The following is a 56,724-nucleotide window of genomic DNA, read 5'->3' on the forward strand; positions in this document are numbered from 1 at the left end:
CACACCTACAACCACCACCGCTGCCACACCGCACTCGGCGGCCAGCCACCCATCACCCGCGTGAACAACCCTGCGGGTCAATACACCTAGCGCGCAGCTCAGGGTGCGATCGGCAGCCGCCGCTTGTGCTCGGTCGTGCGGTAACGGTTGCTCCTGAACTCTGCGGGAGTGGAGGTCAGGACATGTGGATCGCAGTCGGCAGCGGTGGGGTGCCGGTGACCGACATGACCAGGGAGTAGAGCGCGGTGTCGGCGGCGATGAACATGCGGTTCCGCTTGGCGCCGCCGAAGCGGATGTTGGCGACCACGTCGGGGACCAGAAGGCGGCCGAGGAGCGTGCCGTCCGGGTCGTAGCAGTGCACACCGCCGTCCATGGCGGCGGCCCAGAGCCGGCCCCCGTCGTCGAAGCGGATGTTGTCGAAGGTGCCGATCCGGCATTCGGTGAAGACCTCGCCCCCGGTGAGGGTGCCGTCGTCCTGGACGTCGAAGACGCGGATGTGGTTGGCCCTGCTGTCCGAGACGTACAGCCGGCGCTCGTCCGGCGAGAAGACGAGGCCGTTGGGGCCCTGGAAGCCGTCGGCGACCTGTCGTACCTCGCCGGTGCCCGGGTCCACGCGGTAGACGTTGCAGGCGCCGATCTCACTCTCGGCGCGGTGGCCCTCGTAGTCGGTGGTGATCCCGAAGTCGGGGTCGGAGAACCAGATCGAGCCGTCGGACCGCACGGCGGCGTCGTTGGGGCTGTTGAGCTTCTTGCCCTGGAAACGGTCGGCGATCACGGTGACCGAGCCGTCGTGCTCGGTGCGGGTGACGCGACGGTTGCCCTGCTCGCAGGTGATGAGGCGGCCCTCGGTGTCCAGGGTGTTGCCGTTGGGATGGCCGGCGGGTGAGCGGAAGACGCCGACCGTCCCGGTGGTCTCGTCCCAGCGCAGCAGGCGGTCGTTGGGGATGTCGCTCCACACCAGGTACCGCCCGGACGGGACGTAGACGGGGCCCTCGGCCCAGCGGCAGCCCTCGAAGAGGGTCTCCAGCTTCGAGTCGCCCGCGTGGCACCTGCCCGTACGGAACCGGTCATCGAGGATCTCGTACACCTGCCGTCGCTCGCCGGGCATGCCGTCACCTTCACCATCGAAACGAATGTTGATCTGCCTGATCCAGACTATGCAGAATGGGGTTCGGAAGATCAACCACATTACCGAAGGAGATCTGGTGGACGATGTGGATCGGCAGCTGCTTTCCCTTCTCCAGCAGGACGCGTCGCGGTCCTACGCGGCGCTCGGGGAGGCCGTCGGGCTGTCCGCCGGGGCGACCCATGAACGCGTGCGCAAGCTGCGTGAGCGGGGCGTCATCCGCAGGACGACCGTCGAGGTCGATCCCGCGGCGGTCGGACGGGGCGTGCTCGCCTTCGTCATGGTGGACTCGACCCAGTGGGTGGGCGACTCCGGCGACCGGTTCTCCGCCATCCCGGAGATCCAGGAAGCGCACGTCATCGCCGGAAGCGCCTCGGTCCTGGTGAAGGTCAGGACCGCCACCACGCAGCAACTCCAGGACGTGCTGCGCCGCATATACGCGATCGAAGGAGTCAGCGGCACTCAGGCCACCGTGGTGCTCGAGACCTTCTTCGAGCGCCCTGTCACCCCGTGACCCGCCACTCCACCTTGAACACCCACACGTACCGGCCCGCCTTGCGCGCCGCCTCCGGTACGTTGACGAACTCCCGCCGCAACCCAGCTTGGTTGCAGCGTGCCCGGGCGGTTGCGGATGCCATGCGGACGCGGGCCTGTTCGCCGGGGTCGAGGCGGCGGATGCGGGCCGGCTGGACCGTGCGGGCGCCCGGGACGTCGAGCGCCAGCGCGACGCCGTCGGCGGCCAGTACGGGGACCGTGCCCGCGTTGACGACGGTGGCCTCCACGCTCTGCGCGCCGGACGGTTCGAGCAGGGAGGGGGTGGAGTGCGGGGCCCGAAGGGCCAACGCCCTTCCGACGGCGACCGGTTGGAGGGTGAGCGCGAAGACGTGCAGGGATGGTGTGTTCGCCTCGGCCGGGTTGGTGACGGGGAGCGTGACGGCGACCGCTTCCCGGCGCGGATCGAGCCACACTTCCGCGACGCCGATGCCGATGCCGACGCTGTGCTCGTCCTTGCCGCCGTCCGGGCGGTAGCGGTACGGCGCCGACAGCGGGCCGCCCGCCGCATACCAGTCGGAGCCGCCGAGGCCGGCGGTGGTGGTCGCGCCGTCGGCGTAGTGGACGGTGGCCGTTCCGGAGGCGTTGCCGTAGCTGGCGGCGGTGAGGAATAACGCCGACAGGTAGTGGCCCTTGGGGAGGTCGAGGCGCTGGCCGAGGGCGACGACGTTGTTGCGGGCGCCGGCGGTCGAGGCGGGGAAGAGGAACGGGACGCCGTCGACCTCGACGCGGCCGGCGGGCAGTTCCTCGCCGGGGAAGGTGTAGCCGGAGCCGTCGAAGTCGCCGCCGTGTGCGGTGGCGGTGTCGAGGCCGTCGTTGTCGTAGAGGGCGTCCAGCGGGACGGGCACCGGGTCGGGGACGGCGGCCCACGGTCCCTGGCGTTCGGCGGCCCGTGCGGGTGTGTCTGTGGTGAGCTACGGGGCTGTCAACAGGCCTGCAGGGGCTGGACTTGAGCCAGAGAACGGACGACCGATCGAAGGGTCGCCCTCGGCCTCTCGACGTGCCGCCCACGACCGTGCACAGTTCTCCCTACGCGCCTGATGCATACCGACGAGTAGCCGACGAGTAGCCAAGGAGTGCCCGTGAGCAGCTGGGCCGACCGGACCGCCGCAGAGATCGCCGCCGCCGTACGCGCGAAGGAGGTCACGCCACGGGAGGTGGTGGCGGAGCACCTCGCGCGGATCGAGCGGCTCGCCGGACGTGTCGGGGCGTTCCGTTCGGTCCGGGCCCAGGCGGCGCTCGCGGAGGCGGACGCGGTCGGCGCCCGTGCCGATCTGGCCGAACTGCCGCTCGCCGGTGTGCCGGTGGCGGTGAAGGACAATCTGGCGGTGCGCGGCGAGTCCCACCGCAACGGCTCGGCCGCGACGCCGGACACCCCGGCCGCCGAGGACCATGTGACGGTGGCCCGGCTGCGGGCGGCGGGTGCCGTGGTCGTCGGTCTGACCAACGTGCCCGAGCTGTGCGTCTTCGGCACCACGGAGGGTGTGTACGGCACCGCCCGCAACCCGTGGGACACCTCGCGCACGGCGGGCGGCTCGTCCGGCGGCAGCGCGGCGGCGGTCGCGGCGGGTCTGGTGCCGCTCGCGCTCGGCAACGACGGCATGGGCTCGCTGCGCATCCCGGCGGCCAACTGCGGGCTGGTCACGCTGAAGCCGGGGCACGGGGTGGTGCCGGCGGGGATCGGCAACGGCGACTGGTTCGGGATGTCGGAGAACGGTCCGCTGGCGACGACGGTCGAGGATCTGCGTCTGATGCTGTCGGTCCTCGCGGACACCGAGTTCGCCCGGCGCGCGGAGCGGACACCGCTCAGGATCGCCGCGGCCGTGCGCAGCCCGCTCACCGGCGTGAGCGTCAGCAAGCCGTATGCGACCGCGGTCCGGCAGGCCGCCGGGGTCCTGGCCAAGGCCGGGCACCGGGTCCGGCGGGCCGAGCCGCCCTACCCGCTCTCGCTGGGCGTCACCTCGCTCCAGCACTGGACGGCGGGTACGGCGGTGGACGCGGCAGGGCTGGACCCGGCGCGGCTGGCCCGGCGGACCCGGGTGCACGCGGCCGTCGGCCGCCGCTTCCTCCCCTCGGTCCGCTCCGGCGACCAGCGCGAGCGCCTCCGCGCCCGGCTGACCCCCTTCTTCGCCGAGCACGACGTCCTGCTCACCCCGGCCCTCGCCCGCCGCTCCCCGCAGGCCGCCCCCTGGCACGAGCGCGGCTGGCTGCGCAACATCCTGGCCAACACCGCCTATTCGCCCTTCACCCCGCCGTGGAACCTCACCGGCTGGCCCGCCATGTCGATCCCCTTCGGCACCCTCCCCTCCGGTGCCCCCTGCGCCGTACAACTGGTCGGCCGCCCGGGCGCGGAGGAGAACCTGCTGGACCTGGCGGAACACCTGGAGACCCTGCACCCGTGGCAGCGGACGGCGCCGCTCGCGGATCAGCGGTAGCGGACCTCACGTCCGTCGCGCAGGTCCCGGAGGGTGACACCGCCGGGACCAGGCGGGTCCGCGCAGTACGGGCCGTGCAGGTCGAGGCCGTCGAGGTCGGTGGTGATGGCCGTTCCGGGGGCGAAGTACGCGGGGTCGAGCGCGAAGGCGACGCGCGTCCCCGCACCGGCGGGCGGGGCGAAACTCCGGGGTTCCTCCGCCGGGCGGATCCCTGCGAGTTCCTGCCGGACGCCGTGGCCGTCCCGCCACACCTCGACGACGGTCCGCGTGCTGAGCACAGCCGCGGCGGCGCTGATCCAGCGCTCGGGGCCGAGCAGCGCTCCGTAGTACCCGAGTCGCGGTCGGCCCGTGCCGTCGTCCAGGGCGTAGGGCAGGTCGTCCGTGACGGTGAAGGCGAGATCTCCGTGGATCTCCGCCACGACCCGCAGGGTGTGGTCCGGGGCGAGTCGGGCCGCCGGGTGGAGGGCGTGCACCAGGACCCGGCACAGCACCCGGGTGGCCAGGTCGGGGTGATCGGGGGGCAGTTCGAAGTACATCGCCGGGCTCCGCCGTACGTGCTCGTCGAACTCGACGACCTTGATGTCGGCGGCGCTGTACTCCTCGGCCGTCACGATCGTCCACCCTCCGGCTGGTCGAGCGCCTTGTACATGATGTGCAGGCCCACCCTGCCGTGGCGGGGATGGTCGTACGCCTTCGGAACCGTGCCGAGGATGGTGAAGCCGAGGGACTTCCACAGGGCGACCGCCGGGTTCGTCTCCACCACGGCGTTGAAGACCATCGCGTGGTAGCCGTGGGTTCTCGCCTCGGCGAGGAGGTGTTCGGCTAGGGCTCGGCCGATGCCCTGGCCGGTGTGCGCGGGGTCGACCATGAAGCCCGCGTTCGCCACGCCCGCGGCGGGGCCGCCGTAGTTCGGGGTGAGGTAGGCCGAGCCGACCACGGCCCCGGTCGCGTCCTCGGCCACGTAGACGCGCTTGGCCGGGCCCATCCACAGGGCGCGGGCCGCCTCCTCGGAGGTGCCGGGGTCCCAGGCGTAGGTCTCGGCGGCGGCGACGATCCGGTGCCAGAAAGGCCAGATCCGCGGCCAGTCCTCGGCCACGGCTTCTCTGATCAGCATGGGCGTGAGTCTGCCACGCCCATGCGTACGGCCATCGCGATGATCCGGCCCGGTGGGTCAGTCCACGCTGGGCAGGATGTGCGGCTCGGCGAGGTCGTCCTCGTATCCCGCGAGGCGGATCGGGGCGGACCGCGCCCACACGTCGAGGCTGCCGAGTTCTCCGGGCCGGCGGCCCCCGCGCTCCGTGCGTTCCTTGGGGCGCTGTTCGCGATTCGTCTTCTCCGGTGTCACCGCGCACTCCTTATGTGTCGGGTCACCCTCGGGGCATACCGGACAGCCTGCTCTCCGGCACTCGTCGCCCGCTCGGGTCTGGATGGAAGGCCAGTTCGGACGCGGTGGCGCCGGTACGGACGAGGGGTCTGGGTGGGACCCGGTACTGCAGTCCGTCCCTTCCAGAGTAACCAAATGAGCGGGCCCCCGCTCGATAGGGAGTGCAAACAAGGTGTAACTATCGGAAGTCACGTGCCTCCCAATGTCCCTCAATATGGGGCTATTTGCCACAAGACACATCACCCGACCGTCGGAGCAATTCACCCCCTCGGCCTACATGCGGCGCAGTTCAGGTGCCGTTGGCCGGGTCGCAAGCTCGCCATGATCTGGTGAAGAGCGGCAACGGCTGTCTCGCGGAAGGACTGACGCATGGAGCTGCGCAGCGTCGAGGAGCTGATGGATCTGCTGTACACCGGCCGGCACCAGCACGCGCTGCGAACCGCCGCGCTGCTGCGCCGCAGCCGCCCCGCGGACAAGGAGCTCCAGGTGGCGGGGCTGGTCCACGGCATCGGGCCGGCGCTGGGCCCGGCCGACGAGGCGGGGCGGGCCCGCAGCGCCGCCGAGGCGGTGCGCCCGCTGCTAGGCGAGCGGGTGTTCCGGCTGGTGCGCGGGGAGTGCGATCCCGCCGGCCGCGCCGACGACGATCTGCTGCGGCTGCGGCACGCCGCCGAGGAGGGCCGCACCACGCTCTTCGACGCCGGCGTCCTGGAGGACTGGCGCACCGTACTGGAGCTGATCGCGGCCCGGAACTCGCGGCTCGGCGCATGAGCGCTCCGCCGTGGGGGCCGCGACGGGCCGTCGTTTGCCCGCGGCGCCGCCGTGGCCGGTCGCGCCCACGCGGCGCAGCCGCCTATCGATCACGCGGCGCAGCCGCATAGCGATACGACCCCGCACCCTTTTGGGGGCGCGCGCCCCTGGTTTCTGACGGGCCGTCATGAGACTGTACGGCGATGACCTCGCTGTACGGGCTCGAAGGCAGGGCCGCCGTCGTCACCGGCGGGACGCGTGGGATCGGGCGTGCCGTGGCCGGGGCGCTCGCCGCGGCCGGGGCGCTGGTGTGCGTGACCGGGCGGGACGCCGGCGAGGTCCGGCGCAGGGCCGCCGAGCTGGGCGGGATCGGGCTGGCCGGGAGCGTGGCCGACCCGGGGCATCCCGAGGAGCTGACGGACCTGGTGCTGCGCGAGTTCGGGCGGCTGGACGTCCTCGTCAACAACGCGGCGACCAACCGGCCCTACGGTCCGCTGATGGAGGCCGGCGCGGACGCGTGGCGGGAGGCGTTCGCGGTCAACGTCGAGGCACCGCTGCGGCTGGTGCAGTGCGCGTGGCGGGGGTGGATGCGCGAGCACGGCGGGGCCGTCGTCAACGTGTGCACGGAAGGCGCCGCCCATGTGGGGCCCCAGGTCGGCGCGTACGGCACCACGAAGGCGGCCCTTCTGCATCTGACGCAGCAGCTCGCGGGCGAACTCGCACCGCGTGTGCGGGTCAACTCCGTCTCCCCCGGGCTCGTCCGCACCGAGATGGCCCGGTTCGTGTGGGAGCCGGGCGAGGCGGAGGTGGCGGCGGGACTGCCGCTCGGGCGGATCGGGGAGCCGCAGGACGTGGCGCGGGCCGTGGTGTGGCTCGCCTCGGACGCCGCTGAGTGGATCACCGGCGCCGATCTGCTGGTGGACGGCGGGACACGGGTACGGGCCGCACGAACGTCAACCGGATTCGCGGTGCATGAGCACATGCGGGCGCACGGACCCGCGCCCCTTCAGGGGCGCGGGGAACTGCGCGACCAGCCACCCACAAGCCGCAGTTGACCAGCGGCTGGCGGCTCCCCGGGGCGCCATGAAGACGGCCGGCGCCCGGCGCAAGCCGCTACCACTTGCCCGGCGTGTAGTCCTTCAGGAAGACGCCGTACACGTCCTCGCCCGCCTCGCCGAGCACGATCGGGTCGTAGACGCGGGCCGCGCCGTCCACCAGGTCGAGCGGGGCGTGGAAGCCTGCCTCGGCCAGGCGCAGTTTGTCGTAGTGGGGACGCTCGTCGGTGATCCAGCCGGTGTCGACGGAGGTCATGAGGATGCCGTCCGTCCGGAACATCTCCTCGGCGCTGGTCCGCGTGACCATGTTCATGGCCGCCTTCGCGGCGTTCGTGTTCGGGTGCCCGGCGCCCTTGTAACCGCGGCCGAAGACGCCTTCCATCGCGGAGACGTTGACGACGTACGCGCGTCCGCTGGCGGCCTTCTTCGCGGCGTCCGCCATCGCCGAGCGCAGGGCGCTGATCAGGATGAACGGCGACGTGTAGTTGCACAGCTGGGTCTCCAGCAGCTCGACCGGCGAGATCTGGTCGATGGTCTGCACCCAGGTGTTGGTCTCGACGACGTCGGGTACGAGACCGCCCGCGTCGATGGCGGTGCCGTCGAGGTGCCGGGCGACGCTGGCGTTGCCCGCGACGAGCGCGAGGTCGGCGACCTTCTGCGCGTCCAGGCCGCTGGTGCCGAGGGGCAGCGCGGCGATGCCGTCGACGGCGCCGGAGTTGAAGGCGCCGATGACGTGGTGGGCGGGGAGTTCGCCGGCGGGCAGCGGGGCGCTCTCGCCCTCGACCAGGGCCGCGTACGCGGAGGGCAGGCGGCGCACGGTCTGCGTCGCGTTGTTGATCAGGATGTCGAGCGGACCCGCCTCGGCGACCTGCTCGGCGAGCGCCACGGCCTGCGCCGGGTCGCGCAGGTCGATGCCGACGACCTCCAGCCGGTGCATCCAGTCCGCCGAGTCGTCCATCGCCTTGAAGCGTCGGATGGCGTCCTTGGGGAAGCGCGTGGTGATGGTCGTGTGCGCGCCGTCGCGCAGCAGGCGCAGCGCGATGTACATGCCGATCTTGGCGCGGCCGCCGGTGAGCAGGGCACGCTTGCCGGTCAGGTCGGCGCGGGCGTCACGCTTGTCGCGGTTCAGGCGGGCGCAGTCCGGACAGAGCTGGTGGTAGAAGTAGTCGACCTCGACGTAGCGGGTCTTGCAGGTGTAGCAGGAGCGGGGGCGCTGGAGTATGCCCGCGATCTTGCCCGCCTCGGTGATCGACGACGGCAGGATGCCCTCGGTCTCGTCGTCGATGCGCTGGGCGGAGCCGGTCGCGGTGGCCTCGGTGACCGCCTTGTCGTGGGCGGTCTTGGCGGCGCGGCGCTCCTGGCGGCGGCGCTGCTTGACCGTGCGGTAGATGCCGGCCGTGGCCCGGCGCACCGTGATGGCGTCGGGGTGGTCGACCTCCAGTTTGTCGAGCTCCTCGAGCACGCTGAGGCAGACGGCCAGGCGTTCGGGGTCGATGCCGGGGCCGTACACGACCTCGTCCGTGGTCGTCGGGCCGTCCTCTGTCACCGTCATCGCGCTGCCGCTTCCCTGATCACCCGCGCAGCGCTCCGACTCGCGCCCGCTTTCGAACGGGGAATTTTACGGAGCGGACCGGCTCCCCGCCAAACCCGATCGGACCAGCGGCCGCGGCCGTACGGCCGCGCAGCCCGGCGGGTGCACCGAAGCCACTCGGACGATCAGCCGCCCGGCCCCGACCGGGCCACGGCCGCCGGCGGCGCACCCGCCCCACAGGCCCCACCCGCACCCGGCGACGAAAGCCGCACGGGTGGTGCGGGTGGGAACCCACATCCGGCCGAAGGCCGGGGGCCCAGTGATCGCAGACGCCAAAAGCCGGGTGCTCAGTGATCGCAGACGGAGAGCAACGTCTCCAGCTCGACCGTCACCGCGCGCGCGAACACGTCGAGATCGGGAACAGCCTGCGCGTCGGCGACCAGCCCGTAGTGCACGCGGCCGCGGTACGTGGAGATCGCGACCGCCAGGGACTGGCCGGGGGCGAGCGGGGCGAACGGGTAGACCTCGGTGAGCTGGTGCCCGCCGAGCCTCAGCCCGAGTCCGGGCAGCGGCACGCTGGTGACGAGGATGTCGTACCAGAGCCGGGCGGCCTGGCCGACCAGCGGTCCGCCGAGTCGGTGGCCGAGGGCGGGCACATGGTCGGCGAGCAGGGCGACGGCGCCGGCGCCCCGGTCGGGTCCCGCGTCCTTGTTGCGGATCATCGCGGTGCGGACGGTGTCCAGGCGGCGCAGCGGGTCGGGGTCGTCCACCGGAAGCCGTATCAGGTAGCCGGAGAGCCGGTTGCCCTGTGGGTGGGCGGCGCGCGGGCGGCGCCGGGAGACGGGGACGAGGGCGCGGGGCGCCACGCCGTCGCTGCCATCGCCGCGTTCGTCCAGCCAGCGGCGCAGGGCGCCGGCGACGACGGCGATGAGGACGTCGTTGACGGTGCCCCCGGCGCTCTTGCGGACACGGTGCACGTCGTCGATGTCCACGACGACGCCGGCCGTGCGGCGGGTGCCGCTGGGCACGGAGGTCAGGGCGGACGTGGGGCGCATACCGAGGGTGGACCGGGCCAGGGAGGCGCCGATGTCCAGGGCCCGGCCCACGTCGGACAGGGCGCCCCTGACCAGCCCGGGGACCATCCCGGGCAGCCGGCGCACGTCGGACAGCAGGCTGCGCGGCGGTTCGATGGCGCGCGGACCGCGCTCGGGCAGGTCCACCGGGTCCAGGACGCCCGCGGCGAGCTTGAGCGCGCGCAGCCCGTCGGCGAGGGCGTGGTGGAACTTGAACAGCACGGCGAAGGAGATGCCGTCCTCCCCGGGCAGCACATGCGCCTCCCACGGCGGCCGCTCACGCTCCAGCGGTCGTTCCATGAGCCGCCCGGCGACCGCGTGGAAGTCGCCGGTCGGGGCGTGCAGCCGTACGTGGTTGAGGGGGTCGAAGTCCGGGTCGGTCTCGCGGGCGGCGCCGCCGAAGGCGAGCGGCTTCCAGACGTCGCGGATGCGCATGCGCAGACCGGGCACGGCGGCGGCACGCGCGGCGAGCAGGTCGGCGGCGTGGGCGCCCGCCGTGGGCGAGTGCGCGCCGAAGACACCGAGCGCGCCAAGATGCATCGGATGCCGTGCGGACTCCATGTTCCAGAACGCCAGGTCGAGGGGAGCGAGCAGGTCGGAAGTCAAGGGCTTGCCTCGCGTCGACGACGGGGGAGATATGCAGTCAATATCCGACTGCCGATTACGGTCAAGTACGATCAAGCTACGCTCAGTTAACATCAGATTAAGTCCCGCCCCTCGGAAAGGGGCGGGACTCATGAGACTCCTGAGGTCACTTCAGTACCGGTGGTGCCGCCTGGGGTGACGTACCCCACTCGGACGGGCGCGGGCCGACCGTGAACGCGAGCGCGCGCATCGAGCGCAGTGCGGCCGTCGTCAGATAGGTCCGCGTGTGCGGTGTCCCGTCGGTGCGGACGGACTGGACGTAGCGCGCGCTCGCCGAGGTGCCGGGCGCGGTGACCGTGAGCCGGCCGCCGGGCCAGAAGCGGCGGTCCAGGGTGAGGTCGACACGGTCGAAGACCGGGGTGGACAGACCCCAGGTGTCGGAGCCGGGCTGGATCGGGAAGAGCCCGATCGACGACAGCACGTTCCAGGCGGACATGGTGCCGAGGTCGTCGTTGCCGGTCATGCCGGTCGGGCCGTCGGTGAAGAGGGTGAGCGCCGCGTGGACCACGTCCGTGGTCTTCCAGGGCTGGCCGGTGGCCAGGTAGGTGTACGGCGCGATGAGGTCGGGCTCGTTCATCGGGTTGTACTTGTCGGCGTTGTAGTAGTTGTACGCGTTCCCGTGCACCCAGACCTCGCGGGCGGTCTTCGCGGGGTCGGCCAGCAACCGGTCGTAGGCGAAGAAGGTGTCCAGGCGGGTGTTGGCCGCGCTCGTGCCGCCGATCAGGCCGATCATGCCGGGCAGGTCCTGCGGGACCAGCCACTGGTACTGCCAGGCGGTGCCCTCGTGGAAGCCGATGCCGCGGGCCGGATCGTCCGAGCCGGTGAAGGCGCCGGCGGCGTCGCGGGCGCGGAAGAACCCGGTGGAGGGGTCGAAGATGTTCCGGTAGTTCTGCGCCCGGGCGGCATAGCGGGCGGCGTCCTCGGTGTGGCCGAGGCCGCGGGCCATCTGGGCGAGCACGGCGTCGGCGAGGGCGTACTCCAGGGTGACGGAGGCGCCGTGCCGGTAGTCGGAGTCGCCCATCTTGGCGTACGGACGGTCCTTGTCGTAGGGCGCGAAGCCGTGCGCGATGTACTCGGCGTTGGACTCGCGGCCGATGCCCGGGTAGGCGGCGGGCGGCACCCCGTCGGCGTTCTTCCTGAGCGCCCGGTAGGCGCGCTCCTCGAAGCCCCTGAGCAGGCCCGTCTGGTAGGCGGTGGTCAGGAAGGGGGTGACCGGGTCGCCGCTCATGATGTTCGTCTCGACCGGTCCGTAGCCCCACTTGGGCAGCCAGCCGCCGTCCTCGTCGACCTTCACCACCGACAGGGCCATGTCGCGTGCCTCGCGGGGCGCGAGCAGGGCGAGGAGCTGGGCCTGGGTGCGGTAGGTGTCCCACAGCGACCAGTTCTGGTAGTACGTGAACCGTTCCGCGCGGTGGATGCGGCGGTCCCAGCCGGTGTAGCGGCCGTCGGCGTCGCTGCCGATGTTCGGCGCGAGGAACGAGCGGTACAGCGACGAGTAGAAGGTGCGGCGCAGGGTCGGGTCGCCGCCGTGGACGTTCACGGTCGCCAGCCGCCGCTCCCACTCCTCGCGGGCGAGGTTCCGTACGGTGTCGAAGGACCGGCCGCCCTCGGCGCGCAGGTTGACGGCGGCGCCGCGCGCGTCGACGTACGACAGGGCGGTGGTGGCCTCGACGGTACGGTCCCTGGTCGCGTCGAAGCGGACGAAGGCGCCGCCGCGGCCGGTGCGGGCGCCGGGGGTGACCGTCGGGCCGTCCCAGGTGCCGTACGCGGTGAAGGGCCGGCTGAAGCGGGTAACCGTGTACACGGTGTACGGGCCGGTGTCCCGGCAGAAGCCGTGGCCGGTGATCTCGGTGCGCACGGTGTGGTCGTCGAGGACCTCGACCCTGCTGCTGCCCGCCTGGTGCAGCGACTGGGCCGCGTTCAGCAGGACGTTGGCCTTGTCGGTGGCCGGGAAGGTGTAGCGCTGCACTCCGGTGCGCTCGGTCGCGGTCAGCTCGGCGCGGATCCCGGAGTCGAGGCCGACGCGGTAGTAGCCGGGGCTCGCCGCCTCGTCGGCGTGCGAGAACCCCGCGGCGTACTGGGCGTAGTCCGTCTGTGTGACCTCGCCCGTGGTCGGCAGCACGGGCAGGTCGCCGCCGATCCGGCAGCCGACGCCCGAGAGATGGACCAGCGAGAAGCCGCGGATGCGGTTCTGTGTGTAGTCGTAGCCGGTGCTGTGCCCGGTGTCCGGGGAGAGCTGCACCATGCCGAAGGGCACGGCCGGGCCGGGAAAGGTGTTGCCCTCGTTCTGGGTCCCGATGAACGGGTTGACCAGGTCGGTGAGGTGGCCGTCGGTCCGCTCGGCGGACCGTGCGGCGGGGGTGGCGATCAGCGTGGACGCTGCCAGCACCCCGGCCAGGCACAGCCGTGTGCGCCGGGTCCCTCTCATGTCGGATGACCTCCGAAGGTTCGACATCGTTGCCTGCATCGTGAAGGCCGAACGATGCGAACCCGGGCATTCCGGGAGGGTGATACGAAACGCGTCGCGTTCGAAAGCGTTCTGACGGTGCGTCCGTCAGGAGACCCGCTGCCCCTTCCCCAGGGCGATCACCCCGCCCTGGGAGACGGTGTACAGCTCGGCGTCCCGCTCCGGGTTGACGCCGATCGTCGCGCCGGGCGGCACCTCGACGTTCTTGTCCAGGACGGCACCGCGGACGACCGCGCCCCGGCCGATGTGCACGTTGTCGTGCAGCACCGAGCCCTGCACGACCGCGTCCGGGTCGACCCGTACGCCGGGCGACAGCACGGACCGGGTGACCTGACCGCGGATCAGGCAGCCCGCGCTGATGATGGACTCGCTCGCGATGCCGCCCGCGCTGAAGCGGGCCGGGGAGAGCTGGTTGGAGTGGGTGTAGACGGGCCACTGACGGTTGTACAGGTTGAAGGCGGGGCGCTCGGTGATCAGGTCCATGTGCGCCTCGTAGTACGCGTCCAGGGTGCCGACGTCCCGCCAGTAGCCCTGGTCGCGGCTGGTCTCGCCGGGCACGTGGTTGTCGCTGAAGTCGTACAGCTGCGCCTCGCCGCGGCCGGTCAGCTGGGGCAGGATCGAGCCGCCCATGTCGTGCACGGACTGCCCGTCCTCGGCGTCGCGGTGCAGCGCCTCGATGAGGGCCTTGGTGGTGAAGATGTAGTTGCCCATGGAGGCGAACACGCACTCGGGATCGTCGGCCAGACCGGGCGGGTCCGCGGGCTTCTCCAGGAAGCGCTCGACATTGCGGCCGCGGAGCAGGCTCACCAGCTGAATTAGCGAAACGTAGCGAAGCTGTGGCAGAGTGCTACCTGCACGCCCGGCGCCCAGGCGACGTCGGGCACCCTCCTCGGTTGGGTCTTGCGGCCTGACCGATCAGCGTCCGGAGGGACGTGCCACGCGGGCTGATGGCTGCGGCCGTTCAGTACCAGGGCACGAAGGCGATTGGCTCTCAAGCCTGGGCAACGCTCAGATCCGCTAAGCCAATCAGAGACGCTGGACATCCGCCAGGTAATGGTGAAGTGCCGGTCCAGCGAGGGCAACTGCGCTGGGTCGGCACGCGGATGCGCCCGCCGTTGACGAGGTTGGACAGGACGAAGTCGACGAGCCGGTAGGTGCCGCCGAAGGTGACCGCTGGTTTGGCGCGGTCCGTGGTCAGGGGCATCAGGCGCTTGCCTTCTCCGCCCGCCAGTACGATTCCGAGCACCGAAGGTCCGCCACGACGCATGGGCCCGCTCCCCTCACCCTGGTAGATCCATGGTTGCCCTCAGCCGGCGCGGACTAAGCCTGCTTGAGGACCTCCTCGTACAGCCCGGCCGTGCGCCGGGCCACCGCGTCCCAGCCGAACTCGCCCACCGCGCGCTCCCGTCCGGCCTCTCCCATCCGCCGGGCCGTCTCCCGGTCGCCGAGGACGGCGTCCAGCGCCCGCGCGAGGCGTTCCTCGAAGTCGTCGTCCACGTCGACGAGGAGGCCTGTCCTGCCGTCCTCCACCACCTCGGGGATGCCGCCGACCCGGGAGGCCACCACGGGCGTGCCGCAGGCCATCGCCTCCAGGTTGACGATACCGAGGGGCTCGTACACCGACGGGCAGACGAACACGGCGGCATGCGTGAGGAGTTGGATCACATCCGTGCGCGGCAGCATCTGCGGGATCCAGAACACACCCTCGCGGACCCGGCTCAACTCCTCGTACAACTCCCGGAACTCGCGGTCGATCTCCGGGGTGTCGGGGGCTCCCGCGCACAGCACGACCTGGGCGCCGGGGTCGATGTCCCGTACCGCGCGCAGCAGATGGGGCACGCCCTTCTGGCGGGTGATCCGGCCGACGAACAGGACGTACGGGCGGGCGGGGTCGAGTCCGGTCCGGGTGAGGGCGTCGGTGCCGCGGTGCGGCCGGTAGAGGGTCGTGTCGATGCCGTTGTGCACGACGTGGACCTTCGCCGGGTCCAGCACCGGATAGCAGGCGAGGATGTCCTCCCGCATGGCCCCCGAGACGGCGATCACGGCGTCCGCGGCCTCGACGGCGGTGCGCTCGGCCCAGCTCGACAGGGCGTATCCGCCGCCCAGTTGCTCGGCCTTCCAGGGGCGCAGGGGCTCCAGCGAGTGGGCGGTCACCACGTGCGGGATGCCGTACAGGAGCTTGGCGAAGTGGCCGGCGAGATGGGCGTACCAGGTGTGGGAGTGGACGAGTTCGCGGCCTTCGAGGGCGGCGGCGATGGACAGGTCCACGGAGAAGGTGCGCAGCGCGTCGTTGGAGCCGTCGAGGACGGACCAGGGGCGGTGACGTACGACGCCGACGCCGCGTCCCTCGCCCCAGCAGTGCACCTCCAGGTCCACCAGGGAGGTCAGCTCCCGGGCGAGGAACTCCACATGGACGCCCGCGCCGCCGTACACGTCCGGGGGGTACTCCCGGGTCAGCAGTCCCACACGCACCCGACAACCCCCTTGTCCCGGCGGCAGGTTCCCTTCATGGTCACCCAGAAGCGGCGTCCGGGGAAGAGCGCGGCGGCCGGGTGAAGCAGCAGTCGCCGCAGACTCCGCCGCCCGGGACGCGGTAGTACAGGCAGCAGCTGCGGCGGCGGAAGGCCGTGCCGGTGCGGGTGCCGGTGGTACGCAGGAGGGGGTGGGTGAAGAGTGCGTCCGTGAGGGTGCGGGCCCGGTCCGCGACCTCGGTACGGCCGTTCGCGCGTGCCCAGCGGTCCAGTTCGCGGACCGCGCCGGCGAGCGCGGAGCCGGCGTTGCCCCACAACAGGCCGGCCGCGACGCCGTAACGGGCCTTCAGGGTCTCCCCTAGGGGTTCGAGGTGACCGTGCAGCACGGTGTCCGCGAGCGTCGCCGCGTCACCGGGCAGCGGGCGCACCTCGGTCAGCCACAGGTCGTCGGGGGCGGTGGCGGCGGCGTCCCAGCGCAACAGGCCGGGGTCGAGGTCGGGCAGCCGGCCGTACAGGGCGGCACAGGCCAGGGCCGGGGACCACAGCCGGGAGGCGAGGCCCAGGTGGGCGATGGAGGCGGCAACACGCGGTTCGGCTGTGTGGAGACGGTGCCCGACGGTGTCGACACGGACAGTGAGCGCAGTGCGGTAATCATCCGATGATGCCGTTGCGTACGCCTCCGCGAGCGTCGGCAACGACGGGGAAGCCGGCTCCGACGCCGCTGCGACGGTGCGCAGGACGAAGAACCCGCCGAGCGGGCGGAGGGCGGCGAGATCGGGGTCGAGGTCCACGAGGAGCACTAGTACCAGGCCCGTTCGCGGCACGGACCCCGGGGTGTCCACCCGTGGTCACCCGCCTTGGGGATGATCGCACGGTCGGCGTACTCCATCGGCAGTAGGACCCAATGCGTGCTCAGGTACGACGACGGGAAGAGCCCCGAGCGGGCAGAGTGTTGACCATGGAAGCCGACCGTTCGCCGCGCCGGGCCCCGGGGTCCTGCCACATGCAGTGGAGCTGCAGATGAGCGCCCTCGCGTTGTCCGTGCTCCTGTCGTTCGTCTCCGCCGTCGCCTACGCCGGCGGAGCGATCGTGCAGGAGCAGGTCGCGGTGTCCTCTCCCGACGGGTCGTACATGCCGTTGCGCCGGGCCGGCTGGTGGGCCGCGATGGCGCTGAACGGGCTCGGCGGCGTGCTGCACGTCGTGGCGCTGGCCTGCGGCCCGCTCAGCCTGGTGCAGCCGCTGGGCGCGCTGACCATCGTCTTCGCCCTGCCCATGGCGGCGTTGTGCATCGGCCGCAGGGCCGGGGCGACCGCCTGGCGGGGCGCGATCATGGCCACGGTGGGTCTTGCGGGCCTGCTGTCCCTGGTCGGCTCGGCCGACGCGCACTCGCTCGACGCGGCCCAGCGTCTGGCCGGCGCGCTGGTCGCCGGCGGGGCGGTCGCGGCGCTGATGTGCGCGGGCCTGGCCGTGCACCGGCATCCGGCCGTGCGCAGCGTGCTGCTCGCCACCGCCTCCGGCATCGCCTTCGGCATGTCGTCGGTGTTCACCAAGACGGCCACGGTCGACTGGGACAGCGGGATGAGCCTCGGCGAGCTGTCGTCCCTCGCACTGATCGGCGTGTTCGCGACCGCCGGCGTCCTGCTGTCCCAGGCCTCCTACCGGGGCGGCGGCCTCGCCGCGCCGCTGGCCACGCTCACGGTGGTCAACCCGGTGCTGGCCGCCGCGGTCGGCATCATGATGTTCGGAGAGACGTTCCGCTACGGCACCACGGGCACGGTGCTCGCCCTGGGCTGCGGCGTGGTGGCCGCGGGTGGCCTGATCCTGCTGACGACGGAGCGGCTGGAGAGCGCCCCGGCTGCGGAGCCGGTCCCGGAGACCGCGTCCGACGCCGACGAGCTGCTCGCAAGCGTGCCGCGGCAGCGTACGGCCGCGGAGACGGAGCTGGAGGAGGCGCTTCCCGAGGCAGAGGCCGGAGAGATCGCGGCCGGGCCGGTGCCGCAGGACCTGAGCGCGCCGGTCGGCGCCAGCCTCCCGGACGTGATCCTGGCGGCCCAGGCCGACGACGGCGAGAGCGGCGGCGCCCCGTCGGCCGCCCCCGCTGTGCTGACGTACCCCCTGCTGTCCGCAAGCTACTTCATGCCGCTTCCCGTCCGGGACCGTACGCGGGTCAGATCCTGACGCCGCCGGCCCGGAGATAGGCGACCGGGTCGATGTCCGTACCGAAGCCGGGCCCCGTCCGCACCTCGAAGTGCAGATGCGGGCCCGTGACGTTTCCGGTGGCCCCCGAGCGGCCGATGCGCTGCCCCGCGGACACGCTCTGCCCGGCGCGCACGGAGATGGCGGACAGGTGGCCGTACTGGGTGTAGCGCCCGTCGGCGTGCCGGATGACCACCTGGTAGCCGTAGGACCCGCCCCAGCCCGCGGCGACCACGTGTCCGGCCGCCGCGGCCCGCACGGAGGTGCCGGTCGGCACGAGGAAGTCGATCCCGGTGTGGTAGCCCTTCGACCAGTGCGACCCGGCGACGTGGTAGCCGGTGCCGATGGCGGCGTTGACCGGGACGACGAGCGCACGGCCGGCGTGGGACGTCGAGTGATGGGAGGTCTTCTGCTCCGAAGGGGCTTTCTTCTTCGGGGCCTTGGGCTTGGTGTCGGTGTGCGTGTCGGTGTGCGTGTCGGATGCCGGGGAGGCGGTGGCGCGCAGGCTGAGCCGCTGGCCCGGCAGGATCAGGTCCGGATCGGAGCCGATGGTGGCGCGGTTGCCCGCGTACAGCCGGCGCCAGCCGCCCTGGACGTGGTGTTCGCCGGCGATGCCGGAGAGCGTGTCACCGTGCACCACCGTGTACATCTCCGCCTTGCCCGCGCGGGACTGCGGGGTGGTCTGCGGCTGTACGTCCCGCACCGAGGAGGTCTTCGCGGGGCGGGTCGCGGCGCTGTCCGTGTGTACGTCGGGTGTGCCACCACCCCGGGCCAGCCCGGCCCGCACCGAGCACACCGGCCACGCACCGGGCCCCTGTCCGTCGAGGACCTTCTCGGCGATGGCGATCTGCTGGTCGCGGCTCGCGAGATCGGCGCGCGGCGCGTACCGGGTGCCGCCGTACGCCTCCCAGGTGGACTGGGTGAACTGCAGTCCGCCGTAGTAGCCGTTGCCGGTGTTGATGCCCCAGTTTCCGCTGGACTCGCAGGCGGCGACCTTGTTCCAGGTGGACGCGTCGGCCGCGTCGGCGGTGCCCGCGGCGACCAGCGGGATCGCGAGGCCGGCGCCGCCCGCCGTGACGGTGAGTGAGGCGCGGTTGATCCTGTTCGGCTGGTACCGGCGATGCCGTCCGCGTACGGCCATGTCCGAAATCCCCTCGGCATGCGTCAGGAGCGGCAAAAGTAAGCGCCCCGAACAGGCCATGACAAGACGGCAAATCGGCCGCATGTGGTCACCAAGTGGCCGGGAAACGGCCCTCCTTGGCGGGATCGGCCGTGAGCGGTGGCCACAGTGAGGAGACGGGCGCCTTCCGTGCGTAAACAGTGCGTGGCGGGTCGGATGTGCGCTCGCCGTAGCGGCACGTCAGGATGGGCGAGGGCCCGTACGGACGGAGCCGTAGTCACGAGGCAGCTAGGGAGCAGGCGGTATGAGCACTTCAGCGCAGATCGGCGTCACGGGTCTCGCGGTCATGGGCCGCAACCTCGCCCGGAACTTCGCGCGCAACGGCTACACGGTCGCCGTGCACAACCGTACGGTGTCGCGGACGAAGGCACTGGTGGAAGGGTTCGGCACCGAGGGGGACTTCATCGCGGCCGAGACCGCCGAGGAGTTCGTGGCCGCGCTGGAGCGGCCGCGCAGGCTGGTCATCATGGTCAAGGCCGGCGGTCCGACGGATGCGGTGATCGAGGAGTTCGCCCCGCTCCTGGAGCCCGGCGACATGATCATCGACGGGGGCAACGCGCACTTCGCGGACACCCGCCGCCGGGAGAAGGCGCTGCGCGAGCAGGGCATCCACTTCGTCGGCATGGGCGTCTCCGGCGGCGAGGAGGGCGCGCTCCACGGGCCGAGCATCATGCCGGGCGGCCCGAAGGAGTCCTACGACTCGCTCGGCCCGATGCTGGAGAAGATCTCGGCGAAGGCGGCGGACGGGGCGCCCTGCGTGACGCACGTCGGTCCGGACGGTGCCGGGCACTTCGTGAAGATGGTGCACAACGGCATCGAGTACGCCGACATGCAGCTGATCGGCGAGGCCTACCAGCTGCTGCGGGACATCGCCGGGTACTCCCCCGCGCAGATCGCGGACATCTTCCGCACCTGGAACCAGGGCCGCCTGGACTCGTACCTGATCGAGATCACCGCCGAGGTGCTGTCCCACGTGGACGCGGCGACCGGCAAGCCGTTCGTGGACGTGGTCGTCGACCAGGCCGAGCAGAAGGGCACCGGCCGCTGGACGGTACAGATCGCGCTGGACCTGGGCGTGCCGGTGTCCGGCATCGCCGAGGCCGTGTTCGCCCGGTCACTGTCCGGTCACGCCGCGCTGCGGGCCGCTTCGCGGGATCTGGCGGGCCCGAAGCCCGAGACGCTGAGCGAGGCGGAGGCCGCCGCCTTCGCCGACCGGGTGGAGCAGGCCCTCTACGCGTCGAAGATCGTGTCGTACACGCAGGGCTTCCACGAGATCGCCGCGGGCAGCGAGGAGTACGGCTGGGACATCGACCTCGGGGCCGTCTCCTCGATCTGGCGCGGGGGCTGCATCATCCGCGCGGCCTTCCTGGACCGCATCCGCGCCGCGTACGACGCCCGCGCCGACCTGCCGAGCCTGCTGTCGGACGAGACGTTCGCGCAGGAGATCGCCGCCGCGCAGGACGACTGGCGCGAGGTGCTGATCGCAGCGACCCGGCAGGGGGTGCCGACGCCGGGCTTCGCGGCGGCGCTGGCGTACTACGACGCGCTGCGGGCCGAGCGGTTGCCTGCGGCGCTCACGCAGGGGCAGCGGGACTTCTTCGGGGCGCACACGTATCGGCGGGTGGACCAGGAGGGGGCGTTCCACACGCTGTGGGGTGGGGACCGGACGGAGGTTTCGGCCTAGGTCCTGTGCGCCTGCGGGGCGGGGGGAGCTGTCGTGGCGCGGGTGCGGGTGTGCCGTGGCCGGTCGCACAGTTCCCCGCGCCCTACGGCTTCCCGGGGGTTTCAGGTGAGGGGTGGGCCCGGTTCCGGGTTCGGTACGGGCTCGGGGCCCGGGGGGATCGGGGAGGGTGAGGGCTCAGGGGGGACCGGGGTCGGAGTGGGGGGCGGTGATGGGGGCTCCGGTGCTGGGGCCGGACCCGGTTCCGGGGGTGGGACCGGGGTGGGGTACGGGTCCGGTGGGGTGGGGCCCGGGACCGGTGGCGTTCCCGGGGATGCGGGGTCGGGGTACGGGTGCGTCATGGGAGGCCTCCGGGCGGTCGCAGGACGTCGCCTCTGGACTACTCCCCCGCGTACCCGGGCGGCGCTCGCCCACTCACCTGTGGGCACGTCCCGGGGCTCGCAGCCGGTCCCGGGACATGTGTCAGAACCGTCCCGGGTGAGCGCGCAGCCAGTCCTTCGCGGCCGCGAGCAGTTCCGGGTCGGCCGGCGGGGCCACCTCGGGGTGGCGTTCGGCCCACTTGACGACGTACGGGCACAGCGGGGCGACCGGGACGCCCTCGCGCTCGGCCAGGGCGTACAGCTCGCGGGCCAGGGAGCCCGCGATGCCCTTGCCCTCGTGGGCCGGCTCCACGATGGTGTGGACCGGGACCAGGGCGCGCGCGGGCGACTCGAGGACGAAGTACTCGATGTGGCCGGCGACTTCGCCCTCGCCGACAGCCTCCAGGCGGCCCGCCGCCCGGTCGTCGCGGATCTCGATGTCACTCATGGGCACGCACGCTCCTGGTCGTCGTCCGCCGGTCAGGCCCGTACGGCCTGCGGGCTGCGCTCCTGGTCCGAACCGGGCACCGGCTCGGACGGGTCGGCGCCGAGGGCCATGATCCGGTTCTCGGCGTCGACGTGCACGACCCGCGGCCTGAGCGCCCGCGCCTCGGCGTCGGTGACCTGAGCGTAGCTGATGATGATCACCAGGTCTCCGGGATGGACGAGGTGGGCGGCCGCCCCGTTGATCCCCACGACCCCGGACCCGCGCTCGCCCTCGATGACGTACGTCTCCAGCCGGGCGCCGTTGGTGATGTCGACGATGTGGACCAGCTCGCCGGGCAGCAGGTCGGCGGCGTCCAGCAGGTCGGCGTCGATGGTCACCGATCCCACGTAGTGCAGGTCGGCCTGGGTGACGGTGGCGCGGTGGATCTTGGACTTGAACAGAGTACGCAGCACTTTGGACTCCTGGAAGACGGCTCCCTGCCAGCTTTTTGCAGGTCAAGGGCGGTTTTCACTCTACACGGGCACGCGTAGAAGTCGATGATTGTGAGGAACATCGCTTCTCATCGGTGACAGGGCTCCCTGCCTGGGCTTCCGCGCCAACCTGGCTGTTGGGGGCCACCGACCAGGCGCCTGTTCGGACAGCCTTTTCAGGATGTTCGGGAACTGACGCTGACCAGATGCTGACTTATCTGACGCCGCATCAGGTACATGCGGGTCACGGGATGACTCACTGCCCGTGAGCACGCACTGCAGCCCGAAAGATTCGCGGGGGGTGCTTCTATCTGTTCGGTCAAGGTCTGTGGGCTTGGTCAGGCTGTTTGTTCGTGCCCGGGCTGGTAGAGGGTGCGGTGCCTGAGCATGGCGTGCAGGACGTCGACGCGGCGGCGGGTGAGGCAGATGAGGGCTGCGTTGTGGCGCTTCTTTTCCGCCCGCTTCCTGTCGTAGTAGGCCCGCGATTCGGGACTGCTCAGCGAGGCGAACGAGGCCAGGAACAGCGCGCGTTTGAGCATCGTGTTGCCGCCGCGGGGCGGTCCTTCCCCCGGGATGGAGGTCCCCGAACGACACGTGGTGGAGGTCAGTCCCGCGTAGGAGGCCTGGCGTCGCCGACCTCGGCCAGGATGCGGGCACCGGTCCTGACCACGACCCCGGGCATGGAGGTCAGGACCTTCGCGAGAGGGTGGGCCTCCAGCAGGGCGGCGGCCCGGGTTTCCAGGTTTTCCGGCGCTTGAGGGGGACCGCGAGGGCCTCGGCCAGACCGGAGATGATCTCTCCTGCCGAGTCGGTGCCGGGGACCTGGACAGTCTGCTCGGCCAGGGCGGCATGGATCTGTCCGGCCAGCTCCCGAGCGGTCCGCATCCGTGGGGCAGCGTCAGTCATGACCTGGATGAGCTCCTCGGCGGGGGCCTGAGCCAATGCGGCCGGGGAGCCGCAGGTCTGCAGCAGGGCCAGGACGGCCGGGTGGCGCAGGCGTGGTCCAAGGACGCGTTCGAGAGCGGGGGGATGGAGGTGAGTAGTCCGCGCAGCCGGTTGGAGGTGCGGGTGGCGTCCTGGGCGAGGTGGTCGTCGTATCCCAGGACCGTGGTCAGTTCGGCCCCCACGCGCTCGTCGGGGTCGATGGAGTGCAGCAGGTGGGGCATGGTGCAGGCGGCATCGGCGATGACGTAGGCATCGCGGGCGTCGGTCTTGCCGGTGCCGGGGTGCAGATCGGCCAGCCGGCGCATCGACAGGTCCGGGAGATTGGCAACTTCGCATCCACAAGCACGGGCGACGGTGACTGCCGAGGTGCCGATGGAGGCCGGTTGGTCGACCACAACCAGGACCTTCCCCTTGCGCTCCAGGCGGGCGAACAGCTCCCACAGCTGGGGCTCGCCGTTGGGCAGCGGCTTGTCGAAGGTCGTGCGTCCGTCGGCCGGCAGAGCCGTGCCGTGGTGGGTGGACTTGCCCGCGTCCAGGGCGCAGAACACATCGATCGAGTTGAAGTCGTTGCTGGTCACCGGGCTTTCCCTCCCCGGAGTCACAACCGGTGGCCCGACCGGCACCGGAGATCGGCAGCCAAATTACGCAGCCCTGCCTGTCGGCGGACACGCTTCCATCAGCGACCATCCGGTGCCGCCAAGACCGGCGACAGCACCCCGCGGATGATCAAGGACAGGGGCAAAGAGTCATACCGGCCCCGAGGGCCACGAACCCGAACCGGGCTCTACGAGGAAGGTAATGGGCGGTCCGCTGATCACTTGTCCGCACCATTCCGCTATCGCCCAGCCGCATCGCAGGTCTCCATCCCGCACAGCGATCCGAGTGTTGTCCAGCGGATCGTCAGCTGTTGATTCGGCTCAACCGCACCATCGGCGAACTCGCCTACGCCGGGGTGATTCCATTACAGCAGTTCCGTTGCGTACCCTTTTCAGGGCGGTCGGCTTCAGGTGGCGGGTAGAGGAGGCCTTCCAGGCCATGAAAGGCCTAGCCGGACTCGATGAACACCAGGTCCGCCGCTACCCACCCTGGAGCCCCTGGGTCACCCTCGCCATGTTCGCCCATGTTTTCCTTGCCGTCGCGCCCGCAGACGAGCACACACGTCGCACTGAGCCGGACGGCCTGGCCCGCCGAGCTACAACGAGAGCCGGCAACTGTTCCTCGCCATCACCGCCGACAGCCACAGCTCAAACATGAAGATCACGATCTACTGCTGGAGTGCCGGATGCGGCATGAAGCAGGCGATTGAGCTTTTGATCGAGACTGCGCGTGAGCGAAGGGTAGGTGTGCTTTCCCAGGTGCGTGTGTTCGAACACCCTGCGGAAGTCCCGGCCGAAGACCGGAGCAGCGGCCTGGAAAACGTCCGCTTCTCTCTCACCCAGAGTCTGCAGCACCGGAACATCGATGGGCCGGGTCTTGTCGAACACCCCGGCCCGCTCATGGGCAGGTGACCGCCACGCGGACATCGCGATGAAGAACCGTACGTCGCCCAGCCCCACATCAATCCCCAGAGCCTGACGGTGGAGGGCCGCAGAGACCGTCGCGGCGCCTTCACCGAATCCGGCGACACCGGCGAACGGTCCATGCGCCTCCGCGACCGATCGGAGGTATCGCAGGACCGAGTCCAAGGCCGTCCCGGGATCAGCGTCATCCATGTCGGCAGGAGTGCCGTGGTACCGGTTCCACAGCTCTGGAAAACCCGCCCGCCACTCCCGGTAGGTCCCCGTGACGTCGTAGAGCCCCTCCTCGGCCAAGGAGTCCAGGCCCCGGATCTCGAGTTGCTCGGCACTGGCGAACGCCGGCATCGTGTAGGGCGCGTCGGGAATGACGTACTCGAGGTCTTCGCGCCTGGTCCAACCGGCCTTCTTCAGCATGGCTCGGGCGAGGCGCCCGTCGGTTCCCCGGCCCGGCAGGAACAGCACCCTGTGGCGACGCGGCGCATAGATGCTCACCGAGCCGAAGTCGTCATGCCTGACCCGTCGCTCCACGGGAAATGCGGGATCCCGCCGGTGCAGCAGCGACATGGTGGGGGGCATCATGCTCCAGAGCCCGTCCCCCTCGTCCGCCGTCTCGCCCATCAGCGCGGCATACGCCTGCCACTCGGCTTCCCGCTCTCTCTGAAAGCGGTCGAACGGGCAGAGCTCCGCGGTGCGCGAGGCGACGTTCCTCTTCGCGCGCTCGATGAAATCCCACAACTCGACGAGCAACCGCTCGGACGACGACCTGCTCGAATCCTCGACAGCGATTCTGGTGAACAGCGCCTTCAGTTCTGCGGGGTTTTCACGGAAGTGCAGATAGACTTCGGCGAATGCCTGCAGGAAGAACACGTAACTGGAGCAGAGCAGAGACTTCGCTTTGCGGGGAATCTGTGCACCGTCGTTGTAGGCGAACAGGTTGGGGTCCCCGTCGATCCAGAGCCCTTCCACCTCGCTGTCCTCACCGAAGATCCTCGACAGGATGGTCCGGTCCGTGGTCGATCCCAGGCATTTGACCAGCACATCGGCCTTCACCTCCTGTCCGCTCTCGGTGACGACCGAGCGGGCCGACAGATGATCGATCTCGCTTTCCACGACGGTCACCTTGCCGCGCGCCTGTGCAAGGAAATAGACGTCCGAGGCAGCCGGGACCGTCGACTGGTCCAGGACGAAACTTCCGTCCGCGTCCCGGGAGAGCGAGGGAAGGTCCTCCATGTCCACGCCGCAGAGCTCGTAGAACGGCCGCATGATGTCGACGACATCGTTGAGCGGTGTCGCTCCGTCGCTCGAATTGATCACCCAGTTGCAGAGGGTGGACACCACCAGGTTGCGTCGCCGACAGACGATCGTCACATGGCGCGCACCGTTCTCCAGGGCCGTTCGCATGTTCTCCAGGGCGAAAGCGCCGTGTCCGACGATCACGACCGACGCGCCGGTGAACTTCTCCGGCGGTGTGTCGTCGGCGACCCCCAGCCCGATATGGCCCGTGAAGAGGTGCTCATCACGAAAACGGTGCCGCACGGGCCGGTGAAGTCCGCCCGTGAGGGCCGCCACGCCGGAGACGCGGACGGACTTGGTGACGCCTCCCTGCACATACACGGCCTCGTATTCCTGCTCCCGCACCTTCCTGACGGAGACCACTTCGCAGTTGAAGCGAATCGGCTCCTTCAACTCGGACGACACGGCGTTCGCATGCTGCAGGACCTCGCCCCTGCCCGGGAACACCGATCGCCATCGATGGTCGTCGTGGACCGTGGGCAACGCACTGTCGAAACTGTATGCGGGGGAATCGATCTGCACTCGGGAGTCTTTGTTGGCCAATGTGCTCCACACACCGCCCACACTGTCCCGCTTCTCCATCACTATCGCCGCGACGCCCATTTTCTCGAGTCGTCGAGCGAAGCCGATACCGCCCAGGCCCGCCCCTATGACCAGAACCGGCCGACGCGACGGGGCGGGCTCCCGTGAAGCGCCAGGACTACGGTGCGCGGGCTTGTGCTGCACAGGCGGCTGCCGCACGGGTTCCCGCCGAGCCGGGGCACGTTCGCTCGACCGTTTCCGCATCTGTTCGAAGACGTACCCCACCAGCGAGCGGACATCTGCCGACTCCACCGCGTATTCCGTCGGCAGCACGACTTCCAGGTCGGATGCGATCCTGTTGCGCAGCAGTACGCTGCCCAAGGAGTCCAGACCGGATTCCGACAGTGTGGCGTTGTCCTCGACCTGTCGTCCCACGGCCTCGCGGGCCGCCGTGCGAACGACCTGCTCCACGTTGTCGTGCAGCGGTGGCGACACCGGCGCATCGACGGCCTGCCGGGGGGTGAAGCGTGAAACGAAACGGTTCCTAAGCGACAGCGCGCCCCAATCCAGCGGGGAGACGCAGACCGCTCCCCGCTCGTTTCCGGCGAGCAGCCGGTTCAGCGCCGTGACCCCGAGATCGTTGCCGATCGCTCCGAACCCCGCGCTCCTTGCCCGTTCGACCGCTCCATGACGCACCGCGATGCCGGCATCGGACCACGCACCCCACTGGATCGAAAGAACGGGCTCACCCGCCAGCGACCACGACTCGGCCAACGCGTCCAGCGTGGCGTTCGCCGCGGCATAGCTCGCCTGACCGGCGGCACCGAAGAGCGAGGCGGCCGAGGAGAACAACACCAGGAATTCCGGTGGAGCGAACACGCTCCGAAGATTCTTCGCGCCCTCGACCTTGGCCCCGTAGGCCTGCCTCAGCTTCTGCTCCGACTGGTTCGCCAGCACCCCGTCGGCCAGGACACCCGCCGCGTGGATCACACCCGCCACCGTCGGCATCCCGGCCGTCGTCATGGCGTCCCGCGCTCGGCGAACACTACGCGGGTCGCTCACATCACACGTCATCGACTCGACCCGCGCCGATCGACGCAGCTTCGCGACCTCGGGCGGCACAGGGGATCCCGCGCGCGCCGACCGGGACAGCAGCACCACGTGCCGCGCCCCCCGGTCCACCAGGAACTCGGCCGCCACCAGACCCAGAGCACCCGAACCCCCGCTCACCACGTACGTCGCATCCGGACGGGCGGTGAAGTCACCGTCGCCGACGGTGTGCCGCCGCAGACGCGGCACCTGGAGCACGCCGGACCCGGTGAACCGGTAGTCCTCCTCCAGACGGTCACTCCGACTCAGGGTCAACGCTCGTGAGAGCCGCTCCCTCGATGCCTCGATGCAGTGAACCGACAGGTCGGACCGCTCCAGCCGGGCGGTCCGACCGAGCCCCCATAACCCCGCGTCATCGAGCGCACCCGGCGTCGGCAGGAACACGACCCTGCGCGGGGGCGACGGCACGCCCTCCGAACAGGCCTGCAGAATGCGCAGCCCCGCCGCCACATCAGCCTCTCGCCCGTCGCTCAGAACCGCGACGCAGCCCCAGGCCCGCTCGCGGAGCACATCGCCGAGCGAATCCGGGGCGCGCACCACGCGGTTGACCCACCCGCCCGGCAGATCGGCGTCGACGTCCGAAGCGGACAGCAGCACATGGGGGCCCGGCAGCGAAACCCCGGAGGGCCCTTCGGCCTCGACCCATGCCGTCGAGTAGAAACAGCCCGTGGCCGCGGACCGGGGCACGGCTGCCGTGGAAATACTCGTGGACGGACTGATCATGTCGGCACTCCCTGTTCGTACGGTTGGCAAAGGTCTGGATCCGGTGAACGGCAGGCGCCGATGTCAGCGGCCGGAAGTCTCACTCCTCCCGAGGTCCCGGAATTTCTTGGTAGCGATGTTGAGGCAGAGAGACGGCGACAGCCTGAAGAGCCACCAGAACAGCTTCCAGACCTCGGGAACCACGATGATTCCCTTGTTCCGGGCGACCGCGTCCAGAGACTTCTTGGCGAACTCCTCCGGTGAGATCGGCTTCTGCTCCTCCCACATGTCGCGTGTCATCTCACGGGTCACTCCCGGGACGCTGCGGCCGTACACGCCGCCCTCGATGAGGGGGGTCCGGACGACGCCCGGGCACAGCACGCTCACACGTACGCCGAGCTGGGCCGCCTCGATGCGCAGATTGTGCGAGAGGCCCACCACGGCGTGCTTGGTGGTGACGTACGAGGTCGTCCCCGCGCTCGGGACCAGACCCGCCAGGGAGGCGGTGTTCACGATGTGGCCGAAGCCCTGGTCGATCATGAGGTTGTACGCGGCCTGAACGCCGTTGACGACACCGACGACGTTGACGTCGATCATGCGGCGCCAGTCCTCGATGCGATAGTGCCGGGCCCCCGCACCCATGCCGTGGGTGATGCCGGCGTTGTTGAACAGATAGTCCAGACGTCCGGTCCGCGCGACGGTGTCCTTGACGAGCTGTTCGAACTTCGCATGGTCGGTGACGTCGAGCCAGGCGGCGGTCGCCTTCCCGCCGGCCTTCCGAAGAGCGGCGGCCACCTCCTCGGCCTGCTCGATCTGCAGGTCGGCAAGCACGACCTCACAGCCTCGGGCCACGAGTTCCTCGGCCAGCGCACGGCCGATTCCCGACGCAGCGCCCGTGATGACCGCGGTGGCGTCCCGATAGATTCTGATCTCGCCCGATGTCGACATGACCGGATGTCCTTCCTGGATCCCGTACTCGTGCTCAGCCACGTATGGAAGCTGTCTGCTCCTGAAATTCGCGGAGCGATTTCAGGTCCTGTCCGAAACGATTGATGGTGTGCACCGGAACAGAGCCGCTGCCCGGCGGCAGGATGTATTTCACGAACGTCGCGAGTGTCGCGCTGGGCCCGAGGTCGATGAAGGTCGCGTCGCCGGCGGCGGACAGCTTCTCGATGGTCCGCGCGAAATCCACCGGACTTCTCATGGCGGCCCAGATGCCGTCGGCCGTCACCTCGGCGACCCGGTCCGCCGAGGCGGACGAGACGATCGGGATCTTCGGCGGAGCCAGGGTCACGGTGCCGAGGAGGCCGCGCACGTGTTCCTCGACCGGGTCGATGAGTTCGGTGTGCACGCCGTGGTTGACCGGGAGCCGCTGGCAGACGATCCCCTCCTGCCCCAGGGAGCGTTCGAGCCGATTCACCGCCTCGACCCGACCGCTGACCACGAAGTTGCCGTCGAAGTTGCGTCCGGTGACCCAGCAGTCGGCGAACAACCCGGCATGGCTGCACAGGAGTTCTTCCGTGCCGAGGACCGCCAGCATCCCGGACAGCGGTGTCCGGTCCGCCAGCGTCCGGGCGAATTCCACGGCGAAGGAGATCCCGAGCTCCAGCGGGAGCACCTCCGCGACCACGGCCGCGGTGATCTCGCCCAGGCTGTAGCCCACCAGGACGTCGGGCCGGTGTCCCATCTCCTGCACGACCCGCGTGAGGCTGTACTCCACGCACAGCAGCGCCGCGTTGGAGTCCGCCAGGGAGTCGAACGGATCGCTCTTCGTTCGGTCCTGGTCGAAGATCGTGTCCACCACCGACTTACCGAGAACGGGGAAGGCGATGTCGTCGCAGTGCTCCAGCCAGAGCCGGTAGCGGGGGTGCTGTTCGTAGAGTTCGCGGGTCATGTGGAAGTACTGGGAGCCCTGCCCCGAGTACATGAAGACGGTCGGTCTCGTCATCGCCGCTCCTTTCGCGAGGCCTCGGTCGTGGGACAGGGGATGCCGCCGGGCGTCAGCATTTCTCGAGGCAGATCGCCGCGCTTACTCCGCCGAAGCCCATGCTGAGACTCACCGCCGTCCGGACCGCGCAGTCCTCCGCCTTCTCGCGCACCCAGGGGAACGTCTCGTCCAGCGGATCGACCAGGTTGCGGGTGGGGTGCAGCTTCCCCTCCTTCATCTGCAGGAGTGTGGCCACGATCTCCACCGCCCCCGCAGCGGTGAGCCCGTGCCCGGTGATCGACTTCGTCGCGTTGATCCGTGCGTGGCCGAGTCCGCAGCGCGCGAGCGCCTGCAGTTCGACCGCGTCGCCGGTGGGCGATCCGGTGCCGTGCGGGTTGACGTAGTCGATGGCTGACGCGGACAGGCCGGCTTCCCGTAGCGCCGTCTGGATGACGGCCATCTCTCCCTCCACCGAGGGGTGGGGATTCCGGGTGCCGTCCAGCGCCCTGCCGCCACCGCGGAATCGGGCGTACGGCGCAGGATGCGGGCGCCCGCCCGCTCGCTCGACGACCACCGCGGCGCAGGCCTCGCCGAAGACGAAGCCGTCATGGTTCCGGTCGAAGGGGCGGCAGGCCGCGGCCGGGGCGTCGGCCCAGCGGGCGGAGCCCATGGCGCCCATGGACTGGAACGCGAGGCACTCCCAGTACGACAGGTCCATGAGCGCGCCCAGGGCGATGCAGACGTCGACCTCGCCGGACTGCACCGCCCGCACGGCCTGGAGCACCGCGAGCAGCCCGCTGGCGGAAGCGCCACCGAGCGTATGGGCGAAGCCCCGGATCGGGAACTGCTCGGTGCAGAACCCGCACAGGTCGGAGTCCATGAAGCCCAGGCCGTACGTCGGGCGCAGGAACTCGGGACGGTCCGCGTGGCGGGCGTGCAGCAGGGTCAACTCGCGCTGCTGGACGTTGGATCCGCCGACCACGAGGCCAATGCCGGACGGGTCGGCATCGTCCAGACCGGCTTCGTGCCATGCCTCGTGGAGCGTGGCCAGGGCTGCCCTGGCCGAGAGCGACGCCGTGCGTACGGTGCGCGCGGCGATGCTCCCGGGCAGGCTCGGCTCCTCCATCTCGGCGCCCAGGAATGCCGTGGTTTCGTCGGTGGAAGCGGCCGGAGGCAGCCGGCCGGGACGCTGCATGAACCCGAAGGCATGGTGACCTTCGAGAAGGGCTGCGACGAAGTCGTCCTTGCCCTGGCCCACCGCAGTGGTGACACCCAGGCCGGTGACGACGACGTCGGGGCTGTCAGCTCGCCGACTTGTCATGGATGAGATCCGCCAGCTCGCTGATGTTCCTCGCGTCCGCCAGCTCGACGAGGGGGATGCTCACCGACAGCGACTCCAGCGTCATCATGATGATCTCCGCGCGGTCGATGGAGTTGGCTCCCAGGTCGCGCAGCGAGTCGGAAGGGGCGAATGGGTGTTCTTCGAGCTCGGGGATCACCTCGCGGGTGTGCTCGACGATCAGATCGAAGACGCGTGTGTCCGGCATGTGGTCAGCCTCCTGTGTAGTGGGACGCGATGAGGGCCCGGACCTCGGGCTGGTGGAAGGTCTTCGCGTGCATGGCCACTTCGCGCTCGATGTAGTGCGGAAGTTCGGCGCGGAGTTCGGCCACCAGATGGCTCTTGAGCGTGACCAGGGAGATCCTGGGTTTCTCGGCCAGGGTCTCGGCCAGTTCGAGAGCGTGCTGCAGCACGTCGGCGCGCGGCAGGACCGGGAAGGGGACGCCCCGTTCCTTCAGCTCGTGGCCGTAGTAGGTCTGCGCCGAGAGCAGCATCTCCCCACCCAGGCTCGTGCCGAGCTTCCTGGGCAGGATCAGGGTCGCCCCCATGCCGGGAGTGAACCCGTACTTCATGAAGTTCGTGGTGTAGATGCTCTCCTGGCTGAGGATCACGAAGTCGGCGAACATCCCCATGGCGAAGCCGCCGCCGATGCCGTGGCCCTGCATCGCCGCGATGACAGGCACGGGACAGTCCAGCGCGAGACCGTAGATGTCGGCATCGGTGAAACTGATGCGCCGCTCCTGGATCAGCAGCAGGCTCTCCTTGGTGCCGCCGCTCGCGAAGTAGTTGCCGTAGCCGGTGAGAACGACGGCTTTGCACCGTTCGTCGGCCGCGACCTTCGCGAAGGCGTCCTGCAGACCCGTGATGAGCTGATCGGAGAAGGTGTTCTTGTGTACCCGGTCCTGCATCGTGATCTGGACGATGGAGGGGCTGATCTCCCGATACTCGACGGGTGGGCTCTGCATCCCTACTCTCCTTCCCAAGGGAACTGCCCTGTCTTCACGTAGCGCTCGATCTTGCGCAGGTTCTCCTGGTCGGAGAACACCTCCTGGTTGGCCGCCACGGCCTTGTCCCGGGAGGGGAGCAGGATGTCGTCGAGGTTGCGAAGGTACTTCTTGTAGCGGGTCACTCCCGTCTTGGGCAGATAGCGCAGCCGCAGGAGGTGCCGGCGCAGCAGGTTGCCGCTGTTGTCCGCGCTGACGTCGACGAGCCCCCAGCCCACCGCCTGTTCGGCGGTGAACGGTTGGGTCATCAGCGTGATGTAGTTGGACCTGGCCGGGCCGACCTTCCTGGTCAGGAAGGGCAGGACACAGGCCGGCATCAGTCCGAAGAGCAGCTCGGACAGGCTGAACATCACCGTGTCCGCGCACACCACGATGTCGCACGCGGCCACGAACCCCAGTCCTCCGGCGTTTGCCTTGCCGCGCACATGCGCCACGGAGACGAACGATCCGAAGGCCAGGGAGAGCCACAGGTCGTACAGGGCCGCCGCAGGCGATTCCCCGTTCCCGGCTTCGCCGCCCCCCGCGGCGAGCTCCCCGAAGTCGGCGCCCCAGCAGAACACCTCGGGCAGCCCTTCCAGGACGAGGACGGTGGCGTGCTCCTCGGCGAAGCGCACCACGTCCGCGCACTCCTCGACCAGACGGGTGTTGATGGTGTTGCCCGCCTCGGGCCGGTGCATCTGGAGGAAGCAGATCCCGTTGTCGAAGCGGACCTTGACGGTCTCGTATGCCGCCGTGTTCAGGAGACCCACTCGTACTCCCGGTGGAACTCGTCGATTCGCTTCAGGAAGAGGAGTTCCCGGCCGTTGCCGGTCCGCGCCTGCGGAACGATGTCGGTGCTCAGGAGGGCGTTCCGGGTGCCGAATTTGACCGCGTGGTTGGCCTGGAGCAGTGAGTCGTACTCCGGCATCGTCAACTCGTACCGGGCACTGAGGTGCTTCTCCATGCCGAGAGCGCGCGTGCGGTCCTGGCTCTCCTGGCGGGACACGCCGCTGAAGAACTCGGAGCAGCAGCCGGATCCGTACGAGAAGACGCCTATGCGCTGCGGGCTGGAGAGGTCCGCGTTCTCGATGGTGCTGGCCAGCGACAGCATCGTGGTCGCGCCCATGATGTTCCCGACGCGCTGGCAGTACGTGAGGCCCGGGTACATGCGCCGTTGGAAGTCCTCCTCGATGACCGCCGGACGCGCCTTGGCGACCTTGCGCATCAGGTTGCGGTGCGCGCCCTTGATCATTCCACCGAAGGGGGTGTGAAAGGCGAGGTAACCGAAGGTGGAGACGAAGTCCACGTCACCGACCCGGCGTTGGTACTCGAGAAAGGAGTTCTCGCAGCAGTCCAGGTACGAGAGCAGGGACAGGTCCGCGTTGCCCGCTTCGCTGTCGGGCAGGGGACGGCAGGTGTCCATCACCTCGTAGCCGTAGTAGCCGCTCGCGCCGACGTCTATCTGGAAGATGTGCGGGGTGTCGCTGACGATCATCGCCACGGCGCCGGCACCGCCGCTCGGCTCGGCGAAGGACCAGTCCTCGGAGAGTGCATCGCCGCTCTCCGCGACCATGAAACGGGTGATGTCGGTGGCGATGACCAGGGCCTTCGCGCCGGGCGAGGTGCCCGACAGGATGAAGTTCGCCGCTGTCTGCAGCGCCGCGACCCCCGAATAGCACGCGTTCTTGATCTCGAAGAGGCGGCAGTTCCGGTTCAGCCCCAGCAGATCGTGGAAGTACGTGCTCATGGACTTGCCGAAGTCGAACGCCGACTCGGTCGCAGTGATGACCAGCTCGATGGAGTCCCGCTCCTCGGGCGACAGGGCGTCGATGAGGGGCTTGGCCGCGTTGACGCCGAACGTCACCGGATCCTCGTACGGCAGTGCGACGGTCTTCTCCTTCATGAGGAGGTTGTCGAACCTCGCGGTGTCGAGACCGCGGTGGATCGCCAGCTTCTCCACGTCGAGATAACAGGAGCCGGCGAAGACGTTCATTGCTTCGATTCCAACGGTCGTCATGATTTCTCCCCCTGGGGCGTGCCGTTCGGTTTCGGTCCGGTTCACTGCGCTGCCGGGACCGGCTGCAGTTCCTGGAGATCGAAGTATCCGCGGTATCCGTGCATATAGACAGCCGCTCGGTGCCCGAAGAGGACGGTTGCCGCCGTGGCGGTCTCCAGGTCTCCGTAATTTCCGGTGGTGGACCGACAACGGGTGCCGACCGCATACCGTTCATTCCACTTCCGGACCATCTCCCCAGCGCTCTCGGTCGTCTTCTCCGCGGCCCTGGGAAGGTTTTTCTTCGCACTCTTGAGTTCGCGGCGGATCTTCTCCACCAATTTGGTCAGTACATTCCCGTGACCGATCTCCTCGAACTCCATCCCGGGGTATTCGAGGAGGTGCTCCACAGAGTCGGACCACCGCACGGCGTGCACCATCTGCTTCGCCAGGCTCTCCTTGACGAGGTGATCCTCATGGACCCTCGCCGTCACATTGGAGACCACCGGTATCCGCGGCTTCGAGAAGCTTGTCCCGGCCAGGAACTCCTCGAACTCCACCCGGGCCGGCTCCATGTACCGGGAGTGGAAGGCCCCGCTCGTCCTCAGCGGCATGAACAGGTGGTTTCCAGTCTGGAACAGCGGCTTCGCGGCCTCGATGTCCTCGGCACGGCCGGAAATCACTATCTGCGAGGGCGTGTTGAAGTTCGCCAGATCGACGGAGTCGAGCCCGTTCTCGGCGAGGATGGTGCGTATCTCCGTCTCCGAGGCGTTCAGCACGGCCGCCATCCCACCGCCCGAAGCCCGGCCCATCAACTCTCCGCGCTTGCGCACCAACCGCAGGCCGGTCTCGAAGTCGAACGCCTCGGCCGCCAGTAACGCGTTGTACTCACCAAGGCTGTGACCTGCGACGAAGTCCGGGACCAGCCCGGTCTCGCGGAGCTTGTGGTAGTACGACAGGGCGTTGACGACATACATCGCAGGCTGTGTGTACTGCGTCCGGTCGAGCAGTCCGTCCGGATCCTCCAGGCAGAGTTCCTTGATGGAGTAGCCCAGAATCGAGTCGGCCGCGCGAGTCAGATCCTTGAATTCATCGAAAAGGGATGAACCCATACCCTTCTGCTGCGCCCCCTGTCCGGGGAAGACATAGGTCCTCATGGGACATCCTTTCTCGTCATCCTTCTCAGCTGGTCGCGACGACCGCGATCATGTTCAGCCCTCACCCTGCCAGAAAATCTGCGCCCGCGGCTACCTGTATCCCGAGAGAATCGAGGAAGCCTCACGCATCAAATCCCTCGCCATCCGGTCCGGATGGCGATTCCTCCAGTTTTCCCAGGGCGTGCCCCGCGCCCACTGATTGAAGGCCCCCAGCGCGGGCCCGGTGTGGATCTGCAGGTTGGCCCGGTCCAAATCGGCGTCCATGAACGAGAGCCGGCTGCTGTACCCGTAGTACCAGCGGAACATGAGAGCCATGCGCCGCTTCGGGCTACGCTCGGCCCTCTCGATCTCCGACTCGCGGCCCGTCTTCCGAAGGTGCTCGCAGGTTTCCCGCCAGACGTCGTCGGCGCTCTTCTTGAAGTAGGCGTCCTGGATCTGTCTGCGGGTCTCCTGCGGTATCTCCTCCCACGAGTCGTGACTCTTGTACAACGCGTACAACCGGTTCGCCCTGGCGGGAAACAGCACACCCTTCTTCAGAACCTGGACCTGGGCCCCGATCTCGAACATGTCGCCCGCCGGGCAGTAGTCGGTGTCCTGGACGTCGATGGTCTGCAGCCGGTCCTTCACGGCGTCGCTGATGCGGGCCTCGACCGTGCACTGATTGATGGAGCCGGTCATCACGAAGTCGGCGCCCATGGCGAAGGCGGCGGCGACCGCGTGCGGCGTCCCGATGCCGCCGGCGAGTCCCAGACGGATCTTCTCGCCGTACCCGAACTCCCGTGTCATGTGCAGCCGCAGGCTCTGCATCGACGGCAGCAGCACGGTGGACACACCGCGGTCGGTGTGGCCCCCCGAATCCGCTTCGACGGTGAGGTCCTGGGCCACTGGCACCCTCCGGGCCAGCTCGGCCTGCTCGCGAGTGACCCGGCCGTCGGCCACCAGCCGTTCGACGATGTCCTGCGGCGCGGGTCGCATGAACTCACGTGCCACCTCGGGCCGCGAGACCTTGGCGACGATCCGCGTGTCACGGTGGACCCCGCCTCCCGGCCCGGCCCGCAGCCCCGACAGATGGAACAGGACCAGGGCCGGGGTGACCTTGATGAACGCCGACGCCTCGATGACGCGCACACCGTGGGCGAGCAGCATCTCGACGTTGGCCGTCTCCCGTGCGGGGTGCTGGAGGTCGCACAGCAGATTGACTCCGAAGGGCTGGTGAGGCTCCAGATGCCGCCAGATGTGGGCGATGTCACCCGTCACCCGCTCCGGGCTCAGGCCGGCGGCGCCCAGGAATCCCATGAAGCCCGCCCGCCCCATGGCGACCACCAGTTCCTTCGAGGCGATACCCCGGTACATCGACCCCGCCAGATAGGCGTAGTCGACGCCGAAGTCCCGGCGGAAGGAGGCACAGCCGAGCCGCCCCGCCGCGTCCTCACCGCGTACCTCCATCGCGTTCACTCGGTCTCCCGCGCCTTCCGACGGCGGGTGACCCACGCCTTCGCCACGGGGAGGCGCCTGTCCCCCTTGCCGGAGTAGAACAGCTTGCAGAAGGACCGCACGGTGGCGAGCGCCGCCGGGTCGCCGAGCATCACGAAGTGGTTGGCCGCATCCACGTCGACCTGGTGGAAGTTCGGCAGCTGCCGCTGCCACTCCGCCCAGTAGACGGCGTTGTCCAGGACCGCGCCGTCCTCCTGCGTGGAGAACAGCGGCTCCATCTCCCCGTAGAACAGGCCGCTCTGGTTGCGGAAGTAGAAGCAGTTGACCGACTCCGGCCGCGGCAGCGGTGCGATGTCGTAGTCCAGCAGTCCGTAGGCCTCCTGGACCTCCAGATTGCGCAGCACCCGGCCGCGCAGCAGTTGCGCGTCCCCCTTGAGCCCACGCTGTCGCGCGAGGGTGAGCATCTGGTCCAGCAGGGCGTCCTCGTCCTGGTCCCAGTCGACCTCGCGGCCGGACACCAGCGTGGTGGCGAAGTCCTGCGGAGCCGGCTTGGAGGCGGCGAACAGCAGGGCGTTGACCTGCTGCAACAGCATGTCGGTGCGCGACATGGTCACATCCCCCACGCTGTCGTCGTAGGTGTCCACCATGACGATGCTCTCGACCGTCCCGCCCTGCTCCTGGAGCCGACGCGTCACCTCGTAGGCCAGCAGGCCTCCGAACGAGTAGCCGCCGAGGTCGTAGGGCCCCTCGGGCTGGACCGTGCGGATGATCTGCGCGTAGTGCGCCGCCAGCGCCGGGATCCCGTGCAAGGGCTCGCTGTTCGTCATCCAGCCACGGGCCTGGATCCCGTACAGGGGCCGCTCGATGCTGTCGGCGATCGACGCGTAGACCTCCACCCCGCCGAGCCCGCCGTGGAACCAGAAGACCGGTCGGCCCTCGCGTTGGCCATTGAGCTGAACGACCTCCGGGATGCGCGCCGGAGGGACGGAGGCCGTCCCGGCCCCGACGGCTGCGCCCGCCCCCGCCCCGAAGCGCCGCAGCAGGTCCCGGGTCGACCGGCACTCGCTCAGCGCACGGAGATCGGCCGTGGGGTCGACCTCGGCCCGCAGCGCCTGGAGCAGCTGGGTGGCGTGTATGGAGCTGAAGCCGAGGTCCTCCAGCGGCGTGGCGAGGTCGAGTTCGTCCGTCCGCATCCCCAGCACCTCGGCGACGACGGCCGTGATCCGGTCCGCTGCTGCGCCGGCCGGCGCAGCCACCGCCGTAGGCGGTGCCACGGGAGCGGCCGAAGGAGCGGGAATCGTGGTCCTGGCGTCCTCTCCCGGGGGCGCGGGCACCCAGTACCGCTTCCGGTCGAAGGGATAGGTCGGCAACGACCGGAGGATCCGCGGCATCCGGTCGCCGCGCCGCACCGACTCCCAGGGCACGTTGCCGCCTCGCGCCCACAACAGGGCCAGCTTCTCGAGGTGGTTCTCGGCCAGCAGCTCGCGGACCAGCGCCTCCCCGGCCCGTCCACCGAGCAGCAGGTCGAGGTCCGAGTCGTCCCGCCCGGCGGTGCCGGTGAACAGCGGTACGGGAGCGATTCCCTCGGAACCGTCGAGGTAGTGGGCGAGGCCGGCGACGAGCTCCTTGAGGTTCCCCGCCACCAGTGCCAGCCGGGAGGGCATGGCCTCGCGCCCGCACCGGAGTGTGTGGGCGAGGTCCTCGAGGGACAGGTCCGCCTGCGTGGGCAGAAAGTCCAGCAGCCGGCTCACGACGGCCCTCAGCCGGTCCTCGGTGCGGGCGGACAGCACCACGATCTGCGGCATCGGGGCCGCGTCCCAATGCCCCGGCGCGGCGGCGCCGTCTCCCCCGGGCTCCGCGACGTACTCCTCCACAACCAGATGGGCGTTGGAACCGCCCGCCCCGAAGGAGTTGATGGTCGCCCGCAGCGGATACTCCCGTTCCTGGCCGTCGAGGTTCACCACGGGCCGGTGCCAGGGCTCCGCCTCCCGCGGCAGATAGAACGCGGTGCCCGCGGTCTCCACCCCCGGGTTGAGCCGGCCCTTCCCGACGAAGGGGACGAGTCGGCGGTGCGCGAGCTGCAGGACGACCTTGCTCAGCTGGGCTATGCCCGAGGCCGCCTCCATGTTGCCCAGCGTGGACTTGACCGTGCCGACGGCGCAGAATCCTTCGTCACGGGTGTGCTCGCCGAAGGCGTCCCGCAGCGCCGCGAATTCGATGGCGTCGCCCATCTGGGAACCGTTGGCCGACACCTCGGCATAGCTGATCGTGCGCGGGTGGATGCCCGCCCGCTCCAGGTTCTGCGCGATCAGCCCCTCCTGCCGGGCCGGGCTGGGCACCATCGGGCCACTGGTGCGGCCCTTGTGGTTGGTCGCGCTGGACCGGATGACGGCGAGGATCTCGTCCCCGTCGCGGACGGCATCGGCCAACGGCTTCAGCAGCACCGCGCCGACGCCCTCCGCTGGGATGAAGCCGTCCCCGTCGAGGAGAGCCCGGCTGTCGGGGTCGCTGCCCGTGAGGCCGGTGAGGCTCAGCCCCAGGTACTTCTTGGGGTGCAGGGAGAGATTGACGCCACCGGCGATCATCATGTCACCGCCGCCCCGGCGCAGTTCCTCGCAGGCCATGTGGATCGCGACCAGCGACGAGGAGCAGGTGGTGTCGATCGCGAGGCTCGGCCCCTGCAGGTCGAAGAAGTGCGAGACCCGGTTGGCGATGGCGCTGTAGCTCATCACCGACGTGATGGACTCGTGCGCGAGGTCGGACGACAGCAGCTGGTAGTGCTGGTACATCGCGCCGACGTAGACGCCGACCCTGCTGCCGTGCGCGTCGCGCAGTCGGTCCCGGGTGTAGCCGGAGCTCTCCAGCAGGTTCCAGACGCACTCCAGGAACAGGCGCGTCTGCGGATCCATGATCGCGGCCTCGCGCGGTGAGACGTTGAAGAACGGTGCGTCGAAGTCGGCCGCGCCGTCGAGGAATCCGCCCCACTGGGCGGGGCCGCCGCCGGACCGGTTCGGGTCAAAGCCGTCGGAGGGGCCGCGCTCCCAGCGGTCCCGGGGCACCTCCGTGACGCAGTCCCGTCCCGCGACCAGGTTCTCCCAGAAGCCGGCCAGGTCCTCCGCGCCGGGGTAGCGGCCGGCGAGTCCGATCACGGCGATGGCGTCCTCACGGGTCGCGGTCCGCACCGGCTCGGCCGGTGACGGCACCTCGACCGGCGCCGGGGGCTGTACGACGGTGACCGGGGCCGCGCTCTCGGGCGCACCGGAACGGTCGGGCTCGCCGTGGATCCCGACGACGGCCCGGACCGCGTCCGCGTGTGCTTGGAGGAAATAGCCGCTCAGCTCATGGAGGTTGCGGTATTCGAAGAAGAGCGTCTTCGACAGGGAGCCGAAATCGGCCTCCAGCCGGTTGGTGACGGAGAGCGCCAGCACCGAGTCGATGCCGAACTGCTCGAAGGGCGCCGCCGCGTCGATCCGGTGACCGGGCACCTGGATCACCTCGCTCAGCGTCTGCCGAAGCCGCGCGACCAGGGCGGTACGCACCGGGTCGGCTGCGTCGCCTGTCGCCTGCCGGGGCCGGGGCCGGGGGGCGGCCAGGTCCTCCATCGGGGCGGCCGACCGCGGCGGTGCCGGCCGGGACACCTCGGGCGCCGCCGGCCGGCCCAGCACCGTACGCCTGATCCGGTCGGCGTCACCCGCGACGACCAGGACCTGGCTGTGCGGCGCCTCCAGGGCGGCGTACAGCGCGACCATGCCCTCGGTGGTCGGCATGGGCGCCATGCCCAGCCGCTCGTTCATCATCGCCTCCGTGCCGGGATCCACCCGCATCCCGCCCTCGGCCCACAGCGGCCAGTCGACCGACACGGAAGCCCCCGAGCGCTCACCGCGCTCGACCAGTTGTCGCCGGTGGTCCGTGTAGGCGTCCAGGAACGCGTTGGCGGCCGCGTAGTCGCTCTGACCCACGTTGCCGAACACCCCTGCCGCGCCGGAGAACGACAGCAGGAAGTCCAGCGGTACGTCCTTGCTGGCCTCGTCCAGGTTCACCAAGCCGGCGACCTTCGGCGCGAGGACCGCGCGGCACTCCTCGGCGGTCTTGCTCCGTACGAGGCAGTCACGGAGCACCCCGGCCGCGTGGATGATGCCGTGCAGGGTGCCGTGCTCCCGCAGGATGCCGTCCACAAGGGAGCGCACGGCGGCGGCCCGGGTGACGTCTACCTGCGCGTAGCGGACATCGGCTCCCTGGTCGCGCAGTGCCTCCAGGACGGACTCCTGAGCGGGTCCGAGCGGTGAGCGGCCCGCGAGGACGATCTTGACGTCGGACGCCCCGGCGGCCATGTCCCGTGCCACGAGCGTGCCGATTCCGCCCAGTCCGCCCGTGACGAGGTAGACCCCGCCACTTCGCCAGGGCACGCGGGGCTCAGCAGGCGTGTCGCCCGCGCGCCAGTCGAGGACCTCGACTCGGCCGGCCCGGAATCGCAGGCAGGACGCGTCAGGATGCCGCCGGGCGACGGCGAGCCGGGACATCATCTGCTCGGCGGTCTCGGCCGGGTCGACGAGCACGAGCTGCGGCAGCAGCCCCGGCTCCTCCGCCTGCGCCGACCTGAGCAGCCCGAGCAGGCCGCGCGTGGTGGCGAGTCCGGTCTCGTCGGGGACGAGGAGCTGGACGCGAGCCCCGTCCCGCACGCCCTCGGCCATCAGACGGCGCAGGTGTTCCAGCGCCTGGACGGTGTACTCGGTGAACCGGTCCGCGATCCCGGACGCGGCCGAGGTCAGCGGCAGCAGCCGCGCCGCCGGATCCCGCCGGGCGAGGAGTTCACCGAGGCCGGGGAGGTCGGGCAGCAGCACGACGCGTTCCCGCGGTTCGACGTCCGGGTCGCCGCCGGGTGCGGCTTCCCGCCAGACCGGCAGGAAGCTGACGCAGGACACCGCGTCCGGCCCGTTCCCGTCGACCTCGCCCTCCAGTACGCGGTAGGACATGCCACGGATCCGGACGCAGACCCGCCCCCCGTCGTCGCAGAGGTCGATGTCGAGCTTGAAGACCGTCCGGTCCGCCCGGGAGCCGGCGCTGAAGCGGATCCAGGCCCACGATGACTCCGGGCTCCCGCCGATCACTTCGAGCTCGTCCAGGGCGAACGGGAGGGAGGGCTTCATGCCGGACACATCGAGTGCTTCGGCCGCCCCGGCCGCCAGGCCGATGCCGAGTGATGCCTGCAGGGTGGCGTCGAGCAGGCTCGGATGCAGGACGAACGCGTCGCGGGCCGCGCGGACCGAGTCGGGCAGGACGATGCGGGCCAGGATCTGGCCACGGCCGACGTGCAGCCGCTCCAGCCCCCGGTGCGAGGGTCCGTAGCAGAACCCGATGGCCTCGTACGCCCGGTACAGCTCGGCCGCGGTCAGCTCCCCCTGGTCGCATCCGGCACGGAGGGCCGCGATGTCGAGCAGCGCCGGCATCACCGCCCTGCGTACCACCTGCCCCTGGCTGTGCACTACCGGGGCGGCGCCGGTCGCCGGAGCGGGCGTGCCGGTGATCTCGTAGTGGGCCTCGTCGGGGCCCTTGGGCACCAAAGACGTGACGAGCGTGACGGGCTCGGCGTCCACGGCCACGGGCCGCGCCCACACCACGTTGCGCAGGGCGATGCCGTCGGCGCCTCCGGGTTGGGGCGTCCCCAGGGCCAGGGCGGCGGCGGCTCGTGCCATCTCCAGGCAGACGACGCCCGGCAGCACCTTGCGTCCCTTGACGACGTGGTCGGTGAGGAAGTGCTCCTCGCCGGTGAACCGCGTGCGGTGGCGCCGGGCGCCGAAGTCCGAGACGTCCTCGTGGAGCAGCGGGTGCGGCCCGGCCGTGCCGGGGCGAGCCGGGGTGAGCGCCCCCTGCTCGGGCACCCAGTAGCGCTCACGGGCGAACGGGTAGGTCGGCAGCGGTACGCGGGTGTGGTGGTCCGCGGCGAAGAGAGCGGCGTAGTCCAGGTCGTAGCCCTGGGCGTAGAGGTCCGCGACGGTCGACAGCAGCTCGGTGCGTGATGCCGGGTCGGTGGCGGCCTGCCGGAGGCAGTCGTTGCCGAGGTCCCGCAGCGCGACACGCTCGTCGATCCCCTGCGCGGGGACCTCGCCGGCGCTGAGGCGGGGGCTCTGCCCCCCGGCGAGCCAGGTGCGCAGGGCCCCGACCAGTTCCCCGGCGTCCCGCACGACCCAGGCCAGCCGGTGCGCGAGGTGCCTGCGGCCGAGGAGGAGGGTGAAGGCGATGTCGCCCGGGTGCAGGCCGGGCCGCTGCTCACAGTGCTCGATCAGGCGCTCGGCCTGCTCGACCAGTTGCCCGGCGGTGGCCGCGGACAGGGTGACGAGGTGCGCGGTGGACGTGGTGGACGTGGTGGAAGGGCGGACCGGTCCAGGGGCCTCCTCGAACACGATGTGGGCGTTGGTCCCGCTGACCCCGAAAGAGCTGACCGCGGCACGCCGTGTGCCGTCGTTCCCGGCAGCCCAGGGGCGGTTCACCGTGTTCACGTAGAAGGGGCTGTCGGACATGTCGATGTGCGCGTTCGCCCGCTCGAAGTTGATGGAGGGCGGGATGGTCCGGTGTCCGAGCGAGAGCAGGACCTTGATGGCTCCGGCGACGCCGGCGGCGGTGATGGTGTGGCCGAGGTTGGACTTGACCGAGCCCAGCGCGCAGTAGTCCCTCCGGTCGGTGTACCGGCGGAAGGCCTTCTTCAACGCGCGGTACTCGATCGGGTCGCCGAGCTTGGTGCCCGTGCCGTGCGCCTCCATCATCTGGATGCCGTCGGGGCTGATCCCGAAGGTGTCGTAGACCGAGGTCTCCAGCCGTTCCTGGGACGCGGCGCTCGGCGCGGTGATCCCGTTCGACGCACCGTCCTGGTTGATCCCGGAGCCGCTGATGACGCCACGGATGTGGTCGCCGTCGGCGAGCGCGTCGCCGAGCCGCTTGAGGACGAGGACTCCCACGCCCTCGCCGGGCACGAAGCCGTCGGCCCGGTCGTCGAAGGTGTGGCAGCGGCCGCTCGCCGAGAGCATGCCGGCACGGCCCGCCAGCGCGTAGAACTGCGGCGTGCACTGCAGGGAGACACCGCCCGCCAGGGCCATCTCGGTCTCACCACCCCACAGCCCCTGGCAGGCGAGGTGGATGGCGACGAGCGAACTGGAACAGGCCGTGTCGACCGCGATCGCCGGGCCCTGGAGGTCGAGATGGTACGAGATGCGCGCCGGCATCGCCGACAGCGCGTTGCCCCACATCGACTGCGGGGGCGCCTCGGCGCCGAACAGCTGCGCGTAGCCACTGTCCTGGCAGCCGACGTAGACGCCGACGCGCCGCCCCCGGGTACCGGAGCCCGCGTAACCGGCGTCCTCCAGGGCTTTCCACGACTCCTCGAGGAAGAGCCGCTGCTGCGGATCCATGTAGGTGGCCTCGACGCCCGAGATGTTGAAGAAGGCCGGGTCGAAGCAGTCGATCCCGTCGATGAAGCTGCCGCGTTCGCAGCTCTGCGCACCGGCCGGGTGGTAGCGGGACAGGTCCCACCGCGAGACGGGCGCGGTGAGGTCGTGGCCCTGCGCGAGGTGCTCCCAGAGCTGCTCGACGTCGGCCGAGCCGGCGAACCTGCCGCTCATGCCGACGACGGCGATGGGCTCCCTGGCCGGGGCGCCCGCGGCGGTCCGCCCCGCACCCAGACCCGCCACGGGCCGGGCGGTCCGTCGGGAGGCGGCCGTAGGCGATGCGAGCTCCTCGGGAGTGACCCGCTGCCGGGCCGGCAGCGGTGCGGCCTGTTCCGCCGGTGCGGCGGGGAGAGCGTGGTCGACGATGTGCCGCGCCAGCCGGCTGACGGAACCGTGGTCGAAAAGGTCGGTCGTGGCGAGGTCGGTACCGAGCGTGCGGTTGATCTGCTGGATCAGCCGCACGCCGATGATCGAATCGACGCCGTAGTCCATGAAGGCGTCATCCGCGGCGATCTGTGACCGGTCGAGCTTCAACGACCGTTTCAGCTGCGCGTAGATCGCGTCCCTGACGCGTTGTTCCAGCGCCTCACCGGAGGCGGCGGCCTCCTGGACCTCGGGCTCGACGAGTCCCTCGCCGGCCGTCTCCTCCGTCGAGGCCGCAGCCTCCTGGACCTCTTGGACCTCCTGCCGTACGAGGCCGTCGCTCTCCGCGGCGATCACCTGGTAGCCGAGCTCGTGCAGCCACCGCGCCGGGAAGGACACGGAGCCGAAGCCCTCGTCGTCGAGCACCTCCTCCCAGGTCTCCGGGGAGAGGCCGGGACCGCCCGGCATGCGCAGCTCGTCGTCCTCGTAGAGCCACCAGCCGTCGAGGAGACCGAACGTCAGGTGGGTGAAGAGCGAGTGGGTGGAGAGCTCGTTGGCGAGCAGGACACCGTGCCGCTTGAGCGCGCCCTTGGCGTTGCGCAGCGTCCGGCGGATGTCCTTCGTGGCGTGCAGCACGTTGGTGGCGAGGACGAGGTCGTAGGAACCGGCGGCGATGCCCTGGGCCGCCAGCGGTTCCTCGACATCGAACAACCGGTAGTCCAGGTAGGGGTACCGCGGCCCGTACTCCTCCTGCGCGTACATCAGGAAGGACTTCGACAGGTCCGTGTAGGAGTACGTCTCCACGTGCGACGCGTAGGGCTGCAGCCGTTGGAGGACGGTGACGCTCCCGCCGCCGGTGCCCGCGCCGATCTCCAGGATGCGGACGCGGGCGGCCGGGTCGGCGCGGATGATTTCCCGCACCACGGCGACCGCGGCGTCCGCCAGGATCCCGTTGAAGCGGTCGGAGAGGGGGTTGTCCCGGTAGATGCGCTCGACCAGTTCCATCGATGAGTCGGGGAACACCACGTCGGTGGCGAGGACCTCGCCGCGCAGGATGCCGGGCAGCGCCCGCAGTGTGGCGTCGAGCAGCGTGAACCGCGCGCGCCGGGCGGCGTCCCCCTGCGCGTCGGCGCGGTGCTCCTCCCATTCCGACCACGCGGCGGAGCTGTCCACCGTCACCGCCGGGACCGGCCGCGTAAGGGAGCCGCTCAGAAGCCCGCCGACGCGCAGCCGCCGCACGGATTCGTCCAGCCAGCGCCGCAGTCCGCCGCCGGGCAGCGTGGGCGGGACCGCTGCGGACAGCTGCCCCGCGCTCGTGAGCTGTACGAGCAGCAGTCGGCTCAGCAGGTCCTCGTCCACGTCGGCTTCGGCACCGGGCGACACGCCCGCTGCCGGGCCCGCCGTACCGTCCTGCTCCTGGCACAGGTGGCGCAGGGGAACCTGCGTGCCTTCGGGCACCATCGTGATGGCTTCGCGGCGAATGTCGTTCAGCATGTCAGGAATTACCCCCGGGGGCCTTGATCAGCCCGAGTTGATCGAACGTGCCGGAAAGGAGGAAATCGAGAGCCGCCATGCCGTCCGCGGGCTCGATCGAGCCCGCACCGGCCCTGTGCATGCGCTCCCGGTACTCCGGTGCGGCGACGACGCCGACGGTGCCCCAGTAGCCCCAGTTCATGGTCTTGACGGGAATGTCCAGCTCGGCGGCGAGACGGTGGGCGTAGGCGTCCTCGAACACCGATCCCGCCACGTAGTTGCACTGTCCCGAAGCCATCAGGAAGGAGTTCATGGAGGAGAAGAAGAGGAGGAAGTCCAGAGGCTCGCCCCGGAAGACCTGGGCGAGTCGGACGCTCACGTCGACCTTGGCCGTGACCGCGGCGCGGAAGCGCTGTTCGTCCATGCGTTCCAGGCTCTGGTCGGCCAGCACGATGGCCGAGTGGATCACACCATGGACGACCGGATGTGTCCTCTTGATGTCCCGGTACGCGCTCTCCAGCGCCGCCCGGTCGGTTGCATCGGCCCTCACGTAGCGCGGTCGGGGGCCGAGCTCGCCCAGACGCGCCAGCTTGGCGCGGACCGACTCGTCCTCCTCCCTCCGCCCGATCCACACGACTTGCGCCCCGTAGGCGCGGATCATGTGCTCGGTCCATGCCTCGCCGATGCCTCCCGCGCCGCCGATCACGACGTAGACGCCACCCTGCCGGTACACCGTCCGGCGGGTGCGCTCCGCGGCGGTGTCCTGCACGGGCACCAGGGTCTGCCGGTACCAGCGGGAACGACGGTACGCCCACACGCTGCCGCTCTCCTCGGCGGGCAGCGCGAACAGCTGCGCCACCGGCCAGTCGTGGTCCGGGTCGAGGTCGGCGAGGCGTACCGTCCAGCCCGGATACTCCTTCGCCACCGAGCCGAGCAGTCCGTGCAGTCCGGCGTGGACGGGGTCGGCCACGTCCGTGCGCCGGACCCGCAGAGTCCGCTCGGTCACGACCGTGACGTCGAGCGGGCGGCGGCCGTACCCCAGCCCCAGCAGCGCCTTCAGCGTGCGGAAGCAGGCATACAGGCCGGCCTCCTGGGCGTCGACCAGTGCGTCGTCCGCTGCGTCGACGGGGTCGGCGGCCGTCTCATGGGAAGGCAGCCAGATCAGGTGCCCGAGGGCTTCGCCCGTGGCTTCGAGCTTCGCGGCGATGGTCTCGGTCGTGTCCCCGGGGTCCAGTGGCAGGTGTTCGGCACGGGGATGGACGGCACGGATCCGCTCCCGCTGCTGCGCGGTGCCGCCGATCACGACGACTCGGCCGGACGGGAGGGCGACGTCTTGCTGTACGCGCTGGGGGACCGCGTCCCAGACCGGCGCCAGCAGGATGTTCGTACCGTCCGGGACTTCGCCGTCGCTCGCGGTCGGCGCGTGCTCCTCCTGGGTGGCGACGGGGTTCGGTGACGGGAGGGGCACCTCGGTCCGCCCGGAGGCCGAGGAGTCGTCAAACCAGTAGCGCTCACGCGCGAAGGGGTACGTGGGCAGCGGGACCCGGCGGGGCCGCGTCCCTTCGGTCAGCCCCGCCCAGTCCACGGGCGTTCCGCCGACCCACGCCGCGGCCAGCTGTTCGGCCTCCGTCACCGACACGGTGCCGTCGGGACCGGCGGGCCGCACCCGTTCGGTGCGCCCCGACCGGCCCTTGGCGGCCAGGCCGGTGAGGACGCCGTCCGCAACGCCGGCCTCGGCGTACCGTGTCAGCTTCTCCAGCAGCTCTCCCGGCGTGGTGGCCACGACGGCCAGCCGCCGTGCCATGGCTTCCCTGCCCTGCTGCAGGGTGTGGGCGACGTCCGTCAGGGCCAGCGACGGGTGGGCGCGCAGGTGCTCGACGAGGCGGGCGGCCGATGTCCTCAGCTGTTCCTCGCTCCTGGCCGACAGCACTAAGACGTGCGGGCCCCCGACCGGCCGCTCCGCGGCGTCCTGCGGATACTCCTCCACGACCAGGTGGGCGTTGGTACCGCTGAAGCCGAAGCCGCTGACGGCCGCGCGCCGGAGGGATCCCGGTTCGGTCTTCCACGGGGAGAGCTCGGTGTTGACGCGGAACGGGGAGCCTTCGAAGTCGAAGTGCTCGTTGGGCCGGTCGAAGTGCAGCGTCGGCACCAGTTGCTCGTTCCGCATGCACAGCAGCACCTTCTGGATCGAGGCGATGCCGGCGGCGGCCGAGGTGTGGCCGAGGTTGCTCTTCACCGAGCCGATGGCGCAGTACCCGGTCTTGTCCGTGTGTTCCCGGTAGACCGTCGCCAGGGCCTCCAGCTCGATCGGGTCGCCCAGCTTGGTTCCCGTGCCGTGCAGCTCGGCGTAGCCGATCCCGGCCGGGTTGATGCCGTACCGGTCGTAGACGTCGCGCTCCAGCTCCATCTGGCTCGCGCCGCTCGGCGCGGTGATGCCGTTGGTCCTGCCGTCCTGATTGATGCCCGAGCCGATGACCACGCCGTGGATGTGGTCACCGTCGCGGACGGCGTCGTCGAGACGCTTGAGCACCAGCGCGCCCACGCCCTCGCCCGGCACGAACCCGTTCGCGCCGTTGTCGAAGGCCTTGCAGCGCCCGTCCGGGGACAGCATTCCCGCGCTGGACATGCCCAGGTACGCGTCCAGGCTCAGATAGAGGGTGACACCCCCGACGAGGGCCATGTCGATCTCACCGCTCCGCAGGGCCTGCGTCGCCAGATGGGTGGCCACCAGAGAGGACGAACAGGCAGTGTCCAGGGCGATGGCGGGACCCTTGAGATTGAGGAAGTAGGCGATGCGCGCGGCGGTGATGGCATTACTGCCGCTCGTGGCCGCCGCAGTCGTCTCACCACCCTGCCGCTGCATGAGCATGCCGTACTCATTGCTCATGATCCCGAGATAGACACCGCACTTGCGACCGCTCAGCGAACGGGGATCGTAACCCGCGTCCTCGAACGCGTGGTACGCCTCCTGGAGGAACAACCGCTGCTGCGGATCCATCGACTCCGCCTCCGCGGGCGGAATGTTGAAGAACAGCGGGTCGAAGCTCTCGATGTCGTCGAGGTGTCCCATCCACTTGCAGGCGACCTTGCCCTCCTGGTGGGGACGCGGGTCGTAGTGATCGGCGACGCTCCACCGGGAAGCGGGCACCTCGCCCACGCAGTCGCGGCCGTGCGCCAGGTTGTCCCAGTACTCGTCCAGGGTCACGGACCCGGGGTACCTGCCGGACATCCCCACCACGGCGACCGCTCCGGCCGGGCGGGAATCCGCTCCCGGCGGCTCGGCGACGGAGGCGGCCCGCACCGCCTCCCGCCCCACCGCGGGCTCCGGTACTGCAGCCTCGACCGGCTCCGGCGCGACAGCCTCGACCGGCTTTGGATCCGGCTCCGGCTCGGCGACAGTCTCGACCGGCTCGAGCTCGGCGGCCTCGCCCGGCTCCGGCTCGGCGACAGGCTCGGTCACCTCACGAAAGGGTCGCCCTTGAGGGGCGCCTCCTTTGGCCAGCTCCCGGACGATGTAGGCCGACAGCTCCATGACGGTGGGGTGGTCGTAGAGCCGGGTCACCGTCAGATCCAGTCCGTACCGCTTGTTGATCGCGTTCATCCACTCGACGCCGACGATGGAGTCCAGGCCGATGTCGATGAACTTGGTGTCCGGGTCGATCTCCTCGTCGAGCAGATACAGGGCCTCGGCAAGGCTCGTCGCCAGCTCGCGGACGAGAGTCTCCTGGTCCTGGACGGCGCGCGCCGTAGGGACGAGCCGGACGGGCGCCGGGCCGAGCGGGTCCGCCGGGGCAGGACGCGGAGTGCTGTCCGCACTGGCCGCCGCGGGCGCGTCGGTCCCTTGGGGCGGCCCCTCCGGCACCGTGACGGGGCCCGGCGACGTGGGTCGCGCGGGCAGCGAACCGCCGCCGTGCCCGAACCCGGCGTCCAGGGGAGCCAGGCCGATGCCGCGGGGTTTCGCAGCGCTGCGGGTGCCGGCAGGCGTCGGAGCGGGGGCCGGTACCGCCTCGGTCTCCTCCTTCGCGCGCACCGCCGGCTCGGCGGGGCCGGCTGCCGTGACCACGTCCCGGCCGGCCGTCCCGGCCCCGGGCCGGGCACCGTCAGCCACCCAGAACCGCTTGCGGGCGAACGGGTAGGTCGGCAGTGAGAGCCGGCGCGGCAGCGCGTTCGGGTAGTAGCTGCGCCACGGCAGGTCCAGCCCGTTGGTCCACAGTTCGAGCAGCTTGCCGTACTTCCTCTTCTCCACCCACGCTGCGATGGTGCGTTCCATGTCTTCGTCCTCGACCAGGGCGGAGACGACGTCCTGGGAGCGCCTGCCCTGACCCCGGTACGACCCGGCGTCGTCCTTGCCGTCGACGTAGTCGCCCAGCCGGGCCGTCAGCTCGGCCGCCGAGCCGGCCAGAAACGCCAGCCGCTCGGTCATGTGCTCCCGGGCCACCTGGAGAGTGGCCGCGACAGCGGGCACGTCGGCATCCTCGATCCGCTCCTCGCGCACCCAGTCCAGCAGGCGCCGGGCCTGCTCGCGCAGTTGCTCCTCGGTTCTCGCCGAGAGCACGATGACCGACCCCAGCGGCCACTGCGCCGGATCGTCGGCCTGCGCGGGCCCGGCCGGTACGTACTCGCCCACGATGACGTGGGCGTTCGATCCGCCCGCCCCGAACGACGAGATGCCGGCGAGACGCGGGTACTCCCGAGGTCCGTCGGGGGTGTCGATCAACGGCCGCCGCCACTCCGCCGGTTCCCGCTGCACCCGGAAGGGCGTGTCGCCGAAGTCGATGTGCGGGTTCAGCTTCTCCGAGTGGAGCGAGGGCACCAGGCGGCCGTGCGCGAGCTGCAGCAGCACCTTGGTGAAGGCCGAGATGCCCGCAGCGCTCTCGGCGTGTCCGATGTTGCTCTTGACCGATCCGATCGCGCAGAACTGGCGGTCGTCGGTGTGGCGGGAGAACGCCTTGGCGAGGCCGGCGATCTCGATCGGGTCCCCGAGCGAGGTGCCCGTGCCGTGCGCCTCGACATAGCTGATGGTGCGCGCGTCGACCCCCGCCCTGTCCAGGGCGCGGGCGACCACGTCGGCCTGGGCGTTGGGGTTGGGGACGGTGTAGCCGTTCGTGCGGCCACCGTGGTTCACCGCTGTCGCCTTGATGACTCCGTGGATGCGGTCGTTGTCGGCGATGGCCCGGTCCAGCGGCTTGAGCATCACCGCACCTACCGCCTCAGCGGGCACATAGCCGTCGCCGCCCTGGCCGAAGCTCTCGCAGCGACCCGTGCTGGACGCGAAGCCGGCCTGTCCCAGCAGGAGGTACTTCGCGGGGTGCAGGGACAGGTTGACCCCACCGGCGATGGCGACCTCGCAGTCGCCCGTCTGCAGGCTCTGGCAGGCGAGGTGAAGAGCGGTCAGGGACGAGGAGCACATCGTCTTGACGGTGAGGCTCGGTCCCTGCCAGTCGCAGAAGTAGGAGATGCGGTTGGCGATGTTCGCGGCGTTGCCCGGAACCACCCTCCCGTCGGCCAGCGCCTGCTCGGTCGCGCCGTAGAGCTGGTACTCGTCGTACATGGAGCCCACGAACACCCCGACGTTGCCTCCAGCTCCGTTCGGAGAGGACGCCGTCAGGTCCTGGCGCGTGTATCCGGCGTCCTGGAGCGTCTCGTAGACGCACTCCAGGAACAGGCGCTCCTGCGGGTCGGTGAACTCGGCCTCGCGCGGCGACATGTTGAAGAACAGCGGGTCGAACCGGTCGACGTCGTCGAGGAAGCCGCCCCACTTGGAGTTCGTCGTCCCCGGCTGGGAACGGTCCGCGTCGTAGTAGGCACCGGCGTCCCAACGATCCCGTGGGACCTCGGTGACGCAGTCCCGGCCCTCGGCGAGGTTGCGCCAGAACGTCCGCAGGTCGGGTGCCTGCGGGTAGCGCCCGCCCATTCCGATGACGGCGATCTCCATCGCGCGCGGCGCGGATCCGTGCCCCTCCGCGCGATGCGCCGGCCCGGCCGCTGGTATCGCCGCCGCCTGTCCGGTGACGGCGGCGGACGGGGCCGCCGGAGCTGGTTCCTGTGCCGGAGGCGAGGACACCGCGGCGGCCGGGACGGCGCCTCTCAGCTGCCGCAGCCGGTCCCCGTGGACCTCGACGAAGTACTGACTCAGCGCCTTGATGTTCGCGTACTCGAAGAACAGCGTCTTCGGCAGGTTCCCGAAGGACGTCTCCAGCCGGGCGGTGAGGTTGACGGCCTGGATCGAGTCGATGCCGTAGCGCTCCAGGCGGCTGCCCGGATCGATGCGCCGTGCGGGCACCTTCAGCACCTCCGCCAGCAGCGAGGTGATGTACGCGATGGTCCACTCCGCCAGTCCGTCGTCGCGGCCCGCCTCCGACGGGACGACGGGAGTCCCGGTGTTCGCGGGTGCCGTGTGTTCTCCGGCCTGCTGCATCGTCAGCGCCTTCCTGATCCGGTCCATGTGCCCAGCGGCGACGAGTATTTGGTGGTGGTGGGTGTGCAGGCACCGGGTGAATGCCGCGATACCGGCGCCGCGTTCCAGCGGGGAGATCCCGAAGCGGTCGCGCAGCACCGTCCTGGTGTCGGCATCGGCGCCCATACCGCCCTCGGCCCACAGCGGCCAGTTGATCGAGAGAGTGCGGCCTGACCGGCGTCCGGCGGCCACGAGACCCTGGCGGTACTCCGCGTACGCGTCCATGAACGCGTTCGCCGCCGCGTAGTCGGCCTGACCGACGTTCCCCGTGACGGCGGCACCGGAGGAGAAGGTCACGAAGAAGTCCAGATCGAGGTCCTCGGTCGCCTCGTCGAGGTTCACCAGGCCGCTGACCTTCGGCGCGAGAACCTCGCGGAACTCGCGTTCGGACTTCCTCAGGATGAAGTCGTCCTCGATCACGCCGGCGCTGTGGACGACCCCGTGGATCGTCCCCGCCGTGCGGCGGATCCCGTCGACCAGCGCCCTGACCGCGGCCCGGTCGGCGACATCGACGGGTTCGTAGGACACCTCCGCGCCCGAGGCCCGGAGCCGTTCGAGGATCGAACGCGACTGCTTGGTCGCCGGGGAACGGCCGACGAGGACGAGCCTGGCGTCCTTCACCTGCCGGACGATCTCCTCCGCGAAGATGCGGCCGAGGCCGCCCATGCCGCCGGTGATGAGGTAGACGCCTCCGGACCGCCACGGCGCGCCGGGGGAATCCGCCGGGAACTCCTCGGCCCAGGTGAGCACCTCACGCCTGTCCCCGCGCAGCCGCACGGTGGCGTCGGTGAGGTTGCGCCGCTCCTTCGCAAGGAGACCGAGCCGTGCCGCGACCGGTGTCCCGGCGTCCACGACGACGACCTGTCCGGTGATCCGGGGGTTCTCCGAAGCCGCGGTCCTCAGCAGCGCGCCGAGACCGGTCAGCACCCCCGACTCCGGTCCATCGGTCAACAGGATCTGGAGGATGTACTTCGTCTGCGTGCCGTCCCGCAGCAGCTGCCGCGTCCTTTCGAACACCTGTAGCGCGTAATCCATGTAGCGGGCGTCGAGGGTGGTGACCGGGGAGCTGAGCGTCACCACCTCGCAGTCCGGATCCGGGGCGGCACCGTCCACGAGAGCGCCCCGCTCGGCGAACACCACGGCCCGTCCGCCGGCGGCGGGGGCGGCCGCGTCGGGCAACGGCCTGTGCTGCCAGCGCGGGGTGGCGAACACCTCGCCATCCGCGTGCGCGGGGGCTGCCTCGGCCGCCTGCGGGCGGGCTGCCTCGGCCGTCGTCTCCGGATGCGCCCGGACCGAGAGGCCCCGGACGCGTACCCGGACGCGTCCGGCGTCGTCACACAGATCGAGATCGAAGGTACGGGTGGCCCCGCCGACCGTGTCCCGGGCGGCACGCCGGCCCCAGACCCAGAGGGCTTCGCCCGGCGCCGCGAGCACCTCGACCCGCTCCACCCCGAACGGCACGAACACCGCCCGCCCGGCGTCGGGCTCCCCGGCCATCAGTCCCGCGCAGGTCTGGAAAGCCGCGTCCATCAGGCTCGGAGGCAGAAGGCAGCCGTCCGCGTCGGCGCGCGCCTCTTCGGGCAGTGCCAGGCGTGCGAGCACCTGGGACTCCCCGAGGAGCAGGTGCTCGATGGCGCGGTACGAATCGCCGTACTCGATCCCGGCGGACCGGAACGCGGGGTAGATCTCCGTCGCGTCCCACCGCCGTTCGCCGCATGAGGCCCGCAGTCGTGCGAGGTCCACCGAGGCCGGCGTCGCCTCGCACGTCACCACCGATCCCGTGCACAGCACAGCGGTCCCGGCGTCCTCGCCGGCGACGGACATCCGGAAACGGACCCCGTCCGGGGAGTCGGGCTGGATCACCACCTGCAGGTCGCGCGGCTGCTCATTGATGCGGAACGGCCGGATCCAGACCACGTCCGAGAGGGCGACGCCGGCGTTGTGCCTCTCCGTCCCTCTCCCGAGGTCGGCCGCCGCCAGTGCCATCTCCAGGTACGCGGCGCCGGGCAGCGTCCGCACCCCGTGCACCAGATGGTCCCGCAGGACCGGCTCTTCGCCGAGGAAGGTCGAGCTGTAGCGCCGTCCTCCGGGCTCTGATGCGTCCTGGTGCAGCAGAGGGTGGAGCACTGCGGCCGAAGGCGGTACGGAACCGGTCGGAGGCGGTACGGAACCCGTCTGCGCCGGGGGGCTCGCCGCCACCCAGTACCGCTCCTTGGCGAACGGGTACGTGGGAAGCGGGATGCGGAAGGGCTTGCGCGGGGCGTACAGCTGGGCCCAGTCGACGGCGCGACCGCCGGCCCAGATTTCCGCGACACGGCGCCACGCACGGGCGGAGACCAGCGAGCGGACCAGGTCGCGGTCCTCCTCGCTCTGCTCGTCCCAGCCCGGCGACTCCGGTGCCCGGCCCCGAAAGACGTCGACCGTGCCGTCCTGTCCGAGATGGGTCCGCAACCCCCGGGCCACCGCGTCGAGGGAGTCGGCGGTGAAGGCCAGCCGACAGTCCAGCGCCGCCCGCCCCACCTGGAGCGAGAAGGCCAGGTCGACCAGATCGAGCCGCGGCTGCTCCTCGACGAAGGCGAGCAGATCGCGTACCCGGGTGTCCAACTGCCCTTCCGACACCGCCGACAGGACGATCACGACGGCTGATGACCCGGGGTGTTCGCTCGTGTCACGCATGGCGATATTCCTCCAGCACCACGTGGGCGTTGGTTCCGCTGAATCCGAAGGAGCTGACGGCGGCTCGCCTCAGCTCGTGGCCGATCCGTGCTTCCCAGAACTGGAGGTCCCTGCTGATGGTCAACGGACAGTCCTCGGAGTCGAGGAGCTCGTTGGGCGTCTCGACGTGGAGGGACGGGACGAGCAGGCCGTGGCGCAGGCCGAGCAGCACCTTGTGCACACCGGCGACACCGGCGGCGGCGGAGGTGTGCCCGATGTTGCTCTTCACCGAGCCGATCACGCACGACCTCGGGGCGACTCCCCGCTCACGGTAGACCGTGCTCAGGGCGTCCAGCTCGATCGCGTCCCCGAGCGTCGTCCCCGTACCGTGCGTTTCGATGTATCCGATGGACGCCGCGTCGATGCCGTACCGGTCGTACACCGTACGGAACAGTTCCATCTGGCTGTTGGCGCTGGGAGCCGTGATGCCGTTGGTCTTGCCGTCCTGGTTCGTACCCGACGCCAGTACCACGCCGTGGATGTGATCGTGATCCGCTTCGGCGTCGCTCAGCCGCTTGAGCACCAGGGCTCCCACGCCCTCGCCCGGCACGAAGCCGTCGGCTCCCTGGTCGAACGACCGGCACTGTCCCCGTGCCGACAGCATCCGCGCTCCCGACATCCTGACGTAGGTGCCCGGTAGCAGGTACAGCGAGACACCTCCGACCAGGGCGACGTCGATCTCACCACTGGCCAGCGCCTGCTGGGCGAGGTGCAACGCGACGAGCGAGGACGAGCAGGCGGTGTCGAGGGCGATCGCCGGGCCCTTGAGGTTGAGGAAGTAGGCGATGCGCGCGGCGGCGATGGCGTTGCTGCTGCTCGTCGCGACGGTGTCTTCCTCGCTGTCGTTGCCGGACACCAGAAAGCTGTACTCGTTGCCGCTGATGCCCAGATAGACACCGCACTTCATCCTGCTCATCGACCCGGGGTCGTAGCCCGCGTCCTCGAACGCCCGGTACGCCTCCTGCAGGAACAGGCGGTGCTGCGGGTCGATGCCTTCCGCTTCGGCCGGCGAGATGTTGAAGAAGAGCGGGTCGAAGCAGTCCGCGTTCTCCAGGTAGCCCATCGCATTGCAATAGGTCTTGCCCTTCTGGCCGGGGCGGGGGTCGTAGTAGCGGGACATGTCCCAGCGGTCGGCGGGCACTTCCCGCACGGAGTCACGGCCGTCCCGGAGGTTGGCCCAGTACTGGCGGAGGTTCTCCGCGCCCGGATAACGCCCGGACATTCCGACCACGGCGACGCGGTCACCGCGAACGGCGGCGTGCGAGGCGTCCCCGGGCACCGGCAGCAACGGCTCCGGCTCCGGCTCCGGCTCCGGCTCCGGCTCCGGCTCCGGCTCCGGCTCCGGTTGCCGTATCGGTTCCGACGGTGGTTCCGCAATCCGTAACGCCACCGGTAAGGAAACGGGTCCCGGCACGACCACTGGCTCCGGCTCCCGCTCCGGCTCCGGCTCCGGCTCCGGCTCCGGCTCCGGCTCCGGGGAAGCGGTCTCCCCGGCCGGCATCAACTGCTCGACATAAGCAGCCAACTCCATCACC

At 70.3% G+C, this 56,724-nt stretch carries 32 protein-coding genes and 4 pseudogenes; 7 read left to right on the forward strand and 29 right to left on the reverse strand.

The annotated features are described in order from the left end of the window. Positions 1-175: 175 nt before the first annotated feature. Positions 176-1,108, reverse strand: a complete 933-nt coding sequence (locus tag ACZ5DS_RS08140; RefSeq protein ID WP_468235133.1) for an SMP-30/gluconolactonase/LRE family protein — start codon at positions 1,106-1,108, stop codon at positions 176-178. Positions 1,109-1,205: 97 nt separating this feature from the next. Here ACZ5DS_RS08140 and ACZ5DS_RS08145 point away from each other — a divergent pair, with 97 nt between their 5' ends. Next, positions 1,206-1,640, forward strand: coding sequence for an Lrp/AsnC family transcriptional regulator (locus ACZ5DS_RS08145; protein ID WP_468235134.1), 435 nt, complete (start codon positions 1,206-1,208; stop codon positions 1,638-1,640). Here the strand turns inward: ACZ5DS_RS08145 and ACZ5DS_RS08150 are convergent. Continuing rightward, entirely contained in the window at positions 1,630-2,526 is an 897-nt protein-coding gene (locus tag ACZ5DS_RS08150) for a hypothetical protein (RefSeq protein ID WP_468235136.1), read from the reverse strand. The genes ACZ5DS_RS08145 and ACZ5DS_RS08150 overlap by 11 nt on opposite strands. 234 nt (positions 2,527-2,760) lie before the next feature. Here ACZ5DS_RS08150 and ACZ5DS_RS08155 point away from each other — a divergent pair, with 234 nt between their 5' ends. After that, positions 2,761-4,113, forward strand: coding sequence for an amidase (locus tag ACZ5DS_RS08155; RefSeq protein ID WP_468235138.1), 1,353 nt, complete (start codon positions 2,761-2,763; stop codon positions 4,111-4,113). On the opposite strand, the gene ACZ5DS_RS08160 is transcribed toward ACZ5DS_RS08155, so the two are convergent. From ACZ5DS_RS08160 to ACZ5DS_RS08170, 3 genes are read right to left on the reverse strand one after another with little or no spacing between them, the layout of a single operon-like run. After that, entirely contained in the window at positions 4,104-4,724 is a 621-nt protein-coding gene (locus tag ACZ5DS_RS08160; RefSeq protein WP_468235139.1) for a hypothetical protein, read from the reverse strand. The genes ACZ5DS_RS08155 and ACZ5DS_RS08160 overlap by 10 nt on opposite strands. Continuing rightward, complete coding sequence (locus ACZ5DS_RS08165) at positions 4,721-5,227, reverse strand: GNAT family N-acetyltransferase (protein WP_468235141.1); 507 nt, start codon at positions 5,225-5,227, stop codon at positions 4,721-4,723. Before ACZ5DS_RS08165 ends, ACZ5DS_RS08160 begins: the two co-directional genes overlap by 4 nt. Before the next feature lie 57 nt (positions 5,228-5,284). Further along, entirely contained in the window at positions 5,285-5,458 is a 174-nt protein-coding gene (locus tag ACZ5DS_RS08170) for a hypothetical protein (protein ID WP_133918774.1), read from the reverse strand. 408 nt (positions 5,459-5,866) lie between these two features. On the opposite strand from ACZ5DS_RS08170, the gene ACZ5DS_RS08175 reads away from it, so the two are divergent. Next, positions 5,867-6,265 (forward strand): hypothetical protein, encoded by a 399-nt coding sequence (locus tag ACZ5DS_RS08175; RefSeq protein WP_468235142.1) that lies wholly within the window; start codon positions 5,867-5,869, stop codon positions 6,263-6,265. 182 nt (positions 6,266-6,447) lie between these two features. Next, positions 6,448-7,299 carry an SDR family oxidoreductase gene (locus ACZ5DS_RS08180; RefSeq protein WP_468235143.1) on the forward strand — a complete coding sequence of 284 codons (852 nt, stop codon included), beginning with the start codon at positions 6,448-6,450 and terminating at the stop codon, positions 7,297-7,299. Between the two features lie 58 nt (positions 7,300-7,357). On the opposite strand, the gene ACZ5DS_RS08185 is transcribed toward ACZ5DS_RS08180, so the two are convergent. The 7 genes and pseudogenes from ACZ5DS_RS08185 to ACZ5DS_RS08215 all read right to left on the reverse strand — a co-directional run bounded on the left by ACZ5DS_RS08185 (position 7,358) and on the right by ACZ5DS_RS08215 (position 16,277). Further along, positions 7,358-8,851, reverse strand: a complete 1,494-nt coding sequence (locus ACZ5DS_RS08185) for an SDR family NAD(P)-dependent oxidoreductase (protein WP_468235144.1) — start codon at positions 8,849-8,851, stop codon at positions 7,358-7,360. Between the two features lie 326 nt (positions 8,852-9,177). Beyond that, positions 9,178-10,509, reverse strand: coding sequence for a wax ester/triacylglycerol synthase family O-acyltransferase (locus tag ACZ5DS_RS08190; RefSeq protein WP_468235146.1), 1,332 nt, complete (start codon positions 10,507-10,509; stop codon positions 9,178-9,180). Between the two features lie 145 nt (positions 10,510-10,654). Then, positions 10,655-12,976: a GH92 family glycosyl hydrolase gene (locus ACZ5DS_RS08195; RefSeq protein WP_468235148.1), complete on the reverse strand. Its 2,322-nt coding sequence runs from the start codon at positions 12,974-12,976 to the stop codon at positions 10,655-10,657. A gap of 126 nt (positions 12,977-13,102) precedes the next feature. After that, positions 13,103-13,807 (reverse strand): annotated as a pseudogene (locus ACZ5DS_RS08200) (GlgC family sugar phosphate nucleotidyltransferase); the annotation flags it as partial. A 242-nt stretch (positions 13,808-14,049) separates the two neighbouring features. Next, positions 14,050-14,282 (reverse strand): annotated as a pseudogene (locus tag ACZ5DS_RS08205) (sugar phosphate nucleotidyltransferase); the annotation flags it as partial. Positions 14,283-14,335: 53 nt separating this feature from the next. Further along, positions 14,336-15,487, reverse strand: coding sequence for a glycogen synthase (gene glgA, locus ACZ5DS_RS08210; protein WP_468235149.1), 1,152 nt, complete (start codon positions 15,485-15,487; stop codon positions 14,336-14,338). A 40-nt stretch (positions 15,488-15,527) separates the two neighbouring features. Next, positions 15,528-16,277, reverse strand: a complete 750-nt coding sequence (locus ACZ5DS_RS08215) for a (2Fe-2S)-binding protein (protein WP_468236360.1) — start codon at positions 16,275-16,277, stop codon at positions 15,528-15,530. Positions 16,278-16,506: 229 nt separating this feature from the next. Between ACZ5DS_RS08215 and ACZ5DS_RS08220 the strand changes: the two genes are divergently transcribed. Further along, complete coding sequence (locus tag ACZ5DS_RS08220; protein ID WP_468235151.1) at positions 16,507-17,664, forward strand: DMT family transporter; 1,158 nt, start codon at positions 16,507-16,509, stop codon at positions 17,662-17,664. Here ACZ5DS_RS08220 and ACZ5DS_RS08225 read toward each other — a convergent pair. Then, positions 17,654-18,823 (reverse strand): transglycosylase family protein, encoded by a 1,170-nt coding sequence (locus ACZ5DS_RS08225; protein WP_468235153.1) that lies wholly within the window; start codon positions 18,821-18,823, stop codon positions 17,654-17,656. The genes ACZ5DS_RS08220 and ACZ5DS_RS08225 overlap by 11 nt on opposite strands. Positions 18,824-19,106: 283 nt before the next feature. Between ACZ5DS_RS08225 and gndA the strand changes: the two genes are divergently transcribed. Next, entirely contained in the window at positions 19,107-20,546 is a 1,440-nt protein-coding gene (gndA, locus tag ACZ5DS_RS08230; RefSeq protein WP_468235155.1) for an NADP-dependent phosphogluconate dehydrogenase, read from the forward strand. 459 nt (positions 20,547-21,005) lie between these two features. Here the strand turns inward: gndA and ACZ5DS_RS08235 are convergent, their stop codons facing one another. The 3 genes and pseudogenes from ACZ5DS_RS08235 to ACZ5DS_RS08245 form a co-directional block, all read right to left on the reverse strand. Continuing rightward, the gene (locus ACZ5DS_RS08235; protein ID WP_468235157.1) at positions 21,006-21,350 is read right to left on the reverse strand and encodes a GNAT family N-acetyltransferase; all 345 of its coding nucleotides are present in this window, start codon (positions 21,348-21,350) and stop codon (positions 21,006-21,008) included. Between the two features lie 32 nt (positions 21,351-21,382). Continuing rightward, complete coding sequence (gene panD, locus ACZ5DS_RS08240; RefSeq protein WP_468235159.1) at positions 21,383-21,802, reverse strand: aspartate 1-decarboxylase; 420 nt, start codon at positions 21,800-21,802, stop codon at positions 21,383-21,385. A gap of 356 nt (positions 21,803-22,158) precedes the next feature. Further along, a pseudogene (locus ACZ5DS_RS08245) lies at positions 22,159-23,343 on the reverse strand (IS110 family RNA-guided transposase). Between the two features lie 311 nt (positions 23,344-23,654). On the opposite strand from ACZ5DS_RS08245, the pseudogene ACZ5DS_RS08250 reads away from it, so the two are divergent. Further along, positions 23,655-23,947 (forward strand): annotated as a pseudogene (locus tag ACZ5DS_RS08250) (IS701 family transposase); the annotation flags it as partial. A gap of 62 nt (positions 23,948-24,009) precedes the next feature. On the opposite strand, the gene ACZ5DS_RS08255 reads toward ACZ5DS_RS08250, so the two are convergent. From ACZ5DS_RS08255 to ACZ5DS_RS08315, 13 genes are all read right to left on the reverse strand, one after another. Further along, positions 24,010-27,930 (reverse strand): SDR family NAD(P)-dependent oxidoreductase, encoded by a 3,921-nt coding sequence (locus ACZ5DS_RS08255; RefSeq protein ID WP_468235161.1) that lies wholly within the window; start codon positions 27,928-27,930, stop codon positions 24,010-24,012. A gap of 63 nt (positions 27,931-27,993) precedes the next feature. Then, positions 27,994-28,857, reverse strand: coding sequence for an SDR family NAD(P)-dependent oxidoreductase (locus ACZ5DS_RS08260; protein ID WP_356117292.1), 864 nt, complete (start codon positions 28,855-28,857; stop codon positions 27,994-27,996). A 34-nt stretch (positions 28,858-28,891) separates the two neighbouring features. Next, entirely contained in the window at positions 28,892-29,857 is a 966-nt protein-coding gene (locus tag ACZ5DS_RS08265) for an acyltransferase domain-containing protein (protein WP_468235162.1), read from the reverse strand. A gap of 52 nt (positions 29,858-29,909) precedes the next feature. Then, positions 29,910-31,157 (reverse strand): beta-ketoacyl synthase N-terminal-like domain-containing protein, encoded by a 1,248-nt coding sequence (locus ACZ5DS_RS08270; RefSeq protein WP_468235163.1) that lies wholly within the window; start codon positions 31,155-31,157, stop codon positions 29,910-29,912. Further along, positions 31,138-31,383: an acyl carrier protein gene (locus ACZ5DS_RS08275; protein WP_468235165.1), complete on the reverse strand. Its 246-nt coding sequence runs from the start codon at positions 31,381-31,383 to the stop codon at positions 31,138-31,140. Before ACZ5DS_RS08275 ends, ACZ5DS_RS08270 begins: the two co-directional genes overlap by 20 nt. 4 nt (positions 31,384-31,387) lie before the next feature. Next, positions 31,388-32,140: a polyketide synthase gene (locus ACZ5DS_RS08280; RefSeq protein WP_468235166.1), complete on the reverse strand. Its 753-nt coding sequence runs from the start codon at positions 32,138-32,140 to the stop codon at positions 31,388-31,390. A 2-nt stretch (positions 32,141-32,142) separates the two neighbouring features. Then, on the reverse strand, positions 32,143-32,928 hold the full coding sequence (locus ACZ5DS_RS08285; protein WP_468235167.1) for an enoyl-CoA hydratase/isomerase: 786 nt from the start codon (positions 32,926-32,928) through the stop codon (positions 32,143-32,145). After that, positions 32,916-34,175: a hydroxymethylglutaryl-CoA synthase family protein gene (locus tag ACZ5DS_RS08290; protein WP_468235168.1), complete on the reverse strand. Its 1,260-nt coding sequence runs from the start codon at positions 34,173-34,175 to the stop codon at positions 32,916-32,918. Before ACZ5DS_RS08290 ends, ACZ5DS_RS08285 begins: the two co-directional genes overlap by 13 nt. 41 nt (positions 34,176-34,216) lie before the next feature. Beyond that, complete coding sequence (gene fabD, locus ACZ5DS_RS08295; RefSeq protein ID WP_468235170.1) at positions 34,217-35,308, reverse strand: ACP S-malonyltransferase; 1,092 nt, start codon at positions 35,306-35,308, stop codon at positions 34,217-34,219. A gap of 90 nt (positions 35,309-35,398) precedes the next feature. Further along, positions 35,399-36,754 carry a PfaD family polyunsaturated fatty acid/polyketide biosynthesis protein gene (locus tag ACZ5DS_RS08300; RefSeq protein ID WP_468236363.1) on the reverse strand — a complete coding sequence of 452 codons (1,356 nt, stop codon included), beginning with the start codon at positions 36,752-36,754 and terminating at the stop codon, positions 35,399-35,401. Between the two features lie 5 nt (positions 36,755-36,759). Then, a complete protein-coding gene (locus ACZ5DS_RS08305; protein WP_468235171.1) occupies positions 36,760-46,038 on the reverse strand; it encodes an SDR family NAD(P)-dependent oxidoreductase in 9,279 nt (3,092 codons plus the stop codon). 1 nt (position 46,039) lies between these two features. Next, complete coding sequence (locus tag ACZ5DS_RS08310; protein WP_468235172.1) at positions 46,040-55,150, reverse strand: SDR family NAD(P)-dependent oxidoreductase; 9,111 nt, start codon at positions 55,148-55,150, stop codon at positions 46,040-46,042. After that, on the reverse strand, positions 55,143-56,724 hold a 1,582-nt coding region (locus ACZ5DS_RS08315; RefSeq protein ID WP_468235173.1), incomplete at its 5' end, for a type I polyketide synthase. The genes ACZ5DS_RS08315 and ACZ5DS_RS08310, both read right to left, overlap by 8 nt.

Source organism: Streptomyces sp. NPDC031100, assembly GCF_055570785.1.

What these genes read in the sequence shown, in the direction of transcription:
- ACZ5DS_RS08140 (WP_468235133.1), bottom strand. Translation starts at nt 1,108, where the DNA reads ATGCCCGGCGAGCGACGGCAGGTGTACGAGATCCTCGATGACCGGTTC.
- ACZ5DS_RS08165 (WP_468235141.1), bottom strand. Translation starts at nt 5,227, where the DNA reads ATGCTGATCAGAGAAGCCGTGGCCGAGGACTGGCCGCGGATCTGGCCT.
- ACZ5DS_RS08175 (WP_468235142.1), top strand. Translation starts at nt 5,867, where the DNA reads ATGGAGCTGCGCAGCGTCGAGGAGCTGATGGATCTGCTGTACACCGGC.
- ACZ5DS_RS08180 (WP_468235143.1), top strand. Translation starts at nt 6,448, where the DNA reads ATGACCTCGCTGTACGGGCTCGAAGGCAGGGCCGCCGTCGTCACCGGC.
- ACZ5DS_RS08185 (WP_468235144.1), bottom strand. Translation starts at nt 8,851, where the DNA reads ATGACGGTGACAGAGGACGGCCCGACGACCACGGACGAGGTCGTGTAC.
- ACZ5DS_RS08195 (WP_468235148.1), bottom strand. Translation starts at nt 12,976, where the DNA reads ATGAGAGGGACCCGGCGCACACGGCTGTGCCTGGCCGGGGTGCTGGCA.
- ACZ5DS_RS08220 (WP_468235151.1), top strand. Translation starts at nt 16,507, where the DNA reads ATGAGCGCCCTCGCGTTGTCCGTGCTCCTGTCGTTCGTCTCCGCCGTC.
- ACZ5DS_RS08225 (WP_468235153.1), bottom strand. Translation starts at nt 18,823, where the DNA reads ATGGCCGTACGCGGACGGCATCGCCGGTACCAGCCGAACAGGATCAAC.
- gndA (WP_468235155.1), top strand. Translation starts at nt 19,107, where the DNA reads ATGAGCACTTCAGCGCAGATCGGCGTCACGGGTCTCGCGGTCATGGGC.
- ACZ5DS_RS08235 (WP_468235157.1), bottom strand. Translation starts at nt 21,350, where the DNA reads ATGAGTGACATCGAGATCCGCGACGACCGGGCGGCGGGCCGCCTGGAG.
- ACZ5DS_RS08255 (WP_468235161.1), bottom strand. Translation starts at nt 27,930, where the DNA reads ATGATCAGTCCGTCCACGAGTATTTCCACGGCAGCCGTGCCCCGGTCC.
- ACZ5DS_RS08260 (WP_356117292.1), bottom strand. Translation starts at nt 28,857, where the DNA reads ATGTCGACATCGGGCGAGATCAGAATCTATCGGGACGCCACCGCGGTC.
- ACZ5DS_RS08265 (WP_468235162.1), bottom strand. Translation starts at nt 29,857, where the DNA reads ATGACGAGACCGACCGTCTTCATGTACTCGGGGCAGGGCTCCCAGTAC.
- ACZ5DS_RS08270 (WP_468235163.1), bottom strand. Translation starts at nt 31,157, where the DNA reads ATGACAAGTCGGCGAGCTGACAGCCCCGACGTCGTCGTCACCGGCCTG.
- ACZ5DS_RS08275 (WP_468235165.1), bottom strand. Translation starts at nt 31,383, where the DNA reads ATGCCGGACACACGCGTCTTCGATCTGATCGTCGAGCACACCCGCGAG.
- ACZ5DS_RS08280 (WP_468235166.1), bottom strand. Translation starts at nt 32,140, where the DNA reads ATGCAGAGCCCACCCGTCGAGTATCGGGAGATCAGCCCCTCCATCGTC.
- ACZ5DS_RS08290 (WP_468235168.1), bottom strand. Translation starts at nt 34,175, where the DNA reads ATGACGACCGTTGGAATCGAAGCAATGAACGTCTTCGCCGGCTCCTGT.
- fabD (WP_468235170.1), bottom strand. Translation starts at nt 35,308, where the DNA reads ATGAGGACCTATGTCTTCCCCGGACAGGGGGCGCAGCAGAAGGGTATG.
- ACZ5DS_RS08300 (WP_468236363.1), bottom strand. Translation starts at nt 36,754, where the DNA reads ATGGAGGTACGCGGTGAGGACGCGGCGGGGCGGCTCGGCTGTGCCTCC.
- ACZ5DS_RS08305 (WP_468235171.1), bottom strand. Translation starts at nt 46,038, where the DNA reads ATGCTGAACGACATTCGCCGCGAAGCCATCACGATGGTGCCCGAAGGC.
- ACZ5DS_RS08310 (WP_468235172.1), bottom strand. Translation starts at nt 55,150, where the DNA reads ATGCGTGACACGAGCGAACACCCCGGGTCATCAGCCGTCGTGATCGTC.